The organism is Peribacillus sp. Bi134 (assembly GCF_918698065.1).
Lineage (GTDB): Bacteria > Bacillota > Bacilli > Bacillales > DSM-1321 > Peribacillus.
The window spans coordinates 230,686-288,356 of sequence record NZ_CAKKLN010000002.1; the positions used below are offsets into that span (position 1 = coordinate 230,686).

Sequence of the window (57,671 nt, forward strand, 5' to 3'; positions counted from 1 at the left end):
TTTGGTCTCATTATGGTCAGGAGCAAATTGGCCAGAATGTGAGGCATATGATTTATTAGGGATTAACTTTTATGAACACCCTGATCTAAAACGGATTTTACTTGGTGATGATTGGAAAGGGTATCCCCTTAGAAAAGATTATCAGCCTTATGATGTGGAGGTGTAAGCCCAATGTTAAGGACGGAAGAAATGCTTCTCAATGTCGGGCCGCAGCATCCGAGTACACATGGTGTTTTTCGGCTTGTCATCAAGATTGACGGTGAAATTATAAAAGAGGCTACACCTGTTATTGGGTATCTGCATCGCGGTACGGAAAAATTAGCGGAAAATCTGCAATATACACAAATAATCCCATATACCGATCGGCTCGATTATCTAGCGGCAATGACAAATAATTATGTGCTTTGCCATGCTGTTGAGACAATGATGGGGGTGGAGATCCCCGAAAGGGCAGAATATTTGCGGGTTATCGCAATGGAATTGGGCAGAGTTGCAAGCCACCTTGTCTGGTGGGGTACATACTTGCTGGATATAGGTGCGACGAGCCCTTTCCTATACGCCTTTCGAGAACGTGAAATGATCGTTAATTTATTGACTGAATTGTCAGGGGCACGCCTTACATTCAATTATATGCGTGTTGGAGGCGTGAAATGGGATGCTCCTGAAGACTGGATTGCGAAGGTTGCCGAGTTTGTCCCTTATATGAGGGAGCAGCTTGCCGGTTACCATGAGCTTGTGACAGGGAATGAAATCTTTGTTAATCGGGTTAAGGGGGTGGGCATCTATACGAAGGAAGAAGCCCTGCAGTATTCGCTTAGCGGTGCCAACTTAAGATGTACAGGTGTGAAATGGGATTTACGAAAAAATGAGCCATATTCCATTTACGACAGGTTCACATTTGATGTTCCTACAAGGGAAGAGGGTGATGCCTTTTCTCGCTATCACTGTAGAATGGAAGAAATCGAGGAATCACTGAAAATCATCGAGCAGGCGGTTGAGCAATTTCCAGAAGGGCCTATCCTCGCTAAGGTCCCTAAAATAATAAAGGTTCCTAAGGGTGAAGCATTTGTCAGAATTGAATCGCCAAGAGGGGAAATAGGCTGTTATATCGCGAGTGAAGGGAAAAAGGAGCCATACCGTTTGAAATTTCGCAGACCTTCATTTTATAATCTGCAAATTCTTCCGAAATTATTGGAAGGGGAAAATATGGCGAACTTGATAACGATATTAGGTGCAATCGATATCGTTTTAGGGGAGGTGGATGGATAAATGATCAAGGACCTTCTCCACTCCGCTCCAAGCCTGCTGAATTTTGGCATTTTTTTTGGTTTGGCAGTCCTGCTCCTGTTCGTCGTATTAGGGTTTGTAACCTATGGAATCCTTTCAGAGCGAAAAATCATGGGATTCATGCAGATGCGTATCGGCCCAAACCAAATTGGGGGGAAATGGGGTCTCTTGCAGACCGTTGCCGATGTTTTGAAACTTCTGATCAAGGAAGATACGATACCCAAAAAAGCTGATAAGCCGTTATATATTTTAGCTCCGGTAATTGCTTTTGCTCCTGCTTTCATGGTCCTTGCCACCTTGCCGTTCACCGATGCCTTCCAATTTGCGGATATAGGTGTCGGACTGCTTTATTATATGGCGATTTCCGGCATATCGACCATCGGCATCGTCACTGCGGGTTGGGCATCCAATAATAAATATTCTTTGATTGGCGGGATGAGGGCAGCCGCGCAAATGATATCTTATGAAATCCCATTGGTGATGTCACTAGTGGGAATTGTCCTCCTAACAGGCAGTTTAAACTTGAATGATATAGTTGCAGCCCAGGAAAGGGTTTGGTTCATTTTTCTTCAGCCGATTGCGTTCATCGTGTTTTTCATTGCATCGGTTGCCGAGTTGAACAGGGTTCCTTTTGACCTTCCGGAAGCGGAATCCGAACTTGTTGCAGGCTATCATGTTGAATACTCTGGATTTCGCTGGGCCTTCTTTATGTTATCTGAATATGTGTATATGTTTGCAATGGCAACGCTAACCACTGTATTATTTTTAGGGGGATGGAATTCTATTCCGTTTTTGGATTTTATTCCGGCAGCCATCTGGTTCGGTCTGAAGTTCAGTGCCGTATTCTATGTATTGGTCTGGATTCGTGTAACCTTTCCTCGTATAAGGGCCGATCAATTGATGGAATTCGGATGGAAGGTGCTGCTTCCGGTTGCATTGGCTAATATATTTTTGACGGCACTTATAAAAGAATTGATTAACCTTTTTTAGAAACTTAAGCTGGTCGGAAAGCGAGGGATTTATATGCTTGGTTTAGCAAAAGGTTTAACCTATACATTAAAGAACTTGACGAGGAAAAAAGTGACCTATGACTACCCGAATGAGCCGCTTCCACTTCCTGACCGATTCCGCGGAATCCAGAAATTCTATCCTGAAAAATGTATTGTATGCAATCAGTGCGTGACGATTTGCCCAACGGATTGTATTCAATTAACAGGTAAGAAGCATCCGGACCCGTCGAAAAAAGGGAAAATCATCGATACGTATGACATCAATTTCGAGATTTGCATTTTATGTGATTTATGTACGGAGGTCTGCCCTACAGAAGCAATCGTGATGACGAATCAATTCGAGCTGGCCGAATATAGCCGTGATCATCTATTTAAAAATCTGGAGTGGCTGGATGAAAATGATGAAAATGTCCGGAAGGTGAATAAAGTATGAGTTTGTCGGGTGAATTAATTGCCTTCATTGGTTTGGCACTCGTCTCGATAGTAGGCGGGGTGCTGCTGATTACCTTAACAAAAGTGGTGCACATGGTAATTGCACTTGTTTTTACTTTCTTGGGCATTGCAGGCATTTATATGTTGCTTTCGGCCGAGTTTGTCGCCATTGTTCAAATCCTTATTTATTCAGGGGCTATTACGATCGTGATGCTATTCGGGATTATGCTGACAAAACACCAAGAAAATGATGCACCCGCTAAAGGGGGCTGGGGGAATTTCTCCTTGCTGGCGGCGATTGCTGGATTTGCCGTGGCGGTGTATCTGGGGATTTATAATCTTGATATACCTGTACAGCCAACGGCCTTGCATGAGGAAAATACAAAGCAAATAGGAATCGAACTTTTTTCAAAATATGTAATTCCATTTGAAGTGATGTCGGTACTCCTGCTTGTTGCTTTAGTCGGTGCCATCGTATTGGCTAAAAAAGATGATGAGGAGGGAGATCGATCATGACGGGAGTTCCCTTGTCGGCTTACCTTGTATTGGCACTCGTTTTATTTTGTATAGGGCTGTATGGTGCCTTGACGAAAAGAAATGCGGTCATTGTTTTGATTTCAATCGAGCTGATGCTGAACGCTGCAAATATCAATTTAGTTGCCTTCAGTAAATTGGGGGTAACACCATCCATTACGGGTCAAGTTTTTTCCTTATTCACGATTACGATCGCTGCGGCCGAGGCGGCTGTAGGGCTGGCTATACTAATGTCCCTTTATCGCAATCGGAAGACGGTCAATGTCGATGAAATGGAAATTATGAAGAATTGAAGGTTTATATAAATGAAGAAGGGGATTTGATACGATGATGGAGTACGCATGGCTCATACCGGTCTTTCCACTCGTCACGTTTCTGGTTCTGCTTCTATCAGGCGGGCGGTTGCGGGAACGAGGGGCATTTATAGGAATAATATGTACATTGGCTTCGTTTGTTTTATCGTTGCTCGTCCTGATGGAACGATTTAAAGAACCTACTTATAATATATCGATAGATTGGCTTTCCTTCGGGGGGACGCAACTTTCAGCTGGATTCGAAATCAATCAGCTTAATGCCTTGATGCTTGTGGTCGTTTCCCTTGTCAGCCTGCTTGTCCAGATATATTCGAAGGGGTATATGAAGGGTGAAGTGCGATTCTCCATTTTTTATGCTTATCTGGGCTTCTTCACCTTTGCCATGCTTGGACTTGTCATGGCACCCAATTTATTACAACTTTATATCTTCTGGGAATTGGTCGGGGTGGGTTCTTTCCTGCTCATTGGGTTTTACTTTTATAAACATGAAGCTAAGGCTGCAGCGAAGAAGGCATTCATCATGACCAGGATTGGGGATGTAGGGCTCTTAATCGGCATCATTCTGCTATTCTGGGAAACAGGCAGCTTTGAATATGGAGAGATCTTTCAAGCCGTTCAATCGGGCATGATATCAAGCGAAAAACTGACTTTAATCGCTATTTTGATTTTTATCGGAGCGGTTGGGAAGTCTGGGCAATTTCCTCTTCACACGTGGCTTCCGGATGCAATGGAAGGACCGACTCCGGTTTCCGCATTGATACACGCAGCAACCATGGTTGCTGCAGGGGTTTACCTGGTGGCGGCCATGTTTCCGCTATTCATGGCAAGTTTTGCTGCGATGCAGGTCGTAGCGATAACAGGTGGAATTACAGCCATATTCGCCGCAAGCATTGCCATCGTGCAAAAGGATGTTAAGCGTGTATTGGCATATTCGACAATCTCTCAGCTTGGCTTTATGATGCTTGCTTTGGGTACTTCGGGATATGTGGCCGGGGTGTTCCATTTAATGACCCATGCCTTTTTTAAAGCATTGCTGTTTTTGGCAGCAGGCAGTGTTATTCACGCTATACATACACAGGATATGGAAAAGATGGGCGGCCTATGGGGTAAGTTGAATTGGACTGGGCCGCTGTTCTTGACTGGCACGTTGGCGATATCGGGGTTTCCGTTATTCTCAGGTTTTTTCAGTAAAGATGAAATTCTAATGGCAGCCTGGGAGAATGGTAGTTATATATTGTTCGGTCTAGCGGTGGTTACCTCCTTTTTAACTGCTTTTTATATGTTCCGGCTGTTTTTCATGATGTTTGCAGGCGATTCGCGCAGTCAAGTAAAACAGGTCAAGGAATCACCTTCCATCATGCTAATTCCCATGCTCGCATTGGCTTTGCTTGCTGTAATCGGCGGGTATATCCAAACACCGTGGTTTGGAACTTTCCTTGGGGAGTGGCTTGTGGAGGGAAATGAAGCTGCTCTAGGCGCCGGCCATAGTGAGGGACCCGTTTGGATAATGTTGCTGGCCGTGCTTGTATCGCTGGCCGGGATATACCTTGCTTATATGATATACGCTAAAAAGAAGTTACCTCGGGACTGGCTTGTCAAAGAAAACTCCGGGGTATATCGGGTTTTGGAAAATAAGTATTATATTGATGAGATTTACTATTACACTGCAGGCTATGCAGTCAAAGGCTTTAGTATATTCCTATCTTATATGGAAAGGTTCATTGTCGGCGGCCTGGTTTCCACTGTAACAAGTTCGATAGAAGGATTAGGAAAAATAGGGTCTAAACTGCAAACAGGACAGGTACAGCAATATGGCATGATAGCCTTTCTGGGACTTGCGGTACTGTTGGTGATTTTTGCAGTAACTGGGGGGTATCTAAGATGAATGTCTATTTGCTCTCGCTTTTAGTGTTTTCACCGCTGCTGGGCATAGTGATGGTTGCCCTCATGCCGAAAAAAGAGGGAAGGACGATTAAACAATTTGGCTTTTTCGGAACACTGCCTCCTCTTTTCCTATCGTTCTTTCTATGCAGCCAATATTATTCGGGTGTGGGCCTATCCTTATTTGACATTAAGTTGAATTGGATCAGGTTTGGGAATTTGGAGATGTATGATCCCAAGCTCTTCACGGTTGACTTTGAATTGGGGCTGGATGGATTAAGTCTCATCTTCATATTACTGACAACAATCATTTCAACACTGGCCGCAATCGCATCCATTTATATAAAAAAGGAATGGAAAGGGTATTATTTGTTATTTTTGATCCTGGAGATTGGGATGCTCGGTGTCTTCACCGCAGAAAATTTAATCCTTTTCTTCATCTTTTTTGAAATGACTTTGATTCCTGCTTTCTTTTTAATTGGCAGATGGGGCTTCCTGGAGAGGGAGAAAGCTTCTTATAGTTTTCTGATTTATAATGGCATTGGTTCGGCTGTTTTATTAGTGGCTATTTTGATTTTGTTTGCCAGGACGGGTACGACCAACATTGCAGCATTGACACAGATGATGACAATGGGCGGTGTTTCACTTTTTGCACCAATATCCGGTTCGATGAAATATGGTTTATGTCTCGCCTTTCTCGTAGCATTTGCGATAAAGCTGCCCGTCTTTCCCTTTCACAGCTGGATGGTGCGGGTCCATGCAGAAGCACCTCCATCCATAGTCATGATACATGCGGGTGTCCTATTGAAAATAGGGGCGTACGGAATCATCCGGTTTGGAATGGGGATATTTCCTGAACAATATAAAAGCTTGGCCTTTACCATTGTCCTATTTGGGGTCCTCAGTTTTTTATATGGTGCATTTTTAGCTTTGGTACAAACGGATTTCAAGCTCGTTTTAGCCTACTCATCAATCTCACATATGGGTATCGTCATGATGGGGCTGGGAGCCTTGAATGAAGCGGGCATTCAGGGAGCTATTTTTCAAGTCATCTCACACGGGCTAATTGCTGCTTTGTTGTTTTTCTTGGTGGGAGTGTTGTATGAGCGTACGGGAACCACGATGCTTCCTAAGCTTGGGGGGCTGGCCAAGTCGATGCCGATTTTTTCAGGGTTTATGTTAGCTTGCGGGATGGCTTCACTCGGTTTGCCTGGCATGTCGGGCTTCATCAGTGAATTCATGGTATTTCTTGGCTTATTCAAGAGTCAGCCGTTGCTTGCGGCAATTGGGGTGATCGGGCTGGTTTTAACCGCTGTTTATGTATTGAGGGCGGTCATGCAGATGACTTTCGGGAAAAATGATAGCTTGATAGAAAAAGAGAAATGGGACCTAAGGGGCTGGGAGTTTTTTCCCGCGTTGGTTCTTCTCGCTTTGATAATATCTGTTGGGGTATACCCAAATTTGTTAGGCGGGTCTCTTCAAGGAACGATTGAAGCCATGATGCTTGCTCTAGGGGGGCGATGAAGGATGGATTGGAACACGATGCTTTCTTATGATTGGGGAGCGATGATGCCAGAATTCATCATCCTTGGAACAACCATGATTCTTTCGATATTGGATTTATTCTGGCCAAAGCACTTTAATCGGAGAAAACTGGCATGGCTCGCGCTAACCGGAATCATTTTGGCATGTTTGTCACTGATTAGCCTGCTATCCTTTGAGACAGTCAGTATCTTATCCGATACGTTTCGTTTGGATTCATTTGCAAAAGCTTTTAAGCTGCTGCTGTTATTAGGAGCGGCCCTAATCATCCTTCTGGCTGAAGGATATGAACCGCAAGAGGGGCTGCGGGAGCACCGGGGGGAATTTTATTATCTATTCCTGACCGCTTTGCTTGGAGCGATGGTCATGTCCTCAAGCGGTGATTTGATAACGCTGTTCGTTGGACTGGAACTGCTTTCACTTTCATCTTATATATTGGTCGGAATACGCAAGCATGATCGGAAGTCCAACGAAGCGTCCATGAAGTATGTAATAAACGGAGGCATTTCCACAGCGATCACTTTATTTGGGATGAGCTATTTATATGGAGTGACCGGTTCCGTCAATCTAGGCGAAATGAGCCGGACGATGGCTGCGATGACAGACGGACAGCTGCAATACATCATGGGCCTCGCTTTCTTCATGGTGTTTGTAGGTATAGCCTTCAAGATAGCTGCCGCTCCATTTCATATGTGGGCGCCGGATGTGTACGAGGGGGCACCGACACCGGTCGCAGCCTTCTTGAGTGTAATTTCGAAAATGGCGGGTTTCGTCATCATCCTGCGCATTTTTCTCTCATTGTTCCTAACAGCTTCCGGTGATACGTTCGGAGCGCTCGACTTTTTGGAAAAAAATAATATCTATATAGCTTCGTTGGCGGGCCTGACGATCATCATTGGAAATGTGGTTGCGTTAAGGCAGCAAAATTTAAAACGATTATTCGCTTATTCAAGCATCGCCCATGCGGGTTACCTGCTTGTAGCGGTGGCCACATTGGGCGGGGGATATTTTCTCCTGGATACTGTCTGGTTTTACCTGATGGCTTATGTATTAATGAATATCGGTATATTCGCAGTCATTCAGCTTCTATCCAGCCAAAGTGGGTCAGAAGATATTAGCATTCTTGCAGGAATGGGGAGGAAATCACCTTATCTTGCCATGGCATTCACCGTATTTATCCTGTCGCTTGCTGGAATCCCCGGTACGACAGGTTTCATTGGCAAACTTAATATTTTTCTTGGAACATTCATAACGGAGCCTGGACATTTTGTCCTTGCGGGAATCATGATTGCAGGTACCATTGTATCCTATGTGTATTATTTCGGCTTATTGGTTCAGGTCTTTTTCCGACCGATTCATTCAGAGAAGGTCATTAAAATCCGTCCGGGTCTTTACATTGTGTTGATCATTTGCGTAATAGGCACCATACTTTTCGGGGTGGCGCCCAATATTGCCTTTGATTTTATTCATGATCAATTTGGCGAATTTACAGACTTTATTTCAAGTAAATGATATAATGCCTGTATCAGAGGCTTGTTCCATTGGATCAAGCCTCTATTTACAGTTTTAAAAAGATATTTTGCAATTCTTCCTTTTAAATTCCAAATATGAAGGGGTTTTGTGTTAGAATAGAATTCGGGTGTCTTTTAGGAGGTATGTACATGTTTTCAGCAATGGGACAGCAGGCTTTAACAGGAATAATTGCACACTTGTTTTTCATCGCAGTTACCTGGTGGGCTCTCCAGGCATTACATTTTGATAAAATATTAAGATCCAATTCTGTCATCAAGGCAAGGGTTTTATATATTTTATTAACGGTTGCCATCGGTTCAGTTGTAAGTAATTTCTTCCTCGACTACCTGGGATTTGCAAATCAACTTCCGTATATGTTTAGTAATGACTGATATGCTGTAAGAATTTTCTTATAGCAAAATATGATTCTACTCTTGTATTCGCTTTTGCTTCCTGCCAGTATAAGGGGAAGTTGTCACCAATTGTCGGAAAACTCGAAGTATGATCTCTCTCCTTATGGAAAGAATGTGTAAAAGGGGAGGGATTTAACATGTTTAATTTAAACAAAAAAATGTTATCATACATAGTATTTCTCGGTTTGATGGTGATTTTAATAGGGAATAGTACGATTGTGGCAGAAAGCAAACCAGATATAGTTAAATTGGTGGGACTGTTACAAAAAGATAAAGATTTAGACATAGGCGATTGGTCTGTACTCACTAGAGAAATAAATAAAGAGATTACAACTAAACAAGAGTTTGAAAACGAAGTTACAGCTTTAAAACGAAAATACCCTCAATTTCAATGGCACCGGAAAGATGATGCTTCCGGCTGGAAGGCAGAGGCGTTAACTTACAATGTCGATTCAGGTCTGACCGAGTCTATCAAAATAATGACAACGGAAGAGAAATTTGATAAAGTTACCTATGTTATTTACGAAGTGGAGGGGAAAAAGTGGAAGAAAGCCAATGCGGCATTTTTTACTGCTACGTTCCAAAACAGGGTGAATGACCTATTTATAGGAACTCCTTCAATTTTTTCTTGTATTAAAGGGTCTATCAATGATAATATGGATTCGGTTTTAAGCTCTAAAACTGAAGACCTGTTAGATATGTTCCAAGCAAGGGAAATTGAGAGTGTGCATGAAACAAACTTTACATCTATATCTGCACATTCAACATTGTTTAAACAACCTTTGACAAAAGAAAAATTAAATTTGCAGTTTGGGCTACGGACAGAAGGATTGGGTGACCGAACGAACTTTGTAGTTGGCACACCAATCATAACGTTTGAATATTAATATAGAGAAAATGGACGCGGAGGGGAATACTTTTGGAAAAAATCATCGTCCGCGGCGGAAAAAGGCTTAGCGGGACAGTTAAAGTAGAAGGTGCTAAAAACGCCGTTTTGCCAGTTATCGCTGCAACATTATTAGCAAGTGATGGGAAAAGTATCATTAAAGATGTTCCTACGCTCTCCGATGTATATACAATCAATGAAGTATTGCGCAACTTAAATGCAGATGTTGCCTTTCATGACAATCAAGTAACTGTAGATGCATCAAGAGAGTTATTAGAAGAAGCACCATTTGAATATGTACGCAAAATGAGAGCTTCCGTTTTAGTGATGGGCTCATTACTAGCAAGGAATGGCCGGGCCCGAGTTGCTCTTCCTGGTGGCTGTGCCATCGGATCACGTCCTATCGACCAGCATTTAAAGGGCTTTGAAGCGATGGGAGCAAAAGTGAAGGTCGGCAATGGTTTCATTGATGCCGAGGTTGAAGGCAGACTTAAGGGTGCAAGAGTGTATCTTGACTTCCCGAGTGTGGGTGCCACTGAAAACATCATGATGGCAGCAACACTTGCTGAAGGTATAACTATTCTTGAAAATGTGGCCAAAGAGCCTGAAATTGTAGATCTTGCGAATCTCCTTAATAAAATGGGTGCCAAAGTCAGAGGTGCCGGTACTGGTACGATGAGAATCGAAGGTGTCGATAAATTATATGGCACTGAACATACGATTATACCTGACCGTATCGAAGCTGGTACATTCATGACTGCGGCCGCTCTTACTGGCGGCAATGTTCTTGTTCAAGGAGCTGTACCTGAACACCTTACTTCCCTTATTGCCAAAATGGAGGAAATGGGTGTTGAAATTCTTGAAGAAGAAGATGGATTACGCGTTATCGGTCCAAAAACCTTGAAGGCCATTGATATCAAAACAATGCCACATCCTGGTTTCCCGACTGATATGCAATCGCAAATGATGGCATTACTACTTCGTGCTGAAGGAACAAGCATGATTACGGAGACAGTTTTCGAAAACCGTTTTATGCATGTTGAAGAATTCCGTCGCATGAATGCCAATATTAAAATAGAAGGTCGTTCCGTTATCGTTAACGGACCAACTAACATTCAAGGTGCTGAAGTAGCTGCAACAGATTTACGTGCCGCGGCAGCGCTCATCCTGACTGGATTGGTTGCAGATGGCATTACACGTGTTACAGAATTGAAGCATCTTGACAGAGGGTACGTGAATTTCCATGGTAAATTGGCATCTCTAGGTGCTGATGTGGAACGTATTAACGAAGATGTACCTGCTGAAACAAAAAAAATCGCAGATTTAAACGCATAAGTTAGCTTATAAAACCATTCACGTTCGAGTCATTGAACCGTGAATGGTTTTTTTTTGTCTTGTTCCTGGTTCATCGCCTACAGTTAAATAGTTGTCGTTTTTCTATTCATAAAAGCTTGTCCTTCGACATACATTTGTTATGTAAAGATGATACCTGCTGAATGCGATTTACGGCAGAGAAAACAAGTGTAGGGAGGCTCAGGAATTTGAAAGCAATCAAACCGATGATCGTACTATTCATAGCAGTAGCATTCGTAATTATCATGATTCCAGCAGTGCTTGTGCTTCCATTTTCAAATGAAAAGACAAGTGGGCAATTGACCGAAGAGTTGGAAAAGAAAGTGAAGAATGAGGGTAAAGAGGTAGCTGCAAATGAAATGAGTTCCGTAGAAGTTGCCGTTTACCGCACATCTGCAAAAAAGATTGAAAAACTGCCGATTGAATCGTACTTGACTGGTGTGGTTGCAGCTGAAATGCCAGCAGATTTTGAAGAAGAAGCGCTGAAGGCACAAGCATTGACAGCGAGAACCTACATTGTCAATCAGCTCATAAGCGAAAGTCGATTAGGCTTGCCTGAAGGTGCCGATGTAAGCGATACGGTCATGCACCAAGTTTATAAGAATAATGATGAGCTGAAAAAACAGTGGGGCTCTGATTATAAATCGAAGATGCAAAAAATCAACAAGGCTATAAAGGAAACGGCCGGTCAAATCTTAACCTATGAAGGAAAACCGATTACTGCTACTTTTTTTTCGACCAGCAATGGCTATACGGAGAATTCAGAGGACTATTGGCAAGCTGAATTTCCCTATTTAAAAAGTGTATCCAGTCCATGGGATAAAGAAGAATCACCAAAATTTTATAATAAAGTTGTCGTCGATACTGCAGATTTTGAAAAAAAGCTGGGTGTAAGTCTTTCTTCGGGAACATCTATAGGGACTGTCATTGAAAGAACATCGGGTAATCGCGTAGGTGTAGTGGAAATCGGAGGAAAGAAAATGACAGGAAAACAGATTCGTGAGAAGCTCGGGCTGACATCATCCGATTTTGACTGGGAGCGTCAAGGCAACCAGATTGTCATCACGACAAAAGGGTCCGGACACGGAGTTGGAATGAGCCAGTACGGTGCTAATGGCATGGCCAGGGAAGGAAAAACCTATGAAGACATCGTTAAATATTATTATAAAGGCGTCAAAGTTCAGTCTTCAAGTAAGTGGCTGAATACGATGACGGCAAAAAAATGAGAGATGGGGATCCCATCTCTCATTTTTTTTCGTTTAATTTTTCTATAATCGTCAAAAAGCCCCGTTTACGCTTGAAATAATGATATTGGACATGAAAATAGACTGCAGCCACTCCAATGATATCCTTAATGACATCTATTAAGGTAGAGGAGCGGTATGGGACGAAAGATTGGTGGTATTCATCAATAACACCGTAAAGGCAAGCTACAAGGGCAGCCAACAGGCTTAAACCTGCTTTCATTTTTTGGTTTGCGGCAAGGGCCGAAACTAATAATATATACAAAAGGGCAAATTCGACCAGATGAAGTGCCTCTTTGATAAATCGGTCAATTGAGGATGAGGGAAGATCAAGAATCATATCATCGGGGTTGCTCGACATTATCCAAATGGCAATCATATATAGGAAAGGCAATAACGTTAACACAAGTTTAAAAGCTTTTTTCATGATTTAAACATCCTTCAACAGTAAGATATCAAACATTTTACCATTCTGCGAATAAAATCGGTTTCATTTCCACAAAATAAATCTAAAAAAATTTTTTCCTGAATGTATATAATCTTGGCAAAATGTTCAGAATGATTGCTGAGGTGATTAATATGAGAGAGGAAGAAAAGAAACCAACTTCCACAATCCGACGTATACTAAAACAACGTTGGGCATTATCAGCAATCTATATCGCAAGTGCAGCCATAATCTTAGCCGCGGCCTTCTTATTACAAAATAGTTTTAATGATTCAGCTAAAGATGGCAATGAGGAATCAGCTGAAACAGGAAAAAACTATGGTGAGCCTTCTGTAGAGGTTAATAGTAATCTTGAGACAATCAAGATGCCTGTAGCCGATGCAGATAAAACGGTTATCAAGAAACAGTTTTATGATGTGAATGCGGATGAAAAGGCACAAGAAGAAGCATTGGTTTTCTACAACAATAGATATGAGCAAAATAAAGGTATAGACATTGCAATGGAAGATGGAAAGTCTTTCGATGTAAAAGCTTCCTTAAGTGGAAATGTAACGAAAGTTCAAGACGATGCGTTGCTTGGAAATTTAGTTGAAGTTGAGCATGAAGATGGTGTCGTTACCCGTTATCAATCTGTTAAAGACATTAAGGTTGCAGTCGGTGACAAAGTGAAACAAGGACAAGCAATTGCTACAGCTGGAAAAAGCCAAATCAATGAAGAGGCTGGCGTACATGTCCACTTCGAAATCAGAAAAGATAACATTGCGTTAAACCCACTTGATTTTGTTGATAAACAAGCTTCTGCGATCCAATCGGCAACTGAAGCCGAGGGCAGTGAACTTGAAAATTCAGGTAATAAAGAAGAAACACCTGCAGTCGAAGGATCTGAAGCTGATAAAGAAGAAACGCCTGCAGTCGAAGAGTCTGAAACTGGCACAGAAGAAGCTCCTGCAGTCGAAGAGTCTGAAACTGGCACAGAAGAAACTCCTGCAGTTGACGAATCTGAAGAGGGCACTGATTTAGAGAATGGCACTGATGAGGAAGGCTCTGTCCCTGGTGAAGATACAACTGAAGAAAGCGATTCCTTAAAAGATTCGTTAAATCAATCTAATTAAAATTAAGATTTTTAATAAAATCAAAACAAAAACCTAGAACGTTACGAATGACAACAACTGAAAATTTGGTAAAAGGAAGCCGTTCACTTTGAACGGCTTCCTTTTTTTCTTTCGAGGAAATATTGGACAATATGCTGAAACCTTTGAATTTCTGACAAATTTCTCGGGAAATAATTTGCTCTTAAGGAAAAGAAATAGATGAAAATCATAAATAAATCCAAACCTCCTGTCCCATTAGGCATATATTCTTAACCAAGCTAATAAGATGTTATAAACCATGCAAAGAGAGTGTTTGAGGTGAGGAATCGTTTATTACAAATTATCTAATAGGTGAATAATTCTATCTTTCATTGTTTATAGGGCAGCGGTATTCGATTCGAAAAATACGAATCTCATTTCACACTTCTCACATCCAATTTGGGGAGGTCGAGTGGTGTGCACGATTACATCAAAGAAAGAACTATCAAGATAGGAAAGTATATCGTGGAAACTAGAAAAACAGTCCGCGTCATTGCAAAAGAGTTCGGGGTCTCTAAAAGCACAGTGCATAAAGACTTAACTGAGAGGCTGCCAGAAATTAATCCTGATTTGGCTAACGAAGTGAAGGATATATTGGATTATCATAAATCCATTCGTCACCTTAGAGGCGGAGAAGCGACAAAATTAAAATATAAACGTTCTGAAAGAGAAGAAGAAATCGTTAAATGATACTTGAATCATTCCGGCAATTGGAAGTGAATCGGGCAATCGGGTAATGAATGAGGGGACATGAAAGTGAGTGTCAGCTCTTTTCTCAACCTTGTTGCGGTTCCATGCCGGGATTTCTTTATGGGGAAATAAGGAAATGTAGTACATAAGGCACCGGATTTTTTTACATATTGGCAAATTAGGAAATAATAGTCTATATTAGTGTTTATTTATAATTCATACTTACTTGTGTCAATGCAATATGGTAAAATAAACAATTAGGACAGAAGTAGGTTATATGTGAGGATATTCAAGGAGGATTTAAGAAATGTTTGCTAGAGATATTGGGATAGACCTTGGAACAGCCAATGTTCTTATACATGTCAAAGGTAAAGGAATTGTGTTAAATGAGCCTTCGGTAGTTGCGATTGATAAGAATACGAACCGTGTTCTTGCCGTCGGTGAGGAAGCTCGTAAAATGGTAGGCCGTACTCCAGGAAACATCATCGCAATCCGACCTTTAAAAGACGGTGTCATTGCGGATTTTGATGTAACAGAATCGATGCTTAAGCATTTTATCAATACATTGAATGTGAAAGGCTTCCTTTCAAAGCCTAGAATTTTAATCTGCTGCCCGACCAACATAACAAGTGTCGAACAAAAGGCGATTAAAGAAGCTGCCGAAAAAAGCGGTGGAAAGAAAGTATTCCTTGAAGAAGAACCAAAAGTGGCTGCAATCGGTGCCGGCATGGATATTTTTCAACCAAGCGGCAATATGGTCGTGGACATTGGCGGAGGTACAACGGATATTGCCGTTCTTTCAATGGGGGATATCGTTACATCTTCTTCTATCAAAATGGCCGGTGACAAATTCGATAATGAAATTTTAAATTATGTCAAACGGAAGTATAAGCTCCTCATTGGTGAACGTACAGCGGAAAACATTAAAATCCAGGTTGCGACCGTCTTCCCTGGATCTCGTAATGAAGTCATCGATATCCGTGGGCGCGATATGGTATCGGGATTGCCTAGAACCATTTCGGTCAATTCAGAAGAAATTGAGGAGGCTCTCCGCGAGCAGGTTTCCATCATTGTACAAGCTGCAAAAAGCGTACTTGAGCGGACGCCGCCAGAACTTTCTGCTGATATCATCGACCGCGGCGTCATTTTAACAGGCGGGGGAGCATTGCTTCACGGGATTGATTTACTTCTTGCCGAAGAGCTTAAGGTCCCAGTACTCGTTGCCGAGCAGCCAATGGATTGTGTAGCAATCGGAACCGGTATCATGCTTGATAATATGGATAAATTGCCACGGCACAAATTCAACTAAAAAGCGGATGGAAATCCGCATCATAAGATAGGGGTCTAAGGTTCAGACAAACGTGAGGCATAGTGAAAGTCGTGCAGTTCTAGTACTGATGAGCAATAGGCCCTCTTCTTTTAGTCGAAAATTTAACACCATTCCTTTAAATTTGACCTTGCCTACGATATAGACAAATTCTTCTGCCTAATGCTTTTCCTTTTCCTTAACATACTGATGTTCATGTCCGATAAGATAGATATGAGAAATCGAACGGAATAAGTTATGTAGATTGAGGAGTGAAGAAGATGTTAAGAGGTTTTTATACGGCTGCTTCCGGGATGCTTACACAGCAAAGGCGCACAGAATTGCTCACAAACAATATGTCCAATACGAATACAACAGGGTATAAAGCGGATCAAATGAGCGTAAGGTCTTTTCCGGAAATGCTCATAAGCAACATAGGTGGTAAAACGGTTCCTACGGAGAACAAATTGAACATGACTAACTTATCCCAGGTTGGAGGGCTCAGTACGGGTGTTTACGTACAGGAGGCGAATCCTTTATTTACCCAGGGTACATTGGAGGAAACTCAGCTTAATACGGATATTTCCTTAGTTGATGACAATCTGCCGATCAATGAAGAAACGGGTCGGCAAGGATCGGTGTTTTTTACTGTCCAGGATGGGGATGGTGCTATCCGTTATACGCGTAACGGCAGTTTCACCCTGGATGGGCAAGGTTATCTGACCACGCCTTCGGGTCATTATGTATTGAACGAAAATAATGAAAAGATCAAGCTTGATAGCGATCAGTTCACAGTAGCGGAAAACGGTGTTATTTTAGAAGGAAATGTCCAAACCGCACGTATGGGCATCGGTTATTCGAATGCTCCGTCATTACAGCTCATGAAGGATGGGGAAGGCCTATATAAGGCTGTGAATGATGGGGATTTACCTAGCGCATACGTGGCTGCAGATGTCGGTTTTTCTACTAAGCAAGGCTTTCTTGAAGGCTCCAATGTTGACCAATCGAGAACGATGACAGAAATGATGTCGGCATACCGCTCTTTTGAAGCGAATCAGAAGGTTCTTCAAGCCTATGATAAAAGTTTGGATAAAGCAGTCAATGAGGTTGGCAGGCTTTAATTGAACAGTAGAAAAAATGATTTTGGAAATTTGAACATGTAAGGGGAAAAACCATGAATCGGACGATGATGACGGCGACGAATACGCTGAACCAACTTCAAAATAAAATCGATCATATAAGTAATAATATCGCGAATGTGGACACGACTGCCTACAAAAAGACCCAAACGAGCTTCAATGACTTATTGACACAGAGTTTCAATAATCAACCGAGTGAGACCAAGGAAAAAGGAAGGTTGACCACACCGGGCATCCGGCAGGGAACAGGTGCCAAGATAAGCCAATCTCAATTGGTGCTTTCACAGGGACCCTTAAAGACGACGGATCGCAACCTTGATGCTGCATTCACCCGTGAGGACCAATTCTTCACAGTAAGCGTTCAGGGTGAAAATGGGGTCAATACAAGGCTAACAAGGGATGGTGCCTTTTATTTATCTCCTAATGGTAACGACCAAATGTTGCTCGTTACCTCTGCAGGACATAAAGTCCTTGATGAAAATGGTGAACCGATCCTCATTGAGGGAAATATTAAAGACATTAAGATTTCGGAAACTGGTTTATTGATAGTGGATACGGAAGAATATGGAAAACGGAATTTTGGTCTCGGGATCGTCTCGGTAAAAAACCCCCAATTTCTTGACCGCTTAGGCGGAAATTTACTTGGTATGCCCGAAAACTTCAATTCCTTGGGTGTTACTGAAGACGATATCATGACTGCACTAACAGGGGATTCCCGTAACCAGGCAGCAGTTCAACAAGGCACTCTGGAGTCCTCGAATGTCGATCTTTCCAAAGAAATGACGGATCTAATCAATGTTCAGCGGTCTTACCAATTTCAATCGCGAGCGGTAACGATGGCTGATCAAATGAGCGGATTAGTCAATGGAATCCGTTAAGGTATCTGGTAAATAAAATGTCTCCCTGCGGAATTAGAGCAAATCGGTTATAATGAATTCATAACAAAGGAAATCATCGTGCCGATCATTTTGCATAGCTGCTGAATTTCTGATAGTGAAAATCAGTCGGCGAGTTTTCTTAAAAGGAGCTTTCACATTCTATATGGAACAAAATCGTGTAATGAGACAACAAATTGAAGAAGAGATAAAGGAAGTTGAGGCGAAACCGAATCGTAGAGTCAAGGTCCGTCTTTTACCGATTTGGCTTCGTTTACTCATTGTTATCGGATTGATTTTCATTGCTGTATTATCCGGGGCACTATTAGGATACAGTGTGATTGGAGGAGGACATGCAATGGATGTTTTCCAAAAATCCACATGGACCCATATTATTGATATAGTGAACAAGGGCGCGTAGTTCCATGTTTTTTTTGAAGTAGTTGCTGTCGTTAGCGGATTTATATTACATGGCAACTACGCCTCTGTCTTCATGACAGGGGCGAGTTTACGTTATGTTTGAAATATTTAAGTCATAGGAGGAAAAAGTATGCTTGATATCACACAAATAAAGGAAATTATTCCGCATCGTTACCCATTCTTATTAGTCGACCGGATCATTGAAATAGATGAAGGGAAAAGAGCGGTAGGATTGAAGAATGTCACAGCAAATGAAGAATTCTTTAATGGCCATTTCCCCGATTATCCAGTTATGCCTGGAGTTTTGATTGTAGAGGCATTAGCGCAAGTTGGCGCTGTAGCCGTTTTAAAACAGGAAGAATACAAAGGGCGGCTTGCATTTTTCGCTGGGATAGATAATTGCCGCTTTAAAAAGCAAGTAAAACCAGGTGATCAGCTGCGTCTGGAAGTGGAAATAGTGCGTATGAGAGGTTCAATGGGTAAAGGGAAAGCAGTGGCAACGGTAGATGGAGAAACAGCATGTGAAGCCGATATCATGTTTGCTTTTGGTGACAAATAGGATTCATTTTACGCGAAAGGGAAATGGGGTATTTTAACTATATATTTCAAAAATGGTTTAAGGAATCGTGAAGCGGTGTATATAAATAGCGCCGCATGCTTTTTTAAAGCAAGCGCGGTTTTAAGAACTATCTATCTCCCTTTGAATGCCGGACATTTTTATGTCCGGCATTTTTTAATGATTAAATTCAAATTAGAGGATTTTCTTTTTAAATTTAAAATAGGACGCAAGTTATTTTCACATTCGGGCAAAATAACTAATGATAAAGAAAGAAGGGAGGTTGCCAAAAATGATGAAGAAAATTTTTGCACTAATTGGGGGATCTTTATTATCTATTATGTTCCTTGCTGGATGTGGAACGGATAATGATGACAACAACAATCCCGCTCCAGAAAAAGATAACAACATCATTGAAGATGATAACAACAACGATAACGATGATGGCATGCTTGATAACGACAACAATAACGATGATGACATCCTTGAAAACGACGATAATAACAACGATAATAACGTCGATAATGATGCCGATGACTTGATTGAAGACGCTGAGAAAAAAGGCGACAACAATAAGTAATTAGCACGGAATGACAAAGACTGGCTTAGGTAAGAAGAGGATTAATATCCTTCTTCAGCTAAGTCAGTCTTTTTATATGCATTCGTTTAGGGGATGGGAATTAAAGGAAGGTTTTTATTTATTGGTTGCTAATTTAGGCTTTGAGCGGATTTTTTGCTTGAACTCATTTATTAATTCATCGCCGACGAGACCTTTTTGAACCAAATCTTCAAGAAGAAGTTCTGCATATTTGCTCCGTGTTTTTTGGATGTGACCAACGAATAGAAGGCTATAATGGCTGCCGACTTTTCTTATTGTGCGTAGTACAGTGTGAAACAAAGCCGGTTCATTATCCTTGTTGGTAATGACGGCCTGGATATACACCTCTCCGTTTATATCGGGAAGTGAAGGTTCAAGCTCTTTGAAATGATTTTCATCTACAAAGGCTTCCAGTAACCACGATCTAGCGTCGTTTTCTTTATTTATAATCAATCCATCTGTTAATACAATATCAATCAAGTTAAAATTTTCAGTTACAATTTGCAACGAGATCAATTTAAATGATTTCATCTAATTCCTCCGTTTCTTGCAAGAAAGAGCGGTAATTACCTCTCTTAAACGTAAATTTTGAAATAGTACATATCGATAAATCCTTTTAAAGGTAATTATATCATACTAAAAAAAAGTTCCTTAATGAAATGAATACCCAACATTTGTCTAAATTATGAAGGATAGAATAAAAATTTGCAAAATATTTAATTTTGTTAACTATTCGTTTTTCACCTAATTTTAATCAATAAAAAATGGTTTTGCATCATTTCAAACGGTTTTTTATGAAGAAAAATGGTGTATTAAGGCTATTTCCTTCATTTTTTAATCGATGGAAGAAAGAGTATGATAAAAGCATATTAAAGAGGAAGGAGTGAAAAAATGATTAACCAAGTTACCCTCGTCGGCAGGCTTACGAAGGATCCCGAATTAAGACACACACCTGATGGCAAGGCTGTTTCCAATATCACTTTAGCAGTCAACCGGAACTTTCGTAATACTGTCGGTAACTATGAGGCCGACTTTGTACAGTGTATCATATGGAAAAAGTCTGCTGAAAATACTGCTCAATATTGTAAAAAAGGTGCCATAATCGGCATAACTGGCAGAATACAAACAAGGAGATATGAAAATCAGGAGGGTAAATATGTATATGTAACTGAAGTGGTCGCCGAGAGGGTTCAATTCATTGGGTCTAAACAAAATGATGTTAAGCCCAAGGAATTTGAACATATTGGTTTATAGTTTTGGGCATGACGACAGGACAGAAGCAAGATTGTTATGCAGTAGTGGAAAAAAACATTAGTGATATATTCCGTCAATAATAGGAACGATCAATTTTATGCTTAAAACATAGGGAACAAAAAAAGTATTTATATGACCATAATGAAAAATAACTGTACAGAATTTCAACAATATTTATAAAATTCATTTTCATCAATTCATTCCCCCTAAGCTAATATAGCCTCTTCCTCGGCTGGAAACCCCGATTTACCCTCAATAAAATCGATTTATCTGTTTCCCCTCTTGTAATGACTGTAAATTTGCAGTCATTTTTTTTGTGCCAAAAAGTGCGTAAATAGGAAAAAATAAAAAATAATTCTGTTAAATTAGAATTTTTAGAAAATATATTGTAATATTTTAATTTTGATGCAATAATAAACCCAATAATATAATTGGAAAAAAAGTTATATATAGGAAGTGATTTGATGGACGAACCAATTATTAAGGTGAATGGGCTGCAAACCAGTTTTCGTACGGATGATGGGGTGATCCCTGTCGTGAATTCAATCGATTTTCATGTCAATCCTGGTGAGGTTTTAGGGATAGTGGGAGAATCGGGGTGCGGAAAAAGCGTTACTTCTCTGTCCATCATGGGTCTCGTTTCTTCACCGGCTGGTAAGGTGGAGGGAGAAATCCTTTTTAAAGGAGAGAACATCGCAAATGCCTCTGAAGCGAAAATGAGAAAAATTCGCGGGAATGATATAGCGATGATATTTCAGGAACCGATGACAAGCTTGAATCCCGTGTTCACTATTGGCGAGCAGTTGGTTGAGACGCTTCGGATACATAAAAAATGGAACAAAAAACAGGCCCGCCAAAGAGCGGTGGAAATGTTGAAGCTGGTTGGGCTTGGCCGTGCCGAGGAATTGCTCGATGAATATCCTCATCAGCTTTCAGGCGGAATGAGACAAAGGGTCATGATAGCAATGGCCATGATCTGTGAGCCGAAACTCCTAATAGCCGATGAACCGACAACGGCTTTGGATGTGACGATCCAGGCACAAATTCTAGAATTAATGAAGAATTTAAATAAAGAAACAGACACGGCAATCATGATGATTACCCATGATCTTGGGGTAGTTGCGCAAATGTGTGAACGTGTCATTGTCATGTATGCCGGCAAGGTAATAGAGGAAGGAAATGTGCAAACGATTTTCCAAAATCCTAAGCACCCTTATACGGTCGGTTTACTACAATCGATTCCGGATATGCGAATAAAGAAAGAGCGCCTTTACTCAATACCTGGTAATGTGCCAAAACCTGGGACAAGCAACCTCGGGTGCCAGTTTGCCCCTCGATGCTCACATGCCATGGAGCAATGTATAAATGAGACCCCGTCTCTATTGAAATTCGATGAGGGTCAGCATGTTCGCTGCTGGCTGTATGAAGATGGGAAAGGAGCTGCCTTGCATGAGTCAAACATTGGTTAAGGTAGAAAACCTAAAGAAGCATTTTCCGATTAAAGGAGGGGTTCTGGGAAAGACCATTGGAGAGGTCAAGGCAGTTGATGGTTTGTCTTTTTCCATTTATAAAGGGGAAACTTTAGGCCTTGTCGGTGAAAGCGGTTGCGGAAAGTCGACGACGGGAAGATTATTGCTTCGATTGCTTGAGCCAAGTGAGGGTAATGTTTATTTTGAAGGAAAGGACCTGACGGCTTTATCTGCCGGTGAAATGAGAAAGATGCGCCGTGAAATGCAGATGGTCTTTCAGGACCCATTCGCTTCTCTCAATCCCAGGCATACAATTGAAAAAATATTGGAAGAACCGCTCATCGTTCATGGGGTTAAAGATAAAAAGGCACGAAAATCCCGTGTACAGGAACTTCTTAGGGTTGTTGGCTTAAGCAGTTACCATGCTAAAAGGTATCCTCATCAATTCAGCGGGGGCCAGCGGCAGCGTATTGGCATCGCGAGGGCACTTGCAGTCAACCCTAAACTGATCATTGCAGATGAGCCGGTATCTGCACTGGATGTGTCGATCCAGGCCCAGGTCTTGAATCTGTTGCAGGATTTGCAGGAGGATTTTGATTTGACCTACTTGTTCATTGCCCATGATCTTGGGGTGGTAAGGCATATCTCCGACCGTGTCGGCGTCATGTATCTTGGACATATAGTTGAATTGACGGAAAGTGAAGGACTTTATGAAGATCCGCTTCACCCATATACGCAGGCTTTATTATCAGCGGTGCCGATCCCGGATGTGGAATACAAGGGGGATAGGGTAATCCTGCAGGGAGATGTTCCAAGCCCATCAAATCCGCCCGGCGGCTGTCCATTCCATACGAGATGTCCGAAGGCGATGGAAGAATGCAAAACGGAAAAGCCAATTCTGAATGAACATAAACCTGGTCACTACGTTGCTTGTCATTTATACAATTGACACGACGTATACATAAATTCGCAAATAATAAGGGGGAAGAATATGAAGAAAACATGGGCATTATTGCTGACTGGTATCCTTGCTCTTTCACTAGCGCTTGCGGGATGCTCCTCGTCTACATCAAAAGAGAAAGATGATGGTAAAGGGGGATCGAGTGAAGCGAAGGGCGGCGTATTGATATACGGTAAAGGCGGAGACGCTGTCGGTCTTGACCCAGCCATCGTAACCGATGGTGAATCATTCATCGTCACACAGCAGATCTTTGAAACGCTTGTGAAATATGGGGAAGATGATACGGAAATCAATCCGGGTCTTGCAGAATCATGGGAAGTGTCCGATGACGCAAAAACATACACATTCAAATTGAAAACCGGAATCAAGTTCCATGATGGTACGGATTTCAATGCAGATGCTGTCGTAAAAAACTTTCAACGTTGGGCACAAAGTAAGGATGAGGGTAAATTTGCGTACTATGCCTCCATGTTCGGAGGATTTGAAGGTGATGAAGGCCATGTTATCAAAGAAGTAAAAGCGATCGATGCCAGCACGGTGGAATTCACTTTGAACCGTCCGCAGGCGCCGTTCCTGAAAAACCTTGCCATGCCTACATTTGCAATAGCCAGTCCGGCTGGAATTGAAAAAGAGGGTGACGATTTCACTAAAAATCCATCTGGTACAGGTCCTTTCAAATTCAAATCATGGAAACCTGGCGATACGATTGAAGTGGTGAAAAACGATGACTATTGGCAAGATGGACTGCCAAAACTTGATGGTATCACGTTTAAGGTCATTAAAGATAACTCTGCGCGTTTAAATGCTGCAATCAAAGGTGAAATCGACCTGATGGACGGGTTGAACCCAAGTGATATCAGTAAAGTTACAGGAGATGAAAACCTGCAAATATTCGAACGTGCATCCATGAATGTCGGGTACTTTGCTTTCAATGTTGAGAAGGCACCATTCGACAAGAAAGAAGTGCGTCAAGCCATCTCGCATTTGATCAATAAAAAGGAAATCATTGATAATTTTTATGAAGGCACAGCAGAGCCTGCCAAGAATCCTATGCCGCCATCCGTTTCTGGCTACAATGACAAAGTCGAAGACTATGATTACGATGTAGAAAAAGCGAAGGAACTGCTGAAAAAAGCTGGACTTGAAGACGGATTTAAAATGGACCTATGGGCAATGCCGGTACCGCGCCCATATATGCCAGATGGTCAAAAAGTGGCTGAAGCCATTCAAGCAAGCCTAAAACAAGTCGGCATCGAAGCGAATATCGTTTCATACGAATGGGCTGCATATTTAGAGAAAGTTCAGGCCGGTGAAGCCCAATCCTTCATGATGGGCTGGACAGGCGATAATGGAGATGCGGATAACTTCCTTTATACATTATTGGATAAAGATAATATCGGCTCCAACAACTATGCCCGTTACGCTAACGAAGAAGTCCATAAACTGCTGATCGAAGCTCAGTCCACGGCAGATGAAGCCAAGCGTAATGAGTTGTATGGAAAAGCCCAGGAAATCATTCATGATGAAGCTCCATGGGTTCCGCTTGTACATTCTTTACCGCAGTTAGCCGGATCTAAGACGGTCAAAGGGTTTGTTCCACATCCAACTGGTTCACAATCCCTTGTTAATGTTTCTCTAGAAAATTAACCGTACGAACCGGGTAGTATGGAGTCTTGCATGCTTCCCGGTTTTGTTATGGAATGCATTTCAAAATGATCGAGGGCGCTTTTAAGGCCCCTTATTTAAAAGGCGGGTGATTGTTTTGTTTTCCTATACCGTACGACGTTTAGGATCTCTCATTCCAGTGTTACTAGGAATGGCGTTTATTGTATTCATGATGATCCGGGCTATTCCAGGAAATCCAGCACAGGTAATTTTAGGGCAGCAAGCAACGGAAGAGGCAGTCGCTGCAATGACAAAGGAACTTGGTCTGGATAAACCTTGGTTCATTCAATTTTGGGATTACTTATCAGGCCTGTTAAAGGGAGACCTGGGTGTTTCCTTAAAAACGAATAGTCCGGTTTCCGAAGAAATTGGGCCATACCTCATGGCTACGATAGAACTGGCCTTGATCGCCATGATCATCGCCGTGGTCATAGGCGTTAATGCAGGGATTATATCAGCTTGGTTCCAAAACTCATGGTTTGATTATGTCGCCATGGTGATTGCGTTGATTGGTTTGTCCATGCCTATTTTCTGGCTGGGATTAATGGAACAATATATCATTTCAATTCAATGGGATTTACTTCCGACGACAGGGCGGGACAATATCAGGGATCCCATTGAGGCCATAACCGGACTGTATTTGATAGATACACTCATGGCGGGCAGGGTGGATCAGTTTTTCGAAGTGATAAAACATCTCATCTTGCCGGGAATTGCGCTGGCGACCATTCCGATGGCCATTATTGCAAGGATGACACGTTCGTCCATGCTGGAAGTTATGAGATCGGATTTCATTCGTACGGCTCGTGCTAAAGGAATGAGAATGTTTTGGGTTGTTTACAAGCATTCCTTTAAGAATGCCCTGATTCCAGTGGTGACGGTTATCGGACTGCAAACAGGATTACTTTTAGGCGGCGCCATATTGACGGAAAACATTTTTGGGTGGCCAGGTATCGGTACATATATTTATGATGCAATCCTATCTCGGGATTATCCGGTGATACAGTCCGGAATTCTCGTCATCGCCTTTTTGTTTGTCATGATCAATCTAGTTGTGGACTTGTTGTATGCAGCGATCGATCCTAGGATTAAGTATAAATAGGGAGGGAAACTCATGCCTGAAATAGCAACGAATACTTCGCCAATCCTTCCTCCAAAAGAGGCAGAGGAAAAAGTCATCTCTCCCTGGAAGGAAGGCTGGAAAAGTTTTAAGAAAAATAAGGTAGCCCTTGTGGGTCTGGGGATTGTTTCATTTTTCATCCTAATCGCCATCTTCGCACCCGTTATAGCACCTTATTCATTTGAGGGGCAAAAGCTAAGTGATAAACATTTGGCCCCGTCTGCGGAGCATTGGTTCGGAACGGATGAATTTGGCCGGGATATTTTGAGCAGGGTCATTTATGGCTCGCGCATATCAATAGGGGTCGGCTTTTTATCTGTTGCCGGATCTGTTGTGGTCGGGTCTTTTTTAGGAATCATTGCCGGTTATTACGGCAGGTGGATAGATACGATCATATCGAGGATCTTTGATATTATTCTGGCCTTTCCAAGTATCTTGCTTGCCATTGCTGTCGTTGCCGTTTTGGGTCCCTCCCTTCGCAACGCACTTATCGCCATAGCCATCGTCAATGTCCCGATATTCGGCCGGCTTTTACGTTCACGGGTCTTAACGGTGAAAGAAGAGGAATATGTAACGGCTGCAAAGGCAATTGGAATGGGGGATGGCCGCATTCTCCTTCACCACGTCCTTCCGAATAGCCTTGCACCGATTATCGTTCAAGGTACGTTAGCGATTGCAACTGCCATAATTGAGTGTGCAGCACTCGGCTTTCTCGGTCTTGGTGCACAGCCGCCAGCACCAGAGTGGGGAAAAATGCTCGCCGATTCCAGGGCGTTCATCATTCAAGCACCATGGACGGTTCTTTTCCCTGGGCTTGCAATCATGCTTACGGTACTCGGCTTTAACCTAATGGGGGATGGGCTGCGCGATGCTTTGGATCCAAGAATGAAAAACTAGAAGTTAAAGGGTGATGTTAGATTAACATCACCATCTTTTTGTCGTTTATCTGTAAATCTATCAAAATATGAAAAATAATAACAAAATCCTAGTTCGGAATAGGAAAATAGTGACTATTATCTCTTAAAATCACCCCAAAAGTTGTGATACTTTTATACTCAGTAAGAATATTCCAAAAATTGCTTATTTTAGAGGAGGAAAGTTCATTGATTAAACGTAGCTTGTCCATTCTAGCAATCTTTCTATTAGTATTTACTGCAAGCGTTTCCGCAGCCAAGCTCCCAGACCCCCCGGCAGGTTCGGGCGGTGCAGGTAAGAAGAATCAGGAAAGTATTATAAAGCTGAAGAAAAATGATTTGGATAAGAAATACAAAAGCAATGAGAAGGTCAGGGTCATCGTAGAGATGAAGGAAGCCCCGGCAATAGAAACAGCTTCGAAGGAAGGGAAACTTTTTAAACAGTTATCGAAAAATAAGAAACAACAATTAAAGTCCGAAAAGCTAGCTAATCAGAAGAAATTGAAAAAAAAGGTGAAAGAGAAAAAAATAGCTTTCAAGGAGCTTGAAAGTTTTACGACAGTCGTCAATGGGTTCAGCGGTGAACTTCAGTATGGTGAAATCAAAAAGGTGGAAGCCATGCCGGAAGTTGCTGAAGTACATATTGCGAATGAATATGAACGTCCTGTAGAAAAACCCGAAATGCTTTATAGTAAAGAACTAGTCCAAGCCCAGGAAGCTTGGCGGGAATATGGATATAAAGGGGAAGGGATGGTCGTCGGGATTATCGATACTGGAATCGACCCATCTCACCGTGATATGGTCCTGAATAATGATAATAAGGCAGAACTGACTGAAAATGAAATTAGCGGAATGAAGGAATCTAACCATCTATTAGGCAATTATTATACGGCGAAGGTTCCTTATGGATACAATTACATGGATGAAAATGAAGAAATCCTTGATCTTGGTGAAGGGGCGTCAATGCATGGAATGCATGTAGCAGGTACAGCCGGTGCCAATGGAGATGAAGAGAATGGCGGCATTAAAGGGGTTGCTCCTGAAGCCCAGCTGCTTGCTTTAAAGGTCTTCGGGAATGATCCCGACATGCAGACAACATGGGGCGATATATATATCAAGGCAATTGACGATGCCATCATCCTTGGGGCGGATGTGTTGAATATGAGCCTTGGCTCCACTGCAGGTTTTGTATCTGCAGAAGATCCGGAGCAGCAGGCGGTATCCAGGGCTGTTGATAATGGGATCCTCATGTCGATTTCAGCAGGAAACTCAGCACATTTTGGAAATGGATTTGCAAACCCATCAGCGTCGAACCCGGATATTGGCGTTTCAGGTTCACCTGGACTTGCATACGATTCTGTACAAGTGGCGTCGGTAGAGAATAACTATATGGATTTGGATGCAGCGACTTATGATATAAACGGACAAGTAGGGAAAGCTCCGTTCATGTCGGCTTCAAGCGTACATCCCAATACTTTAAAGGAAAAAACACATGACTTGGTGGCTGCAGGTCTTGGGACGCCAGAGGAGCTTTCCAAAGTGGATGTTAAAGGCAAGTTAGCCCTCATCGAACGCGGCACGCTTTCTTTTATAGAAAAGGCGCAAAATGCCCAGGCAGCAGGTGCGACAGGAGTCATTATTTACAATAATGCTGACGGATATATTTCCATGGCCACAGATCCAAGCATCACCATTCCCCAGCTGTTCATGTTGAAATCGGATGGTGCAAAGCTGAAAGCGGCCTTAACGGATGGAGAAAAGGTGAAGATTACCTTTAATGGTGATAAAACAAAAGCTGTAAATCCAGAAGCAGGGAAAATGAGCTCATTCAGTTCATGGGGAGTCGCACCAAACCTGGATTTTAAACCGGAAATCACTGCTCCGGGAGGACAAATTTATTCGACGCTGAACAACGATGAATATGGAATGATGAGTGGTACTTCGATGGCGGCACCACATGTTTCCGGCGGCTCGGCACTTGTTCTTGAAAGAGTGGATAAAGAATTTAAATTAAATGGTTCTGCCCGGGCAAATTTAGCGAAGAACCTGATGATGAATACTTCAAAACCACTAGCGGATCAAGGTGTCGTCAATAAAGCCCTTGACTGGGAAAACCCTTACTCGCCTCGCAGGCAGGGAGCCGGGGTCATGCAGCTGCAATCCGCATTGTCCACACCTGCTGTCGTGACCGAGGCATTCACGAAAGAAGCGAAGGTTGCAATGAAGGAGATCGGCAATAAGTTCGCCTTTACTTTAAAGGTTGAAAACTTCAGCAACAAAGCGGTCAAGTATGATGTAAAAGGTAATATCCAAACAGACTATGCAATCCAGGGACAACTCGGTTATACCGCTAACGAACTGGAAGCACAGGAAATTAAGAACGCTTCGATTAAAATCAATAATAAAAGCACAAATAAGATTACCGTTCCCGCAAAAAAATCGGTTACATTCGAAGTGAAAGTTGACATATCCGATGCAAAGGTACTCGGTGATGACCTTCAGACTCTTGTAGACATTGACGAGGTCTTTCCAAACGGATATTTTGTTGAAGGGTTCATTTCATTGAAGGATCCTGCCGATACGAATCCGGAACTGAATGTACCGTATGTAGGGTTTAAAGGGGAGTGGGACAAAGCCCCTATCCTGGATGGCACTAAATATGATAAAGGGTCCTTCTATGGCATGGCAGGTGGAGTTTCTACAGCGGGTGAAGATTTCACTTATCTTGGCTATGACCCTGCGGGGAAAACATTCAATGGCAAAAATATTGCGATTTCCCCAAATAATGATGGTGCACAGGATGACTTCGTGCCTGTCCTATCATTCTTAAGGAATGCGAAAAAGGTAGAATACAATATATTAAATGGTGAAAACAAATCAATCCGGAAACTTCGCACTGAGAATAATGTACGCAAGGACTATTATGATGGCGGACAAGGGACCGCGTATACCCTTGATCCGGCTCGTAAATGGGACGGTAAAATCAATAATGCACTCGCTAAGGATGGGGTCTATTATTTTGAAATCAAAGCGATGATAGATTACGAGGGCGCAAAATGGCAGACGTTTAAAATGCCTATCAAAATCGATACGGTAAAGCCGACAGTCAAAATTTCGAAAAAAGGCAATGTATTAACCATCCAAGGCAAGGATAATTTGAATGGTTCAGGACTTGCTTATTACGATGTACAAGTCGATGGAGCATCCATCATGGAAGAGCCGCTCCCGGCGAATGCGAAGCAATTCACTTTACCTGATGTAAAAGGGGAAAAGGTTCAGGTTGTGGCAATTGACTATGCAGGTAATGAAAAAACGGCTGAAACTGAATTAGCCAGTGATTCAGCTCCAATCGATAATCATGCACCAGCTGTAAAGATCAAGAGTCCTGAAGCCTTGAGCGTGAACAATAAAAATAAAATCAAAATAACAGGGGAAATTGAAGAAGCGTCGGAAATAAAGGAGTTTAAAATCGACAATAAAACGGTACCTGCAACGTATAACAAGGCGAATAACAAATATGAATTCTCATATGAAAAGAAATTTGAAGAGGGTGTTCAAAGCTTCACTGTTAAAGCAACAGATAAATGGGATAACACGGTTTCCTTTAAACGGACGATTATGGTCGATGCAACAAAGCCAGGTTTAAAAGTGAAGGGTGTACCGAAAACTGTGGGAGCCAAAGGGAAAAATCCAAAAGTGGACGTGACGGTGGAAGATAATTTCGATGAAATCCGCCTTTACCTGAACGGAAGCGAAGTATTCTATCATGAATTCAAGGAACCATACAAAATGCGTGCCTATAAGAAGAAGATAGAGGATTTGGAACTGCCGCTTAAAACAGGCAACAATAAGATTGAGTTTAAGGTGACCGATCTTGCAGGAAATGAAATGAAGAAATCCTTTAACATCAATAAAGCAAAAAAATAACGAAAGGAAGCCCTCTTACCCAAGAGGGCTTCAGTTTGTAGACATACTTGATTTGTACCTACAGTTTTTTGAGGGTTTGTACAATTCGAACATTGGTTGGGATGTAGGGCACTCGCTTTCAGCGGGCGGTCCGCTCTCGGCGCTCGTTGCGCCTTGGACACGCCATTCCCGCATGAGTCTTGTACACCCGCTCCAATCAACTGGAGTGTTTACTAAAATAATACTGTAGGCAAACTTGCTTTTCTTCGTACAAAAAGGGGGTTCCGAATGGACTACCCCGAACCATGATTATAAAAAGAAGACTTGGTTATCCTTCATGAATTTTTACCTTTTAATATGGAATGAAACCACCATTAAATTGAAGAAATTTGCGACACTCCTTCCGAATAACTGGCTAGCCGAGACCCCACAGACGCTTGGCAGACAGTCGGCGGAAAGGGAGCGGATTTCTGAAATAAACTGAACGTTTTCAAAGAAAAAACTGCGGGCAAACTCGTTCGAATTTGTCTACAGTATGAGCCCTCTTATCCAAGAGGGCTGTTTTTGCATAATAAGCTTTCCCGAGTATGGATTTGATGAATGAATTCTTTAGTAGATTATGGTGTAGTTCCTTGCGTTTTCACCGTGCTAATATGGAAATCTCTTAGTGAGGAAGTTTTTTCATTATCCGGCAGGTATATCGAATAGGATAAAAGAATTAGGTATAAAGGTCTTATTGGAAGGAGGGTATCTATGAATTATAAGAAGAAATCTAGCAATAAAGTAACTAGTATTGCAATTACAGTGAAATTCGAAAGGAAAGGAAGCGACAGGTCATATCTTACAAAACCGAGTTTCTTTGATGCACTTCAGCACGTCCATTCTCCCTTTGAAAAGGATCTCCGCTCTGATTCACCTTATCAGGATTTTCCTCTATGTCAGGAGGTAACCCTTTCTTTTTTTGAAGAAGGTGCTAAAACATCTATTAATTATGACCCCCACCAAGAAAAAATCATCATTGAAGAAAGTTCAGAGACATATCAGCCGAATAAGGGTGAGGCGCTTACTGCAATCCTCGATCATATCATGATCAATCATGGCTATCACCATTCTTTTTTCATCATCCAGCAAAAAGAGCGGAACGTAAAAATGAAAGCTGCTACCCCATGAAAATCCCTAACATTTTTAGGCAGGACGTTGTAAGGTATGAGATTTCCGAATAATTCATACGAAAAGTTACTTTACTCAATAAGGATGGAGCTGCCACGGCAGCTCCATTAATGCCTCTCCAATCTTTCAAGATGTCAAACCAACCGCCGAATGATCTTTGAAAGGGTTTGGATGCCATAAGCTAATTGTTCCTCCGAGGCGTATGAATATGAAAGCCGTATATGTGTATGGTTATTTGGTTCGTATATGTATCCCGGATTAAGAAGTATGTTTTCCTTTAACGCTTGCCTGAAAAGGTTTGAATTCACGATTGGTTTACATAATTTTAACCATATATAAAATCCGCCTTGAGGTATTTGCCATTCAGCCAATCCCTTAAAATATTGATTGAGAAGAGTTAATGTAAAATCTCTGCGTCCTATCAACTCATGCCTTAGCCACTCTAAATGCTTTGAATATTGCCCATTTGCTAACCATTCCGCCACAAGGTGTTGGGAAAGTGCACTTGAACCATAATCCATTTGCATTTTAATGTCCGCTAAACGTTCAATCACAGTTATTGGGCCAGCAATCCATCCGATACGCAATCCTGGGCTTAATGTTTTGGACATGCTGCCAATATACAATACAAGGCCATCTGCATCAAGGGATTTTAATGGAGGCGGTGGTTCATTATCAAACCACAAATCACTATATACGTCATCTTCAATAATCGGGATCTGTTCCTTTTTGCATAGTGATAGGAGGTTAAGTCTTTCTTCTTTTGACCATGTAGTATTCGTTGGATTGTTAAACGTTGGAACAGTATAAAATAGTGACGCTTTCTTCCTTCCGTTGATGTGCTTTATTTGTGTCGGGATACTTTCCCGGCCTTGTATTGATAAACCTACTAAGTGCATGCCCGCAGATTGAAAAGGGTGAACGGAATTTAAATAGGAAGGGGATTCATGTAAAATCATCGATCCCTTTTGAAGTAAACCGACTGATATCAACTGGAGTGCCTGAAGCCCGCCAGAAACGACCATGAGGGAGCTGGGACTCGCGTTGATCCCTTTTGTTTCTAAATAAGCACTTATACATTGACGAAGTCTCTTATCACCCTTGGGTTCGGAATAGCCTAAAGAGTGGGCATCAAAAGAAGTGGATCGCAACGTCTTTTCGATTTGTTTTGCAGGCAATAGATCTGGAGATAGTTCGCCCGTGCCTAATCTGATGATGGCAGTGTCCGTTTCATACTGATTAATGTCCTGAATCGTTTTTAAATTAGGTTCATAGAGTCCATTCCGGACATAGTTTTTCCAGTCGGGCTGTTTGCTTGAGACGAGCACATTCCATGTATTATTGGAAACGAATGTGCCGGACCCAACCTTAGTTTCCAATAATCCATCAGCAATCAACTCATCAATGGCTGTGATGATGGTACTTCGGTTTACCCCAAATGAGTCGGCCAATGAACGTTGTGATGGAAGCTTGGTACTTACTGGCCATTCCCCTCGTGTAATCTGTTGTTTGATCCAATCCACTATTTGCAGGTGAAGTGATTGGTCGGAAGTACGGTTTGGTCTCCATTCGATAAACATACGAAAACCACTCCTTTCATGTTCTGTATTCAATATAAATTGGTTGGTTTGAAAGCCAACCAATTGGATGGTCAATTCCTTTGTTTTTTTCATTATACTGAATTTGAAAGGAGGGGGTATTCGTATGGGGCCATTTTTTCATGGATTATTATTGGCATTGGGGCTGATACTTCCGTTGGGAGTGCAAAATGTATTCATTTTTAATCAAGGAGCAATCCAACCTACAATAAAAAAAGCATTGCCAGCAACGATAACAGCTGCAATTTGTGATACACTGCTCATTTTGTTAGCTATTTTAGGTGTTTCGTTGGTTGTCATGCAATATGATTGGTTGCGCCTTACATTAATCATAATCGGAGTTATATTTTTATTGTATATGGGTTTTCAGATTTGGTTTGCCAAATCGAACTCACAGTCAGGTGCCCAATCCATGCAGATGTCGACCAAAAAACAAATTGTATTTGCGCTATCCGTATCATTACTGAATCCGCATGCAATCTTGGATACGATAGGTGTAATCGGTTCGAGCTCACTTGTTTATTCAGGAAAAGATAAAATGATTTTCACCGCAACGTGCATCTTTGTGTCATGGTGCTGGTTCCATGGATTATGTCTTGCGGGACGATTGCTGAAAAAGGTTGATACATCTGGTAAATTCCTTGGAATATTAAATAAAATTTCTGCAATCATCATTTGGATCACAGCTCTTTATATGGTTAAATCGATTTTTTGATAAAAGACATGCATTTGAACCTGGCCATACCAGGTATTCAATAAAGTTACAGGACGCTTATGTATAAAAAAGGGGAATGCATATTGAATTGCATTCCCCTTTTTTTCCTTAAAAGTTAACAACCTGACCTCATTCTTCTTCAAATCGTGAGAGCGGGTTTATTGAAGAGCAACCAGGTCCTTGATTTCCTCTGTGGAAAGTTCGGTGATCCAGTTGTCACTGCTGATGATCTCGTCGTTCAGGGCTTGCTTTTTATCAAGCATCTGGTCGATTTTTTCTTCCAGGGTCCCTGTGCAGATTAGCTTATGAACGTGAACGAAACGCTGTTGCCCAATTCGGTAAGCACGGTCGGTGGCTTGATTTTCAACAGCTGGGTTCCACCAGCGATCATAGTGAATCACGTGGTTTGCTTCTGTAAGATTAAGCCCAGTGCCGCCTGCTTTCAACGAGAGTATGAAAATAGGGAAATCCCCATCTTGGAACCGCGTGATCATTTCATCACGCTGCTTCTTGTTCGCACTCCCGTTCAGGAATGGCACTTCAAAGCCATATCGTTTTTCCAGCAATTCTTTAATCATATTGCCCATCCCGATATATTGTGTGAAAATGAGACAGCTTTCATCCTGTTCGCGGACAGCATCGATAAGCTCGGTCAGCTTCTCGAGTTTGCCAGATCGGTTTGGTGCCTTCATGATGTTTTCCTTTTCCATTTCTTTTAAGTAAAGAGCTGGATGATTGCAAAGCTGCTTTAGCTTATTCAGCATCTGGAGGATGATGCCTTTTCTTTCAAAGGCAGATAGTTGTTCGATATCAGTGAATGTATCTTTAATCAGTTGCTCATACAACGATGCTTGCTCGGTGGTAAGCGGTACGAATTCCTTTTGTTCTTGCTTATCCGGAAGATTAAGAGCGACTTCTTTATCACGCTTTGTACGGCGAAGCAAAAATGGCTGTATCAAACGCTGCAATTCCTTGATTTTATCCTTCTGATCATCACGCTCGATGGTCGCCACATATTTTTCCTGAAACTGACCTAGCGTTCCGAGATAACCTTTGTTGATGAAGTCGAAAATCGCCCATAGCTCACTTAAACGGTTTTCCATCGGCGTACCCGATAGGGCGATATGATGTCTGCCATTTAGCTTGCGGACCGCTTTGGATTGCTTCGTTTGGGCATTCTTGATGTTTTGTGCTTCATCAAGGATAACACTGCTCCAATGGATGGAGGTCAGTTCAGCCACATCTTGGTGGGTCAGTCCATATGATGTTAAGACAATATCATGATCGGCTGCCAGTTTAGTAAATGCCTCACCTTTAGCACGATTCGATCCGTAGTGTAGGTGAACTTTAAGTGATGGAGCGAATTTTTCCAATTCTTTTTGCCAGTTGCCAAGTACCGATGTCGGGCAGACGATGAGCGCCGATTGTACAGGGACGGATTCAGGGGCAGTGGTAATGACTTCACCCTCATCACTGCTCTCCGCGCTACTATCCTCTTCGACGATGATCGGTTCACTCTTTTGTTCATCCTTGGGCCCAGTGGGCAGCTCTTTACCGACCATTTCTTTGCCTTTAACATGAAGTAGGTAGGCAATCATCTGGACGGTTTTTCCAAGTCCCATATCGTCGGCTAGACAAGCACCAAAACCATGCTCCCTTAAAAAAAGGAGCCAGCTCATGCCCAGTTTTTGATAGGGGCGTAAATCACCTTGAAGTGCATTAGGGACGGGCAGGATGGATATGTTTTTGGTTTCCCGGAGCCTTCCCACCATTTTACGGAGCTCCTGGTTCAATTCAAATTGAATCCGGAGCATTTCGTCGTTTTCAGAATCGACATCGCCATCTTCATTCATGCCATTCAACAGTTCCTGCTGCAGCAAGTCAGTCAGTTGGATGCCTTTTTCATTCGCTGTTTCCATCAGCTCCTGAATTTGCTTAATGAAAGCAGGGTCAAGCTTGACCCATTGGCCGCGGATGAAGACAAGCCGCCTTTTTTCATTGACGAGCTCCTCGAACTCCGCCTCAGTGAGCTCCTTGCCATTTAATGAGAACCGCCAATCAAAGTCCATTAAAGCTTTTAACCCGACATAAGAAGGGCCGCGGTTCGATTGGCTCTTCACTTTCGCTTTGACCTTCAATGAGGACTCCTTCAAGGCAAGCCACCACGATGGAAGGAGAATTTCGACGCCAAGAAACAGGAGCTTTTCGCTTGCATCGGTCAAGAACTCCCATGCATCCGTTTCTGAAATCTCCCTTTTCAGACGGCCATTCTCCCCAAGCCAGGGCACGACGAGTTGCCAGCGTTTCGTAGCACGCACCACATCACTTGCATACTTATTCCAGCCGCGCGGAAGTTTTTTTCCTGTATATGTTTCAATGATATTCTCATCCCTTTTGGAACGAAGGGTAACATCGAGCATCCAAGGCCCGTTGCCATCTGGAGGCTCAGTTAAACGGAGACCTATAGTGAATGGCTTGGGATCGGGCAGGGTACCGAGCCATTCCTGCCAGCTGTCCTTGTCAAAAAAGGCCTGCAATTCTTCGGGAGAAAGTCGAGTATCCTTTAATGCCCCGACGGCTTCACTCCATTTATGCTGCATGGGTGAATAGTTTTTTAAATACATATTAGCGGCACCGTTATACCACTTTTCGATAAAAGTACGGTTGGTTTCCAGTTCAGGTGAAGGAAGATCCAAAGATATTTCTTCTTCCCAAAAGGAAGGGACGAATTCCTCTTCCACTTCCTCCGGCAGCTTCCAGCCGATGGAGTCCAATTGAAGATTGGTGAAATCCGGTACGGGGATTCCAGCTTCAATGGATTCATGAAGAACGGGAGCTGCTGACAGGCAAAGGGAGGATATCTCGGACCATTCCCATTCTATGAAGGAGTTGAAGCTTTCCCTCGCAAAAAAATTGAGAAGTCCCCAAGCGTCAAGAATGAATACTTGATTTCCATCCACTATATCCGTAGTCATTTTAGTGCCATAAAAGCTTGCGTCATCCCAGTTGAATAACAGCCTGCGTATATAATTCGTGGTGAGGAAGGTACTTTCTTCATTGACGACACCAAGGGCGTAAGTTCCGTTTTCGAGAGCGGCTATTTTGATTTTTAATTTCCCTGGATTAAACATCGATAAGCTTACCCCTTTTTAGTTCTTCTTGGAAAGCGCGAAGCCGTTTGGTCGAATCTGCTACATAAAGTATATAACGTTCGAATACGTCTTCCTTTTTGCTCTTCTTATAGATGGTGCGCATCCTTTTCAAATAACGGACAGCTTGCTTATAAGCAGGCCGATTTTTCAAAGAAACTTTTTCCTGGACCGCATGATAATAAAGCGGCAGGATTAGTTCCGGTTCTTTTGAGACCACTTCTTTGATGGATTCACTGCTGATTAAGTCAATGCTGATTTCTGAGTAAATATGCATCTCCACCCATTTTTTATATTGTCCTTGTTCAAAAAGGAAGTTTGCATAGTTCCAATAGCTGTGCGGAAGGGTGGCCCTGTAAAATTTCTCAAGCAAATCGGTCCGTTTTAATTTATAACAGCAACTGTTAATTAAAGTCGTAAAGGTACGGACGAAATCTACCCGTTTATAATAATCGGATAAACCGGCAAGGAACTCCTGGACATTATTATTGATGAATTCAATGAAAGGGATAGCCCGTGCCCGGTTGTCGGATTCAGCCAAGAGATTCAGCCAATAAAAAATGTATGGACAGGCTTCGTTCTTCAATTCATGAAGAAGCCCAATCGCTTGTTTATCATGGTTCTCCAAAAGGGATAGGTGAATCGCTGCGAGGGAATAGGACGTCCTCTCAGTGGTGCCCATATACTTCTCGGGAAGTTCTTTATTGATTCGTTCCAGTTCCTCTTTACGCCATGAGGAGTTGGAGAATAAGTAGCTCCATATCTCCCGGTAAAGGTCGATCTTTTCGTATTCGAGGCCTTCTCCTCCATCCAGCAGTTTAGCTACATCTTCCTTGATGCTAAAAACGAAGGGATCAAAGGCGAAGGGCCTCGCTTGCCTGCTAAGCGGCTGTACCGTTTCATGAAGCTCCTCTGCAAGGTCGACGGCAAGTGCATAAAAGACCCTGATCGTTTGCGTCTCACTTTTATGCAGCTGAATCATTCTCAGTGTCTGCTGCATCGTGCAAAATTGGGTAACGAAATGATAAAGTAATTTCCATTCCCTTTCCATTGGAGCTTTTGAGCTAAGGCGTTTAAAGTAAGTTTGTATGTGATTTTCAATCATATAAGTAGCCTCGCCTATATGAGGCTCCACATGTTCAGCAAATTCATCATTCACGAATTGCTTCCATGATGGATAGCTTTTATCTAAGATGATGGATTTCCCTGCCGCCTGTTTAAGTAATTCACTTGCCGGTTTCACTTGCTGCAGTGCTTGGGCCGTTGAGGTTTTTTTTGGTGCTTTCCAATCGCTCAGCCATTCGGAAACACTAGCGTGTTCAGAATATGCAGAAAAGAAAACGGCCATTTGATGCCGGCAAATGAACCTTGAATCACATGTACAGCTTCCATCCTGAGGGAAGAGCAGATTCAGCCTGGCCTTAAAGCGTGTCACATCCTGTACCTCAGCTGCAATCGTATCCGCCGCTTCTTCTTTAATATCAACGAGCCCCTGACGGTATAACTGGAGCCCTTGATTCACCACATCCGAATCTTCCGGATCCCCGGCCTCCAAAAATTCCGCCAGCCGCTCCCCAACTAACAACAACTCCCGCTCCATACTCTCCTCCTTCAGGGACAAGCCCTGTATACCAAAATTATATTTTTGTATGATCATGAACCATCAGTTCTTTAACTTATCGTAATCCCGCCTGGGCTTATTTCTTTGGGTGCATAAATTACATCCCAGATCGAATGCCGGACTATGGCCGTTCTCTTTACGTTCTAATCCATTTAATCGAACAAACCATCAATGCTTCTAGCCGTATATTCATAAAAACCCTGTAAAAGTCAATATCGTCAAAAATCCCCTTGAATATAAGCGGTTCGGATATAAACAGGAATAACTGGCAATCACTTTAATATGCCTCAAATCCTTCATCCTCATCACGCTTCACAATACCAAGTGATGAGGCAGGAATCTTTTTTTAAATTGCTTTTTTGAAGCATCTCTTTATTATACTTCATTTTGGCTTGGAATTTAAAATGTAGATTAGAGGTTTTGGAAATGATGAGTGTGAGAAATTATATACTCCTGTTGAATGGCTCAATTTGTAGACAAAAGGGGTTCTATATATAAATTTAATACAAAGTAGATTGGAACAATGTGCGAGACTCCTGCGGGGGAAGAGCGTCAAGTGGAGACCCGCAGGCGCATAGGACCCGAGAACGGACCGCCCGCGGAAAGCGAGTGACTGGAGGCATCGAGTTTGTCTATAATTTGGAGCCATTCCCGGGGAAATGGCTCCAAATTATAGAATTAGTTTATTTTCATTTCGTTCTTCCAACTGTCCAGCTTTTTGTTGATGAATGTAACAAAGGTATGGTTTTTTTGTAATTTGAATAGAAACGCAGATTTTTCCAAGTACTCTTTTGCCTCTTCAAAGTTACCTACGAGTTCAAAATTGTATCCTAAATGGTAATGTAAATCCGCTAAAGCATATAATTGATCATGTTCGAGGCACCACTTTATGGCATCTTGGCAGCAGGCAATGGACTCTCCGTATCGGCCAAGGCGTGTTAGCACTCTGCCAAAATTATAGGATAGGCGCGTCTTTAGCGTTTTATCCGTCAAGAAGGGCAGGGCTTTCAAGTGATCTAAAGCTTTCCTTAACAAGGCAAATGCATTTTCGTATTGTTCTTCGGCAACATACATTACACCAAGACTGCTTAGGATTTCAAGCTCCCGTTCCGAATAAATTTTATCGGTCGTATGAGTAATGGAGATGGCCTTATTGATGAATTCTATGGCTTTATCTAAATCTTTATTTTTTTCATATTCGTATATTCCCTTGTGCCAAAGAATCAATTGATGATTCTTTTTATTTTGAAGAAAGAGGGGACTGTTTTCCTCAGCCTTTACAATTTGCTGCATTTCCTCATAATTTCGGGTTCTTCTGGCTATTTTTAATTGATAAATCACTTCTTCCACGTAATCCAGCCTAGGGGTCATTCCAATATCGAAAAAATAGTTTACATCAACGCCTAAACGTTGGGAAATTAAGTAGAGAGTGGATGCATATGGATAGACATCGCCCTTTTCAATCTTACTGATCTGTGCTTGTGTACAAATACCGGTTGCCAACTCTTCCTGGGAAAGCCCGATTTGTTTACGTAGCTCTTTGATCTTTTGTCCAACTGCAAAAAAATCCATTTTGATTCTCCTTAAAATATGCCTAGAGTTATATTTTGTTATGAAAAATCGGTGAAAGCGGTATGTACAGGTCCTGAACGGTTTAAATAGATTCTTTAGTCGAAATATATGACTTTAAGAATTGTGGTTAAATATAACTATAGAATTATTTTCTATTTTAACCAATATTTTTTTAAAAGAAAAGGAGGAATGACCTATGAAAAAAAGTACTAAAGCATTAGTCGTATCTTTTCTTATCATCGCTGCTTTTGTTATTGTCCCAAGCGAATTACCAGGCCTTTACGCAGAACTTCCAGGTTTATATAAATAAATAAATGAAGCTTCTTATCAATCATTCAAGCATCTTCAATTGAAGATGTTTTTTTTATTATTATTAAATGATGATTATTCTTTTGCGCATATTCCTGTAGTTATAATTATCTATGAATGGGGGGTGTAAGGTCCATTTGGTAGGTGTTGAAGAAACGTGAGCGTAGTTTGTAACGCCTATTTCCTTTTAATGCTTTTGTTATAGTGTATATAACAAAACGGAGAGAGGTGTAAGGTTAATGATTGATATTAATATGAAAGTTCAACCCTCTTTTTACGATGATGAATGTGCCATTGTGTTTTCTTTTTATTTTGATAAGGCAACCAGGAAAATTGGTGAAGCTGTGGTGTACACATGCAAAAAATCAGATGATAAAGAATCCAGCCAAGATCATATAGATACAGATGTACAAGAAAAAATCGCTTATCTTAAAGAGTTTTCCATTGTAGATGAATATCAGGCGACCTCGATGGAGAAGATTCAACATTTTTTGAATGTAATCGGTATCAAGAAATGTGTGAAGCACAACCTTCAAGGTAATGAAATCGCATTTTAAAAGATAAAAACTCATGACATCCCACATGTCATGAGTTTTTTCCATTTAAATGACTGTTTTGAGCATTCATTTTCTTTTTAATGAAATCGCTCATTTGTTTCCGCTTACTTGGTTTAGCGTTATTTGTTCTTTCAAAAAATTTAAAGTGTTGTTTATTGCTATCGGATTTCATGATGTCTCTCCTTTGCTTTTTTTTATTTACCCATTTTTTTCTTAGTTAAAACGTGATTTTAATGATAAAGGGATGAACAGAAGATCTTGCAAATATTCCTGTAGTTATATTTTCTTCTGTGATTCCCTGTATATAAGGATTTATTAGATGATAATAAGAGGTAAAGCCCAAATATGGAGGAATTTCGTATTTTATCATACTTAAAATAAATGTTAAAATGGTCCGAATATCGGATTTTTCATTAGAAACATCAGTTTCTAGTACCCTAAAGTGAAGAGGGTTGAAGAACTCTTTTCGATGGCCCCCATGCATATGCTTGGGGGATCTTTTTTATTTGGATAATTTGTCCACTTTTTTCTATAATATGTTTCGTTTTGTTTGTATATACATGGGTAAATATAAGAAACAAGATGAATTAAACCTGTGTTAATCGCAGTTTAATCGGAGGAATATATTTTATGGATGTGAAAGTAAAGAATGATCCGACGAAGCGAACTTTCCAGCAGTACATTTTTCCATTTACGCTTGAAGGAAATAAGATTGAAAAGTTTGTGGAAAAGTTGTTTGAGGACAATTTCGTTTTTTTGAACTTGAAAGATATGGAACAACAAAATCAATTTTACGGTGGCCATAAAGTTTCGCACCGTAAACTGGAAAAGTATTTCATGCCTTACATCGAGCCAATTTTATTTCCGAGTAATGCCAAACAGAAGGAAGGCTTGCGGCGTTTCACGAAAAAACTGGATATTGATTGTACCTTCGAATCACCCTATCTAAATACCCCATTTATTATTAACTCTATCGATATCTTCATATGCCCATTTCATATTGGCATGATGAATCTTCGTGTTACTTTACCTGAAGGGCTTTCACATGATGATGTGCTCTATTTTGGCGATACATTCCGAATCCTTGAACCGATTGCTGATGATGAGGAAAAAACGAAAGTCGGCTGTCGGGAAAATCAGTATGAACAAGTGAAGGATTTCATCTTCAATGAACTATTGCCGCCAATTGAGGAATATATGGATGAAGAACAAGCGGACCCGACCTATTTTGGCAGTTTGCCCTTCTTCATCGATGAAAGGATGTACGTGATCAGTTATACGGCATTCCCTGAGGATCGTGATATATCTAAAAATGACTTATTCCGGATCAGTGAACTGAACGGGTATGACAATGATGGTGAACCATATATAGGTGCATTAAATCCTGATTATATAGAAAAGTATTATCAAGAAAGAGTATATGACAGGTGGGGCAAGGAAACCTATTATGTAACTAGCATGTATCATTTCGCGTGTGTCACGAAAGCGACAGGTAAACTGGAACAGGAACTGGCAAGCGAAATGTATGGCCAGCATTTTTATTCATTGTTGCTTTTCTTCTATTATAAAATCGTACTGCTCAAATTGGCTCATGAACATTCCCAGATAGATGTGGAAAAAGATCAATCGGATACAGAACAGCTGATTTTCATGATCACTCAGTTTTCTGCAAAGTACTTATTCACTGAAGTGAATAGTACGGCAATCGGTAAAGAGCTTTTCAAAAAAACGGATGAAGCCTTCAGGATTGCCCCTCTCTACAGTGAGGTGAAGGAAACACTTTCCTACCTTTATCAAAATCAGGATAAACTGTCTGGGAAAAGAAGTAATTATCTTTTGCAAATACTAACGATTTATACGGTAGTCTCCGGGATATTCGGAATGAATCTATATATTGAAGATTGGAAAGGGAAATTACCATGGAAAGCGTATATGGATTACACCTTATACGAATGGGTAGCTGTCATTGTAACGACAAGCGGTCTCATCATTTCGGCCATCCTGGGCTTTATCTTCCTGAAAAAATGGCTCCAAGAGAAAAAAAGCCGAAAAAAAAGAATGCTCTAGAATCCTGAACATTATGTACATGACCCAGGCTGTAGGCAAACTCGATGAAGATTGAGTTTGCCTACGTTTTTTAGGGTTTGTACAATTTTGAACGTTGCCTCTAGGCACTCGCTTTCCGCCTGCGGGTTTCCTTGGTTGAAACCCTCTTTAGATTGTTAGCAGACCCGGCAGAAAGGGAGCTGATTCCTTAAATCAACTTGATCTTTTTTGTGAACTGGACCTTCATCTATTTTTTCTAAAACAAAAGTCCTGTACATAATGTACAGGACTTTTGTTTTAGAAAAAACATGGTTAATTAGAAAAATGAAGAAATTCGGCATGTAAAATCCCCCATTCCCCTAATATTTTGCTAAACTATAGGTATATCATTCTAACTATTCATTAGGAGGAAATCATGAAGAAACTAGCTTTAGTTTCCAGCTTATTGTTGTTGAGCGTATTGTTTCTGGCCGGTTGCTCGGATGAGCCAAGTCCGGAAGATCGCTTTGCGGCATACACGAAGCTTTGGAATAAACAGGATTTTGCTAAGATGTACGAGTATCTGTCGCCTGAGACAAAGAAGAAAATCAGTGCGGATGAATTTGCTAAGCGTTATGAGAAAATCTATACGGGCATAGAAGCCGACCAATTAAAGGTGGACTATAAACAGCCAAAAGAAGAGAAAGACCATAAAGATGGGGAAAAGGTAAGCCTTTCATATACCGTTGATATGTCCACTATGGCGGGTGCTGTCAGCTCTGATCATAAAGCGACACTTGTCAAGGAAGGGGAAGGCGAGGAAGAAAATTGGTATATCAAGTGGGATGAAAGCTACATATTCCCTCAATTGAAAGCTGGCGAGAAGGTATCGGTTGAATCGTATCCAGCCATTCGCGGGGAAATTGTCGATAGAAATGAACGCGGCCTTGCCATGAATGGAACGGTTGCAGAAGTGGGAATCGTGCCAGAGAAAATGGCCAATGAATCCGAAACGGTTAAAAAGGTCGCTGGAATCCTTAATATGTCCACCGACGAAGTGAATCAGAAATTAAAACAAACATGGGTAAAGCCAAGCTATTTCGTGCCCATCAAGAAAATGTCAAATGATAATAATGCAACCTTGGAAAAGCTATTAAGCATTGCTGGTGTATCTGTCAATAATACGGAAGAACGCATATATCCATATAAAGAGGCTACTGCCCATCTAATTGGATATGTCGGTGAGGCATCGGCCGAAGATCTGGAGAAATTGAAAGGAAAAGGATATACAGCAAGTGATGTTATTGGCAAACGCGGTCTTGAGGAAGTTTTGGAAGCGCGGCTTAAAGGCAAACCTGGCGGTAAAATCTTTATTAGAGCAGAAGATGGCGAAGAAAAAGTGATTGCTGAAAAGCCTGCTGAAGAGGGAGAAACAATTACATTGACCATCGACGCCGAGCTTCAAAAGGATATCTTCAAACAATATAAGAACGAAGCCGGATCGGCATCGGCAATTGATCCGAAGACAGGCGAAACGCTTGCACTTGTTTCAAGTCCGTCATTCGATCCTAATAAATATATTTTCGGAATAACGAAAGCGGAACAAAAAGCGCTTGAAGAAGACCCGGAAAAACCACTTTTGAACCGTTTCAGTTCGACGTTTGCACCTGGTTCAACCATTAAGGCCATCACTGCGGCAATCGCTTTGAAAAATGGCGTGGATCCGAAAGAGTCGATCAATATTCAAGGGAAAACATGGGCCAAATCGACATGGAAAGATCATTCCATTACAAGGGTTTCGGACCCTGGGGTTCCAATCGATATGGAAAAGGCTTTAATTTATTCAGACAATATTTACTTTGCCCAAAAAGCTCTGGGGCTTGGTAAGGAAAAATTCACAAATGGACTCAAGGCATTCGGATTTGATGAGCCTTTGAATTACGATTATCCGATCAAAGCATCGAGCATCGGTAAGATCGATAGTGAGGGACGTTTGGCTGACGCTGGATATGGTCAAGCGCAAGTCCAAATGAGTACGCTTCATCTCGCCATGACCTATTCAGCCTTTTTGAATGCAGGGAACATCCCGGCACCTTCGTTAATAACAGGAGATAAAATAGAAAAGAAAATATGGAAAGAAAATGCGATATCAGCTGACCAAGCAAATCAGGTCACCAAGATGCTGACACAAGTAGTGGAACATCCTAAGGGAAGCGGACATGGAATAGATGATCTTGGCATCAAAATCGCTGCTAAAACAGGAACTGCTGAAATCAAGGCATCCAAAAATGCGGACGGAACAGAAAATGGCTGGTTCGTTGCCATGGACACAGAAGACCCGGAACTTCTCATGGCATGGATGATTGAAGATGTAAAAGGCCGAGGCGGCAGCCATGTCGTTGTCGATCAAATGAAACCGGTGTTGAAGAAGTATTTGAAGTAAAGAAAAAAGTCACCCATCAGCAAGCATTTACCAAAATAAAAGCAGGACATGGTTTCTTCCATGTCCTGCTTTTATTTTGGTTGTGGATTCCGATTACACAATAAAGCCGGATTTGAAGGATAATGCGGCGTACATACAGAATGTAAAAAGAGAGTTCAGTAACCTACAAGTAAATAGTTTTCTCATGCCAATAGATTGAACAGGGTTAATTCAAAAGTCTTGAAAAGATAAATAGAAAAGGAATGAGGATGAAGGGGAATGAGAAGTTTAAAGTATTTGTTTATCGCTTTCTTTATCACTTTTTTTGGATTTCCTTCTCATGAAGCAACGGCTGTGGAAGAGAATACAACAATGGAAGTGAAACTGAAGAATTATTTGGGGAATAGAACCAGTGTTAAAATAACGGCAACCGGGGACTACCGTAATTCAGGGGGAGAGATATTCATCAAGGCGGGTGAAAGTCTGACTCTGAAAGCGGAGTCGGCTGAACTTGCCGTTTACAAAGGTTCTCAGAAAACGGGATCTTATGCTTCCTTTAAGGTAATGCCAGTTAAACCTGAAGCTTCATTGTCCATAAACGGCCGTCCGTATCAAGGCTCAATGACATTTACAGTGGAGGACGGTTACATCCGGCCAATCAATGCTGTTTACATTGAAGATTATCTAAAGGGCGTTGTCCCGCTGGAGATGCCCGCACTATGGCATGCCGAAGCCTTAAAAGCACAGGCGATTGCCGCCCGGACGTATGCACTTCGCCATCAATCGTCAATCATTGATGATACAGTTTCTTACCAAGTATATGGCGGGGCTGCCGGTCATTATCGAACTGATTCAGCCATTGATCAGACAAAGGGCATGGTAATCAAACATGATGGCGAAATAATCGAAGCGTTCTTTTCATCAAGCAATGGAGGGATGACCGAATCGAATTCAAATGTTTGGTCAAGAGGCAACCCTCTTGCATATTTATCTATCAAAAAAGATTTCTATGATTCAAAAACCAATTGGTCGATAACGCTGGACAAGCAGCAAATCGACCTGTCAAAAATGGATTTATCTAAACCTGAAGAATGGTGGACAAGTCTAGAGGAAAAGGATAAAACGGTTGTGCCGAAGCTTAAGGCTTGGCTGACGAATAATGGATATGCGAAGAAAGATATTAAAATAACGGAGATTCCCTTGTTAACTTTTACAGATGAAAAAACGGGAGGTCGGGTTACGAAAGGCTCCATACAAATGAATTTCTATGTAAGGGATCTCGTTGATGATAGGGGAAAACTTTTGCAGCAAACGGTTAAGCTTACTAATGTAGCGGCTTCCAAAATCAGGGGCATGGTGGGGCAAGAGGTGATGAAAAGCTATTTGGTTGACCGTTCATCTTCCGATCCTTCCAAAATTGCAATCGAAGGATCAGGATATGGGCATGGGGTAGGACTAAGTCAGTTTGGAGCGAAAAACAGAGCGGAAGCTGGACACTCATATCAAGATATTTTGGGTTTTTATTATCCTGACACAATTATAGAAAAGGAATATGGACCAGGCGCTGGATCTAAAACGGATATTGTTGTAAAGGAAGAACCGAATTCAGTAAACATGAAAGCGAAGACGGATCATTTAAATGATGAGGTTGGAATCACATACTCCCTAAAAGAAGATGCTGTGGTAACTCTCACGATTAAAGATAGGAAAGGTAATGCCTTAGCTAGCCCAGTCCGTGATCAAACAATGAAAAAGGGTACCCATTCAGCTATCTGGAACATAATAGCGGTAAGTAACGGGACATATGAAGCAGAATTATCAGCAATGGAACGAGGCGGGAATGAAGGTTTGGAAACAATGGCGATAAAAATCAGTAGAGATACGTCGGCACCTAAAATCACGGATGTCAAAACATCGGGTGATTACAGTACCGAGAAAGCGAACATAACGTATTCAATAAATGAAAACGCTAATGTAACGGTGGAAATCAAGAACAGTAAAGGTAAGATTGTAGGCATCCTTTCTGAAAGGCAGTTCCATAAAGGCAGTCAATCGGCAACCTGGGATTTCAAAAATATGTCCAACGGGATATTTACGGTAAAAATCTCCGCTAAGGATGAGAGTGACAATCAGAAAACCATTTCAACGAAAATCTCGATTAGGAAGACGACGGGAATAGTGAAAGCAAACGAATTATCTATTAAAGAAAGTAGAAATGCAGCTTCTGAAACGATTGGCACTCTTCACAGGGAACAAGCCGTAACGATACTGGCTCAACAAGATGAATGGTATAAAGTGAAAAAGGGAAGCCAAATTGGGTATGTATTAAAAAAGCACATAAAAAAATAAATGAGTAGGACGCCATGTATGGCGTCTTTTTTTGACCTTATAAAGAGTAAAAGCACTACACTTACAAGAAAACAGCACGAATTCGCGAGTAAATCGCAAACTCACGAGTAAATGCACTAAACTCACGAGTAAAGGGCGCAAACTCACGAGTAAAAGCACCAAACTCACGAGTAAAAGCACTAAACTCACGAGTAAATCGCAGATCAATGAGCAGATTCACCAACCTCATGAGTAAATGCTCCAAAACTTCAAAGAAATGCCCCAAAACTTGAGTAAACATCTCAAAAGAAAGGAATATCGAAAAAATCCAGACGGTTAATGAGGAAGAAATGTAATGATGTCATTCCTCTTTTGTTTTATGCTGCCCGGGTGTGAACGGAACACCGGCGGCTTTTGTGATGATTTTCGAAATATCCGTATTTTCAATGACTCCATCAAAGGCTTCACTGCCTGGACCCGAAGCGAAAACGGGAATCATATTGGCTGTGTGCCCTCCTGTGGAACTGGCCGCCCGTATGCTTCGATCAGCTATACCCGCCTTATAATGCCTGGCGATGGTGCTTCCGATTTCCCAATCTATTTGATGCTGTGGATAGACAAGCGTTTTATTTTTTCTTACGTTATCGATGAATTGATCGACTTCCTGATCCGTAAGGGATATATGTGCATACTTTTTGAATGTGGAAACGACGCTTTCTGGATTGATTTCATTATTTTTATCGAATGTAAGCTGTTTGGACATATATTCAGATGAAACCCTGATTTTTTTTAATGCCGTGATATCCATTGTTTCAGAAGCGGAGGTCCCCATTGTTTCGTGGTCTGCAAGTACAACGATCAACGTATCATTTCGATTTTTTGCCCAATTTACAACCTCTTTCACCGTTTGGTCAAATTCAATCGTTTCTTTCCATATTCCAGTGATATCGGCTGCATGCTCCATATGGTCAATACGCGCACCTTCGGCCATCAAGAAAAATCCCTTATCACCCCGTGATAAAATATCCAACGCTTTGGATGTCATTTCGGTTAGAGATGGCTCTTGAGAATGTAATACTTCTTTATCCAGTTTAAAATTCATATAGGTAGGGTGAAATAACCCTAAAAGTTTTTCCGGTTTATTTATGGAACTAAGTTCTTCTTTAGTCGTCGTAATCCCATAGCCAGCTTGTTTAAATTTACCGATTAAATCCTCGCCTTTCTGCTTATCCGCCTCGAAATAGCTGGCACCTCCGCCGAGGATGACGTCGATCCGGTTATCAAAGAGCTGCCTCGCGATATTTGCGCCGCCTGTCCAGCGGTTAGGAACACTTGCACCAAAGGCAGCGGGGGTGGCATCGACTACCATATTGGTTGAGATGATCCCGACTTTTTTTCCATTGTTCTGAAAGGCATCCAATACACTATCGACCTCGGAACCATTGGCATCGACTCCGATCGATTCATTGTTCGTTTTTATACCAGTGGCAATCGCGGATCCTCCTGCTGCCGAGTCAGTGACGTAATTATTGGCGGAATACGTGCGCATCAGGGCAACATGCTCCAGTTTTTCCAAATGTAGTGCACCTGTCTTTCCATATTCTAATTGCCGGGCAATTTCTATCGCCCCTAACCCCATGCCGTCGCCAATCAGCAATATGACATTCTTGGGGGTATTTTTTGATTCTGCTTGAATAGGGGAGCTCATGCAAATAAAACAAATCATAAGAACGAATAATCCAAAGCGATGTGGTTTATGTCTGGATTTTTTATTCATCTGTAATCCTCCATTGGGTGAAAGTCTTCCTATTATTTGTCTAAATCGATAAAAAAACCCCTCCCTGATATTCAGGATGGAGCTAATCTTTTTAGCACTGTTACCGGCAACCAGTCGGTTTTTGCGAATTTATCTTTCAAAAAAAGAAAGAATTTCTATATAATTACAATATGAAGTTGATAATTTATAAACAGTAAATACTTAACTGATATAATTTCACTAAAGGTCATTCAAATAATGGGAGAGAGAACCCTATGCTATCTAGTATGAAAAAGTTCTTCAAAGAAGGTTCTAAAGACTTGAAGAGAATTTATAAGTTGGTAGAAGAAGTGAATCGGCTAGAGGGTAAATATGAAAGATATTCAGATCTGGAATTAAGCGGAATGAAGGATAAATTTAAAAGCGTATTGGATGCTGGTGACAATATATTGGATATACAAGCCGAAGCTTTTGCGGTCGTGAGGGAGGCTTCCAAGCGAGTATTGAATCTTAGGCACCATGATGTTCAGATTGCAGGCGGTTTTGTCCTGAGTGAAGGGGGCATTGCACAAATGAATACGGGCGAGGGGAAGACGCTTGTCTCCACTTTGCCTAGCTATTTACATGCACTGTACGGTAATGGTGTGCATATTATTACGGCCAATGAATATTTGGCCAGACGTGATAAAGAGTTGATGGGAAAAATTCTAGAATATCTAGGACTGACGGTTGGTTTGAACATTTCCCAAATGGGGACTTCTGCAAAACGTAATGCGTATGCCGCAGATATCACGTATGGGACGGCAACAGAGTTCGGTTTTGATTATTTGCGTGATAATATGGTCTACCGAAAAGAAGACAAGGTTCAAAGAGGACACCGATTTGCCATTGTCGATGAGATTGACAGCATCTTGATTGATGAAGCGAGGACACCATTAATCATTGCGGGCAGGGCAAGCGACGGAACCGAGCTTCACCAGATCACGGCACAAATCATGAAGTCATTTGTAGAAAATGAGGATTACGAGATTTACATCGATTCAAAGTCCGTCTTTTTCACGGATCAAGGGGCTTCCAGGATTGAAGCGGCCTTTGGTATCGACAATCTGTATGGAATGGAGCATCAAGAGCTATTACATAATGTTACACAGGCGCTAAAAGCCCATGCAATCATGAAATTGGATGTCGACTACATTGTCGTCGATGAAAAGATTGCAATCATCGATAAATTCACAGGCAGGGTGATGGAAGGGCGAAGTTTCAGTGAAGGGCTTCATCAAGCGATTGAGGCAAAAGAGGGCTTGGAGATTTCCGAAGAGAATGAAACACAGGCTATGATTACTGTCCAAAATTATTTTCGATTATATCATTCAATGTCTGGGATGACAGGCAGTGCCATGCCATCCAAGTCTGAATTCTGGGAAATATATCAGCTCCCAGTCATTGAAATTCCAACTAATGAGCCTATTATTCGAGTTGATGAGGTTGATTTGATTTATAAAGATGAAACAAGCAAAATCAACAAAATCGTCACGGTAGTAAAACGGATTCATGATGGAGGCAGACCCATTCTGATCGGGACGACCTCCATTGAGCAATCTGAAAAAATTTCGGTTCAACTAGAGAAGGGGAGAATTAAACATCAAATCCTTAATGCGAAGACGGAAGAGGATGAGGCGGAGATCATCGCGAATGCCGGGCAAAAAAATCAAGTGATGCTGGCTACGAACATGGCTGGTAGAGGAACGGATATAATACTTGGAAATGATGTCAAGGAATTGGGCGGCCTTCATATTATCGGTACGGAGCGACACGAGAGCCGTCGGATCGATATGCAGCTAAGAGGACGTTCCGGCCGGCAGGGTGATCCTGGTTCAACACAATTCATCATTTCTTTGGAAGATGATTTGTTTGATTACTATGATGAAGAAGAAATCGGACGTTATATCAAGAAAATCAAAACGGATGAAAATGGATTGGTGCTGAGCCCTGCACCCGATAAATTCGTTAAATTGGTTCAGGAAACGGTAGAGCAAATGCATCAATCAAGCCGTTACCATTTATTGAAGTTAGAGCATGCATTAAATGAGCAGAGTAAAATCATCTATGCAATGAGAGATCGTATTCTTGAAATGGAGCCTGAACGGATGTCGGCCATTTTACTTGAATATATCAAAAAATACATTACTCGGCTCACAGTGAAATATTCCCCTGAACATAAGATGGAACCTGATTCCTCTGCCTTAATTGAAGAGCTTTCCCCTGTTTTCCAGTCGTTAGGTTGGCAGGCAAGTGATTTGCAGGATTTAGATGGCCAAATCCAAGGAAAAGCGTTGGATGCTTTAGGTGAATTGGAATCGAGATTGGTGATCTTTCAGGACGATGCAGAATGGAGAAACCAGTTGCGCGCTTTCATGCTGCAGCATATCGATACAAATTGGATGAACCACCTGGATCAAATGAACAGTGTGAAGGAAGGCGTTGGTTTAAGCGGATATGGTCAGCAGGACCCATATACGTTGTTTGAAAAAGAAGCTCTCAATCAATTTAACCTTCTATTAAGTAAAATTGAGTCGGAGATAAGCATCCGCTTTATGGAATATATGAATAGCAATCAGGAAGATGAAGCTGCTTTGGAGGGTGAGGAGTGATGAGTTTATTTGAAAAAAGGGATAATACACAAAAGTTATCAGATCAGGATGACACCGTTCATACTTCCTTGATGTTTCACAAGGGGTGGGAAGTTTCCAAGCAAGAGGAATATGTATATAAATTCCACCATCAAAGGCTTCCTGCATTAAAACCGAACCAAATTTCATTATCCGGCATCAAGCTGACTAGGGTGGAAGATGATGTAATCATAGAGGCTTTTCTACGAAATTCAATAGAGAAAGCTGTCAGTTTTGATATCGTGGATTTACTGTTAGTTGATGGAGATGGAAAATTCCTCGCAAAAAAGGCATTCGATCTTTCAGAGCTTGGTGAGCTTCCAGCACTTTCAAGCATCCCCTGGCGTTTCTTATTCGAGGAAGGGGATATGTTGGCGGAATCGATTCCTGATGAAGGTTGGAAGATTGCTTTCGAATGGAAGAGAACATAGGGAAGTACCCGCATGAGTCTAGCGGCAACCGGCAGCTATTTTGCCGGAGATCCAAAGCAAAGCCCTCATCCTGTTAGTGATGAAGGCTTTTTGTTTATAAAGGAAGTCATTAGTGCCAAATATTTATGCCGTTTTCTGTGTGCAATTTCTCATAAATGGCAACGCTAAGTAATATTTATAAGTAATCTTCCGCAATCAGGCTTAACTAAGGCTTGGAAATAATGAAGAGGAAAGTGGCAGGAGCATGAAGAATAACCGTAATCAACGATTGAAGGAGAGACTATTTGAGTTATTGTCATTCTCAATCGTGGCCATACTTTTCATTTATACGAATGATAGGATGGGTAACGATCTTTCTATTGGGATAATTACGATAATCATCGGTGTTTCCGGTTTTATTGTTTATCTGAAGGAATGGATACCGAATCAAATCGTAAAGGGCATCATTTTTTCAGTTTTCCTTCTTTCGATCATGGTCTTTTTCCTTGGGGACATCTGGTTTTACCGTTATTATTCGACACCTATAACATCCTATATGTGGATGCAAAAAAGCAATCTGAATGGGCTTGGTGAAAGTATATTCAGTATGATGGAAATGAAGGATGCAATCTTTCTTCTGGCAGGCATTCCAATTGCTGAGTCATTTGTGAAGAAAAAATACCCCCTCAAGCATATGGCACTCGTCCCGGTCGTAATATTCCTGATGATAGCAGGTTTGAAGCCGGTCAAGAACATCTTTATCGACAAAGTAGATATAACCAGGCGTTATGAGGCAAATACCTTCTTGCGAAACTGGGGCCCGATCGGTCATCACGCATTGGATACGTATGCCTACTTTACTGACTCGGGAAGGCATGGAATGTCTTCACAAGAAAAGATGGCCGTTTCTGATTACTTCAATAAAAAGAAAAGAAAGGGAAACGGGCATTCAGGCTCCTTGGAGGGGAAGAATCTCATTATCATCCAGGTGGAATCTTTACAGGCGTTTCCGCTATTTCAAAGCAGTGCCGGGCAGGAGGTCACGCCATTCATGAATGAACTGGCGAAAGGTGGGTTGTACTTCCCCCATGTTTATCCACAGACGGTATTTGGGAATTCATCTGACGGAGAGCTTATCGTGAATACCGGATTATTTCCTTTAAAGCAGGGTGCGACCTTTTTTCGATTCCCATATAATGATTTTCCGGGTCTTGCTAAGGAATTAAAAAAGTCGGATTATCAAAGTTTTGCTTTCCACGGAGATGAAGAAGACTTTTGGAATAGGCAGCATGCATATCCCTCGCTAGGGTTTGATGACTATCTTTCCATAGAGGATATGTCGCAAGATCAGATGATTTCGATGGGGGTGGGAGACCGCAGTTTCTTCAATCAAAGCTATGATTTCCTAAAAGATAAACAAAATCCCTATTACGCTTTTTTCGTTACATTGACCAGCCATGTACCTTTTTCACTGCCAAAGGAACAGATAACATTGAAGTCTGAAGTTGGAAAAGAGAACAGTTACCTGACTAAATATTTTGAAGCAATTCATTATACAGATTCAGCCATCGGGGATTTCGTAAAGAGGTTGAAGGATGACGGGAAATTGAAAGACAGCGTGATTGTCATTTACGGAGATCATGATGGGCTATTTTTAAAAGATAAACACGAGGTAGAAGCGTATTACGGTAGTAAAATTAGCGATGAAGAGTGGATTGAAAAATATATGCCAATTCCTGTGATCATTTATCAGGAGGATATGAAAGGGAGAACGATTGATAAGGTAGCGGGCCAAATCGATATTTTACCAACTCTATATGATCTGTTCAATATTAAGAGTTCTTCATACTTTGGAGAGAGCATGCTGAATGGCGAAAATGGTGATGCTTTGATATTAAAAGGGGATTATGGTACTCAAATGAAAATAAATGGGGAAGGTAAGGTCGAAGAATTTTCACCTGAAGACCAAAAGGAGATTGATCTGAGTGATCAAGTGATACGCTCTGATTACTTTAAACAAATGAAGGAAGAGACAAAAGGTGAAAAAAAAGAGGATGACTGATAAAAGCCATCCTCCCTTTCATTATAATCCCAAATGCGTTTTCACACGATTTTGGGCTTCAAGCTTTGTATCTTCCGGAACGATGTTGTACCAAACGCCATCTACCCGTTGATTGTCACCTTCAAGTGTATATTGTTCAATATTTTTGAGGGATGATTTGTAGTTATTTTGGATGCTCAACATTTCATTGAAACTTAAATTGGTTTCCACGTTTTTACCTAAAGCTTCGAATATATCGTCATAATTGGTAAGTGTCGATAGGCTTGACCCTTTTTTCATGACAGCTTGGATAACCTGGCGTTGCCGCATTTGCCGTCCATAATCCCCGCGGGGATCTTCCTTACGGATTCGGGAATAAATCAAGGCCTCTTTACCATTTAAGTCTATTGTGCCTTTATTGAAAGTATAGCCTTTATAGGCAAGGTCCATATCATTATCGACTGTGACGCCACCAACAGCATTCACAATATCCTGAAAGCCTTCCATATTCATTTTGACGTAATAATCAATCGGAATATCCAAATAGGCTTCCACTGTATTTATCGACATGGCAACTCCGCCATATGCATAGGCATGGTTCATTTTATCATTTATACCTTTACCGATGATCTCTGTACGCGTATCCCTCGGTAAACTCAATAACTCGATCGATTCTTTTTTAGGATTAACCGTCATGACAATCATCGTATCTGATCGACCTGAGTCATTTTCTCTTTCATCCACACCAAGAATCAGCAATGAAAATGGATCTTTGCTCTTGAACTTGATGTCCTCTACCCGTTTATCCGTTTTATGGGCTGTCCCCTGCATAGTGCTGATCGCACCGGCTAATGATTGATATACTGAAGCGCCATAAACACCTGCGCCAATGAAAAGGATAAGAAGGGTGAAGCCGATTATTTTAAACGTTTTGCGTTTCTTTTTCTTTTTTTTATGTTCGGATCTCATTTAATATTCCTCCCTTAACCATCCCACAAAATGGAAGGTGTGAAAAAGTACCTAGTCGGTATTTTTAACTATACCTTTTTTTTGTCAAAAATAGAATAGTTTCTTTTTGTAGTTAGAGTGCATATTTACCATTTTTTATCCAAAAAAACGAAGGATTCCAGAGAAACCGAATTCCTTCGTTGGCACATCATTCGATTGTTTCGTAATTTGTATAGCCAGAGATAAAGAAGCTATGATTCTTTTACATGAAATTGCCAGACTTTAAGGGAAAGTCTGGCAAGTAAATCTTATAGACTTCTATAACCGATGATTTTACTCTTGAAATAAGAGTTTGAAGTAGTACTGATTGTTACTCCCTTGCTTGATGAGGCATGAATGAATTCCCCGCCGCCCAAGTAGATTCCCATGTGGCTTATCACTGATTTATTGGAACCCGTTGCAAAGAAGATAAGATCGCCGCTTTTCGGTGAAGTAACCTTTTTACCCATATCATAATATGTGGAAGATGAAAGCCTCGGCACGTCATACCCAGCCTTCTTGAATGTATAGTAAATGAATCCGCTGCAATCGAAACCTGATGGGGAGGAACCCGCCCATGAATATGGTGTACCAATTAATTTTTTTGCTTCGGAAACGAGCTTGGCCACTTTGTTCCCCGAACTTGGGGCTTCCACTTTTCCCTCATCGTTTTTATCCGCTGGGGCAGTACTTGCCGATTTACTTAGTTTTAGCTTTTGACCCACTCTGATTAAATCAGACTTTAAAGAGTTGATTGATTTAAGCTGAGTTACAGTCAAGTTGGTTTTTCTGGATATCTTGGAAAGAGTGTCACCTTTTACCACAATGTATGTAGACGAATTGACTGGGGTCTGTGTAACATTGGACGGTTTGGAGCTGCCGGGTAAATCAATGGTAGTGGTAGTGGTTGATTTAGATACGATAAGTTTGTTACCTGCATAAATTCTATCGGATTTTAAGTTATTCAGTTTCATCAATTCAGCAAGTGTAAGGTTATGCTTGTTTGCTATCCTGGTTAAGGTGTCACCTGAAACAATGGTATATGTGGTTTTCTTTGTTTTTTTCACGGAAACTGAAGAAGCATTGGATGTTGTTTTGGAGTTGGGTGTAATTAATTTTTGATTGATTTTCAAAAAGTCTGATTTTAAGTTATTAAGCTGTTTTAAGTCTTTTACCGTCGTATGATGCTTCTGGGCGATTTTACTTAAGTTATCACCGCTTTTGACAGTATATGTACCGGCAAGGGCAGGAGAAACAAAAGTCGAAGATAAAATGGCTAATGTCGAAAATGCGACAACACTTTTTTTCACAATTTTCCACCTCTAATATGTCTTTTTCCCTATTCTAACAAAATAAACAGGTTTAAACATATTACATTTTTGTTACAAGGGGAAAATAGTAGTATTTTACTGGTTTATATTGGCGAACTTTGAGTAATGTAATCTACAATATTTTCTATATTGTGAGTCTTTTTTCACATTGAGGG

Annotated in this window: 48 protein-coding genes (1 of these 48 running past the window's edge); 38 read left to right on the forward strand and 10 right to left on the reverse strand. The window is 41.4% G+C overall.

Translation table 11 applies throughout. The features are described 5' to 3' along the window. The 13 genes from LQ188_RS04090 to spoIID form a co-directional block, all read left to right on the forward strand. On the forward strand, positions 1-166 hold the end of the coding sequence (locus tag LQ188_RS04090) for an NADH-quinone oxidoreductase subunit C (protein WP_230176115.1). 1,073 nt of this gene lie to the left of the window's left edge; only the last 166 of its 1,239 coding nucleotides appear in the window; its start codon lies off the left edge, out of view; the stop codon is at positions 164-166. A gap of 5 nt (positions 167-171) precedes the next feature. Beyond that, the gene (locus LQ188_RS04095) at positions 172-1,269 is read left to right on the forward strand and encodes an NADH-quinone oxidoreductase subunit D (RefSeq protein ID WP_101223829.1); all 1,098 of its coding nucleotides are present in this window, start codon (positions 172-174) and stop codon (positions 1,267-1,269) included. Further along, the gene (gene nuoH / locus LQ188_RS04100; RefSeq protein WP_230176116.1) at positions 1,270-2,277 is read left to right on the forward strand and encodes an NADH-quinone oxidoreductase subunit NuoH; all 1,008 of its coding nucleotides are present in this window, start codon (positions 1,270-1,272) and stop codon (positions 2,275-2,277) included. It abuts the gene before it with no gap. A 33-nt stretch (positions 2,278-2,310) separates the two neighbouring features. Further along, the gene (gene nuoI / locus LQ188_RS04105) at positions 2,311-2,730 is read left to right on the forward strand and encodes an NADH-quinone oxidoreductase subunit NuoI (protein ID WP_101223827.1); all 420 of its coding nucleotides are present in this window, start codon (positions 2,311-2,313) and stop codon (positions 2,728-2,730) included. After that, entirely contained in the window at positions 2,727-3,245 is a 519-nt protein-coding gene (locus LQ188_RS04110; RefSeq protein ID WP_101223826.1) for an NADH-quinone oxidoreductase subunit J, read from the forward strand. Before nuoI ends, LQ188_RS04110 begins: the two co-directional genes overlap by 4 nt. Next, positions 3,242-3,556 (forward strand): NADH-quinone oxidoreductase subunit NuoK, encoded by a 315-nt coding sequence (gene nuoK / locus LQ188_RS04115; protein WP_101223825.1) that lies wholly within the window; start codon positions 3,242-3,244, stop codon positions 3,554-3,556. The genes LQ188_RS04110 and nuoK overlap by 4 nt, the downstream gene beginning before the upstream one ends. Before the next feature lie 34 nt (positions 3,557-3,590). Next, positions 3,591-5,462: an NADH-quinone oxidoreductase subunit L gene (nuoL, locus tag LQ188_RS04120; protein WP_230176117.1), complete on the forward strand. Its 1,872-nt coding sequence runs from the start codon at positions 3,591-3,593 to the stop codon at positions 5,460-5,462. After that, positions 5,459-6,982, forward strand: a complete 1,524-nt coding sequence (locus LQ188_RS04125; protein ID WP_230176118.1) for an NADH-quinone oxidoreductase subunit M — start codon at positions 5,459-5,461, stop codon at positions 6,980-6,982. The genes nuoL and LQ188_RS04125 overlap by 4 nt, the downstream gene beginning before the upstream one ends. A gap of 3 nt (positions 6,983-6,985) precedes the next feature. Continuing rightward, entirely contained in the window at positions 6,986-8,512 is a 1,527-nt protein-coding gene (gene nuoN / locus LQ188_RS04130; protein WP_101223822.1) for an NADH-quinone oxidoreductase subunit NuoN, read from the forward strand. Between the two features lie 149 nt (positions 8,513-8,661). Continuing rightward, a complete protein-coding gene (locus LQ188_RS04135) occupies positions 8,662-8,904 on the forward strand; it encodes a DUF1146 family protein (protein WP_101223821.1) in 243 nt (80 codons plus the stop codon). A gap of 158 nt (positions 8,905-9,062) precedes the next feature. Next, positions 9,063-9,812 (forward strand): YwmB family TATA-box binding protein, encoded by a 750-nt coding sequence (locus tag LQ188_RS04140; RefSeq protein WP_230176119.1) that lies wholly within the window; start codon positions 9,063-9,065, stop codon positions 9,810-9,812. Between the two features lie 32 nt (positions 9,813-9,844). Continuing rightward, positions 9,845-11,146 (forward strand): UDP-N-acetylglucosamine 1-carboxyvinyltransferase, encoded by a 1,302-nt coding sequence (murA, locus tag LQ188_RS04145; RefSeq protein ID WP_098371638.1) that lies wholly within the window; start codon positions 9,845-9,847, stop codon positions 11,144-11,146. Positions 11,147-11,352: 206 nt separating this feature from the next. Next, on the forward strand, positions 11,353-12,390 hold the full coding sequence (spoIID, locus tag LQ188_RS04150) for a stage II sporulation protein D (RefSeq protein WP_230176120.1): 1,038 nt from the start codon (positions 11,353-11,355) through the stop codon (positions 12,388-12,390). Between the two features lie 19 nt (positions 12,391-12,409). Here spoIID and LQ188_RS04155 read toward each other — a convergent pair whose 3' ends face one another. Beyond that, positions 12,410-12,835 carry a VanZ family protein gene (locus LQ188_RS04155; RefSeq protein ID WP_101223818.1) on the reverse strand — a complete coding sequence of 142 codons (426 nt, stop codon included), beginning with the start codon at positions 12,833-12,835 and terminating at the stop codon, positions 12,410-12,412. Between the two features lie 152 nt (positions 12,836-12,987). Here LQ188_RS04155 and LQ188_RS04160 point away from each other — a divergent pair, with 152 nt between their 5' ends. The 8 genes from LQ188_RS04160 to LQ188_RS04195 all read left to right on the forward strand — a co-directional run bounded on the left by LQ188_RS04160 (position 12,988) and on the right by LQ188_RS04195 (position 19,549). Beyond that, positions 12,988-13,965: a M23 family metallopeptidase gene (locus tag LQ188_RS04160; RefSeq protein ID WP_230176121.1), complete on the forward strand. Its 978-nt coding sequence runs from the start codon at positions 12,988-12,990 to the stop codon at positions 13,963-13,965. Positions 13,966-14,400: 435 nt separating this feature from the next. After that, entirely contained in the window at positions 14,401-14,673 is a 273-nt protein-coding gene (gene spoIIID, locus LQ188_RS04165; protein ID WP_034315767.1) for a sporulation transcriptional regulator SpoIIID, read from the forward strand. A gap of 307 nt (positions 14,674-14,980) precedes the next feature. Further along, positions 14,981-15,982, forward strand: a complete 1,002-nt coding sequence (locus LQ188_RS04170) for a rod shape-determining protein (RefSeq protein WP_101223816.1) — start codon at positions 14,981-14,983, stop codon at positions 15,980-15,982. A 278-nt stretch (positions 15,983-16,260) separates the two neighbouring features. Beyond that, a complete protein-coding gene (locus LQ188_RS04175) occupies positions 16,261-17,100 on the forward strand; it encodes a flagellar hook-basal body protein (protein ID WP_101223815.1) in 840 nt (279 codons plus the stop codon). A gap of 53 nt (positions 17,101-17,153) precedes the next feature. Further along, the gene (locus LQ188_RS04180) at positions 17,154-17,996 is read left to right on the forward strand and encodes a flagellar hook-basal body protein (RefSeq protein WP_230176122.1); all 843 of its coding nucleotides are present in this window, start codon (positions 17,154-17,156) and stop codon (positions 17,994-17,996) included. Positions 17,997-18,159: 163 nt separating this feature from the next. Then, positions 18,160-18,414: a DNA-directed RNA polymerase subunit beta gene (locus tag LQ188_RS04185; RefSeq protein ID WP_101223813.1), complete on the forward strand. Its 255-nt coding sequence runs from the start codon at positions 18,160-18,162 to the stop codon at positions 18,412-18,414. Between the two features lie 129 nt (positions 18,415-18,543). Next, positions 18,544-18,972, forward strand: a complete 429-nt coding sequence (fabZ, locus tag LQ188_RS04190; RefSeq protein WP_230176123.1) for a 3-hydroxyacyl-ACP dehydratase FabZ — start codon at positions 18,544-18,546, stop codon at positions 18,970-18,972. A gap of 289 nt (positions 18,973-19,261) precedes the next feature. Beyond that, positions 19,262-19,549, forward strand: coding sequence for a hypothetical protein (locus LQ188_RS04195; protein ID WP_230176124.1), 288 nt, complete (start codon positions 19,262-19,264; stop codon positions 19,547-19,549). Between the two features lie 114 nt (positions 19,550-19,663). Here the strand turns inward: LQ188_RS04195 and LQ188_RS04200 are convergent, their stop codons facing one another. Further along, the gene (locus tag LQ188_RS04200) at positions 19,664-20,098 is read right to left on the reverse strand and encodes a YwpF family protein (protein WP_101223810.1); all 435 of its coding nucleotides are present in this window, start codon (positions 20,096-20,098) and stop codon (positions 19,664-19,666) included. Between the two features lie 360 nt (positions 20,099-20,458). On the opposite strand from LQ188_RS04200, the gene ssb reads away from it, so the two are divergent. The 8 genes from ssb (at position 20,459) to LQ188_RS04240 (ending at position 32,026) form a co-directional block, all read left to right on the forward strand. Then, on the forward strand, positions 20,459-20,821 hold the full coding sequence (gene ssb, locus LQ188_RS04205; RefSeq protein WP_101223809.1) for a single-stranded DNA-binding protein: 363 nt from the start codon (positions 20,459-20,461) through the stop codon (positions 20,819-20,821). A gap of 464 nt (positions 20,822-21,285) precedes the next feature. Beyond that, positions 21,286-22,290, forward strand: a complete 1,005-nt coding sequence (locus LQ188_RS04210; protein ID WP_157831068.1) for an ABC transporter ATP-binding protein — start codon at positions 21,286-21,288, stop codon at positions 22,288-22,290. After that, the gene (locus LQ188_RS04215) at positions 22,271-23,239 is read left to right on the forward strand and encodes a dipeptide ABC transporter ATP-binding protein (protein ID WP_230176125.1); all 969 of its coding nucleotides are present in this window, start codon (positions 22,271-22,273) and stop codon (positions 23,237-23,239) included. The genes LQ188_RS04210 and LQ188_RS04215 overlap by 20 nt, the downstream gene beginning before the upstream one ends. A gap of 42 nt (positions 23,240-23,281) precedes the next feature. After that, the gene (locus tag LQ188_RS04220) at positions 23,282-24,898 is read left to right on the forward strand and encodes an ABC transporter substrate-binding protein (RefSeq protein WP_101223806.1); all 1,617 of its coding nucleotides are present in this window, start codon (positions 23,282-23,284) and stop codon (positions 24,896-24,898) included. 115 nt (positions 24,899-25,013) lie between these two features. Continuing rightward, the gene (locus LQ188_RS04225) at positions 25,014-26,018 is read left to right on the forward strand and encodes an ABC transporter permease (RefSeq protein WP_230176126.1); all 1,005 of its coding nucleotides are present in this window, start codon (positions 25,014-25,016) and stop codon (positions 26,016-26,018) included. A 12-nt stretch (positions 26,019-26,030) separates the two neighbouring features. Beyond that, positions 26,031-26,933 (forward strand): ABC transporter permease, encoded by a 903-nt coding sequence (locus LQ188_RS04230; RefSeq protein WP_101223804.1) that lies wholly within the window; start codon positions 26,031-26,033, stop codon positions 26,931-26,933. A gap of 206 nt (positions 26,934-27,139) precedes the next feature. Next, positions 27,140-30,877: a S8 family serine peptidase gene (locus LQ188_RS04235; protein WP_230176127.1), complete on the forward strand. Its 3,738-nt coding sequence runs from the start codon at positions 27,140-27,142 to the stop codon at positions 30,875-30,877. Positions 30,878-31,609: 732 nt separating this feature from the next. Then, positions 31,610-32,026, forward strand: a complete 417-nt coding sequence (locus LQ188_RS04240; RefSeq protein WP_230176128.1) for a hypothetical protein — start codon at positions 31,610-31,612, stop codon at positions 32,024-32,026. 134 nt (positions 32,027-32,160) lie between these two features. Here LQ188_RS04240 and LQ188_RS04245 read toward each other — a convergent pair whose 3' ends face one another. Further along, the gene (locus LQ188_RS04245) at positions 32,161-33,606 is read right to left on the reverse strand and encodes a PLP-dependent aminotransferase family protein (RefSeq protein WP_230176129.1); all 1,446 of its coding nucleotides are present in this window, start codon (positions 33,604-33,606) and stop codon (positions 32,161-32,163) included. A gap of 124 nt (positions 33,607-33,730) precedes the next feature. On the opposite strand from LQ188_RS04245, the gene LQ188_RS04250 reads away from it, so the two are divergent. Further along, a complete protein-coding gene (locus LQ188_RS04250) occupies positions 33,731-34,339 on the forward strand; it encodes a LysE family transporter (RefSeq protein WP_101223799.1) in 609 nt (202 codons plus the stop codon). A gap of 158 nt (positions 34,340-34,497) precedes the next feature. On the opposite strand, the gene LQ188_RS04255 is transcribed toward LQ188_RS04250, so the two are convergent. The 3 genes from LQ188_RS04255 to LQ188_RS04265 form a co-directional block, all read right to left on the reverse strand. Then, positions 34,498-37,470 (reverse strand): DEAD/DEAH box helicase, encoded by a 2,973-nt coding sequence (locus LQ188_RS04255; protein ID WP_230176130.1) that lies wholly within the window; start codon positions 37,468-37,470, stop codon positions 34,498-34,500. Further along, the gene (locus tag LQ188_RS04260) at positions 37,463-39,088 is read right to left on the reverse strand and encodes a hypothetical protein (protein ID WP_101223797.1); all 1,626 of its coding nucleotides are present in this window, start codon (positions 39,086-39,088) and stop codon (positions 37,463-37,465) included. The genes LQ188_RS04255 and LQ188_RS04260 overlap by 8 nt, the downstream gene beginning before the upstream one ends. Positions 39,089-39,787: 699 nt before the next feature. Further along, the gene (locus LQ188_RS04265) at positions 39,788-40,681 is read right to left on the reverse strand and encodes a tetratricopeptide repeat protein (RefSeq protein WP_101223796.1); all 894 of its coding nucleotides are present in this window, start codon (positions 40,679-40,681) and stop codon (positions 39,788-39,790) included. A gap of 548 nt (positions 40,682-41,229) precedes the next feature. Between LQ188_RS04265 and LQ188_RS04270 the strand changes: the two genes are divergently transcribed. Beyond that, positions 41,230-41,547 (forward strand): hypothetical protein, encoded by a 318-nt coding sequence (locus LQ188_RS04270; RefSeq protein WP_230176131.1) that lies wholly within the window; start codon positions 41,230-41,232, stop codon positions 41,545-41,547. A gap of 28 nt (positions 41,548-41,575) precedes the next feature. Here LQ188_RS04270 and LQ188_RS04275 read toward each other — a convergent pair whose 3' ends face one another. Next, positions 41,576-41,719 (reverse strand): hypothetical protein, encoded by a 144-nt coding sequence (locus tag LQ188_RS04275; RefSeq protein ID WP_157831067.1) that lies wholly within the window; start codon positions 41,717-41,719, stop codon positions 41,576-41,578. Between the two features lie 458 nt (positions 41,720-42,177). Here LQ188_RS04275 and LQ188_RS04280 point away from each other — a divergent pair, with 458 nt between their 5' ends. The 3 genes from LQ188_RS04280 (at position 42,178) to LQ188_RS04290 (ending at position 48,343) form a co-directional block, all read left to right on the forward strand. Then, positions 42,178-43,614, forward strand: a complete 1,437-nt coding sequence (locus tag LQ188_RS04280; RefSeq protein WP_230176132.1) for a hypothetical protein — start codon at positions 42,178-42,180, stop codon at positions 43,612-43,614. Between the two features lie 394 nt (positions 43,615-44,008). After that, positions 44,009-46,015: a penicillin-binding transpeptidase domain-containing protein gene (locus LQ188_RS04285; protein ID WP_230176133.1), complete on the forward strand. Its 2,007-nt coding sequence runs from the start codon at positions 44,009-44,011 to the stop codon at positions 46,013-46,015. A gap of 258 nt (positions 46,016-46,273) precedes the next feature. Next, positions 46,274-48,343: a SpoIID/LytB domain-containing protein gene (locus LQ188_RS04290; protein WP_230176134.1), complete on the forward strand. Its 2,070-nt coding sequence runs from the start codon at positions 46,274-46,276 to the stop codon at positions 48,341-48,343. Positions 48,344-48,683: 340 nt separating this feature from the next. Here the strand turns inward: LQ188_RS04290 and LQ188_RS04295 are convergent, their stop codons facing one another. After that, positions 48,684-50,099 carry an alkaline phosphatase gene (locus LQ188_RS04295; protein WP_230176135.1) on the reverse strand — a complete coding sequence of 472 codons (1,416 nt, stop codon included), beginning with the start codon at positions 50,097-50,099 and terminating at the stop codon, positions 48,684-48,686. Positions 50,100-50,353: 254 nt separating this feature from the next. On the opposite strand from LQ188_RS04295, the gene secA reads away from it, so the two are divergent. The 4 genes from secA to LQ188_RS04315 all read left to right on the forward strand — a co-directional run bounded on the left by secA (position 50,354) and on the right by LQ188_RS04315 (position 55,219). Further along, positions 50,354-52,729, forward strand: coding sequence for a preprotein translocase subunit SecA (gene secA / locus LQ188_RS04300; protein WP_230176136.1), 2,376 nt, complete (start codon positions 50,354-50,356; stop codon positions 52,727-52,729). Beyond that, the gene (locus tag LQ188_RS04305; RefSeq protein ID WP_101223788.1) at positions 52,729-53,178 is read left to right on the forward strand and encodes an SLAP domain-containing protein; all 450 of its coding nucleotides are present in this window, start codon (positions 52,729-52,731) and stop codon (positions 53,176-53,178) included. Before secA ends, LQ188_RS04305 begins: the two co-directional genes overlap by 1 nt. 12 nt (positions 53,179-53,190) lie before the next feature. Continuing rightward, the gene (locus LQ188_RS04310) at positions 53,191-53,346 is read left to right on the forward strand and encodes a hypothetical protein (protein ID WP_157831066.1); all 156 of its coding nucleotides are present in this window, start codon (positions 53,191-53,193) and stop codon (positions 53,344-53,346) included. 76 nt (positions 53,347-53,422) lie between these two features. Further along, positions 53,423-55,219: an LTA synthase family protein gene (locus tag LQ188_RS04315; protein ID WP_230176137.1), complete on the forward strand. Its 1,797-nt coding sequence runs from the start codon at positions 53,423-53,425 to the stop codon at positions 55,217-55,219. A 21-nt stretch (positions 55,220-55,240) separates the two neighbouring features. On the opposite strand, the gene LQ188_RS04320 is transcribed toward LQ188_RS04315, so the two are convergent. After that, positions 55,241-56,167 carry an LCP family protein gene (locus LQ188_RS04320; RefSeq protein WP_101223786.1) on the reverse strand — a complete coding sequence of 309 codons (927 nt, stop codon included), beginning with the start codon at positions 56,165-56,167 and terminating at the stop codon, positions 55,241-55,243. Between the two features lie 287 nt (positions 56,168-56,454). After that, positions 56,455-57,495 (reverse strand): peptidoglycan endopeptidase, encoded by a 1,041-nt coding sequence (locus LQ188_RS04325; RefSeq protein WP_101223785.1) that lies wholly within the window; start codon positions 57,493-57,495, stop codon positions 56,455-56,457. Positions 57,496-57,671 lie beyond the last annotated feature (176 nt).

Bases quoted from the DNA above. Each gene is read 5' to 3' on its own strand.
- LQ188_RS04230 (WP_101223804.1), top strand. From the start codon at position 26,031: ATGCCTGAAATAGCAACGAATACTTCGCCAATCCTTCCTCCAAAAGAG.
- LQ188_RS04320 (WP_101223786.1), bottom strand. From the start codon at position 56,167: ATGAGATCCGAACATAAAAAAAAGAAAAAGAAACGCAAAACGTTTAAA.
- LQ188_RS04295 (WP_230176135.1), bottom strand. From the start codon at position 50,099: ATGAATAAAAAATCCAGACATAAACCACATCGCTTTGGATTATTCGTT.
- LQ188_RS04290 (WP_230176134.1), top strand. From the start codon at position 46,274: ATGAGAAGTTTAAAGTATTTGTTTATCGCTTTCTTTATCACTTTTTTT.
- LQ188_RS04180 (WP_230176122.1), top strand. From the start codon at position 17,154: ATGAATCGGACGATGATGACGGCGACGAATACGCTGAACCAACTTCAA.
- LQ188_RS04245 (WP_230176129.1), bottom strand. From the start codon at position 33,606: ATGTTTATCGAATGGAGACCAAACCGTACTTCCGACCAATCACTTCAC.
- LQ188_RS04315 (WP_230176137.1), top strand. From the start codon at position 53,423: ATGAAGAATAACCGTAATCAACGATTGAAGGAGAGACTATTTGAGTTA.
- LQ188_RS04210 (WP_157831068.1), top strand. From the start codon at position 21,286: ATGGACGAACCAATTATTAAGGTGAATGGGCTGCAAACCAGTTTTCGT.
- LQ188_RS04255 (WP_230176130.1), bottom strand. From the start codon at position 37,470: ATGTTTAATCCAGGGAAATTAAAAATCAAAATAGCCGCTCTCGAAAAC.
- nuoI (WP_101223827.1), top strand. From the start codon at position 2,311: ATGCTTGGTTTAGCAAAAGGTTTAACCTATACATTAAAGAACTTGACG.
- LQ188_RS04140 (WP_230176119.1), top strand. From the start codon at position 9,063: ATGTTTAATTTAAACAAAAAAATGTTATCATACATAGTATTTCTCGGT.
- LQ188_RS04195 (WP_230176124.1), top strand. From the start codon at position 19,262: ATGATGAAGAAAATTTTTGCACTAATTGGGGGATCTTTATTATCTATT.
- LQ188_RS04200 (WP_101223810.1), bottom strand. From the start codon at position 20,098: ATGAAATCATTTAAATTGATCTCGTTGCAAATTGTAACTGAAAATTTT.
- LQ188_RS04310 (WP_157831066.1), top strand. From the start codon at position 53,191: ATGAGTCTAGCGGCAACCGGCAGCTATTTTGCCGGAGATCCAAAGCAA.
- LQ188_RS04250 (WP_101223799.1), top strand. From the start codon at position 33,731: ATGGGGCCATTTTTTCATGGATTATTATTGGCATTGGGGCTGATACTT.
- LQ188_RS04275 (WP_157831067.1), bottom strand. From the start codon at position 41,719: ATGAAATCCGATAGCAATAAACAACACTTTAAATTTTTTGAAAGAACA.
- fabZ (WP_230176123.1), top strand. From the start codon at position 18,544: ATGCTTGATATCACACAAATAAAGGAAATTATTCCGCATCGTTACCCA.
- LQ188_RS04280 (WP_230176132.1), top strand. From the start codon at position 42,178: ATGGATGTGAAAGTAAAGAATGATCCGACGAAGCGAACTTTCCAGCAG.
- LQ188_RS04110 (WP_101223826.1), top strand. From the start codon at position 2,727: ATGAGTTTGTCGGGTGAATTAATTGCCTTCATTGGTTTGGCACTCGTC.
- LQ188_RS04185 (WP_101223813.1), top strand. From the start codon at position 18,160: ATGGAACAAAATCGTGTAATGAGACAACAAATTGAAGAAGAGATAAAG.
- LQ188_RS04265 (WP_101223796.1), bottom strand. From the start codon at position 40,681: ATGGATTTTTTTGCAGTTGGACAAAAGATCAAAGAGCTACGTAAACAA.
- nuoK (WP_101223825.1), top strand. From the start codon at position 3,242: ATGACGGGAGTTCCCTTGTCGGCTTACCTTGTATTGGCACTCGTTTTA.
- LQ188_RS04260 (WP_101223797.1), bottom strand. From the start codon at position 39,088: ATGGAGCGGGAGTTGTTGTTAGTTGGGGAGCGGCTGGCGGAATTTTTG.
- nuoN (WP_101223822.1), top strand. From the start codon at position 6,986: ATGGATTGGAACACGATGCTTTCTTATGATTGGGGAGCGATGATGCCA.
- nuoH (WP_230176116.1), top strand. From the start codon at position 1,270: ATGATCAAGGACCTTCTCCACTCCGCTCCAAGCCTGCTGAATTTTGGC.
- LQ188_RS04175 (WP_101223815.1), top strand. From the start codon at position 16,261: ATGTTAAGAGGTTTTTATACGGCTGCTTCCGGGATGCTTACACAGCAA.
- secA (WP_230176136.1), top strand. From the start codon at position 50,354: ATGCTATCTAGTATGAAAAAGTTCTTCAAAGAAGGTTCTAAAGACTTG.
- ssb (WP_101223809.1), top strand. From the start codon at position 20,459: ATGATTAACCAAGTTACCCTCGTCGGCAGGCTTACGAAGGATCCCGAA.
- LQ188_RS04215 (WP_230176125.1), top strand. From the start codon at position 22,271: ATGAGTCAAACATTGGTTAAGGTAGAAAACCTAAAGAAGCATTTTCCG.
- LQ188_RS04155 (WP_101223818.1), bottom strand. From the start codon at position 12,835: ATGAAAAAAGCTTTTAAACTTGTGTTAACGTTATTGCCTTTCCTATAT.
- LQ188_RS04270 (WP_230176131.1), top strand. From the start codon at position 41,230: ATGATTGATATTAATATGAAAGTTCAACCCTCTTTTTACGATGATGAA.
- LQ188_RS04095 (WP_101223829.1), top strand. From the start codon at position 172: ATGTTAAGGACGGAAGAAATGCTTCTCAATGTCGGGCCGCAGCATCCG.
- LQ188_RS04170 (WP_101223816.1), top strand. From the start codon at position 14,981: ATGTTTGCTAGAGATATTGGGATAGACCTTGGAACAGCCAATGTTCTT.
- nuoL (WP_230176117.1), top strand. From the start codon at position 3,591: ATGATGGAGTACGCATGGCTCATACCGGTCTTTCCACTCGTCACGTTT.
- LQ188_RS04160 (WP_230176121.1), top strand. From the start codon at position 12,988: ATGAGAGAGGAAGAAAAGAAACCAACTTCCACAATCCGACGTATACTA.
- LQ188_RS04305 (WP_101223788.1), top strand. From the start codon at position 52,729: ATGAGTTTATTTGAAAAAAGGGATAATACACAAAAGTTATCAGATCAG.
- LQ188_RS04125 (WP_230176118.1), top strand. From the start codon at position 5,459: ATGAATGTCTATTTGCTCTCGCTTTTAGTGTTTTCACCGCTGCTGGGC.
- LQ188_RS04240 (WP_230176128.1), top strand. From the start codon at position 31,610: ATGAATTATAAGAAGAAATCTAGCAATAAAGTAACTAGTATTGCAATT.
- LQ188_RS04220 (WP_101223806.1), top strand. From the start codon at position 23,282: ATGAAGAAAACATGGGCATTATTGCTGACTGGTATCCTTGCTCTTTCA.
- LQ188_RS04285 (WP_230176133.1), top strand. From the start codon at position 44,009: ATGAAGAAACTAGCTTTAGTTTCCAGCTTATTGTTGTTGAGCGTATTG.
- LQ188_RS04135 (WP_101223821.1), top strand. From the start codon at position 8,662: ATGTTTTCAGCAATGGGACAGCAGGCTTTAACAGGAATAATTGCACAC.